Annotated in this window: 50 protein-coding genes and 2 pseudogenes (1 of these 52 running past the window's edge); 34 read left to right on the top strand and 18 right to left on the bottom strand. The window is 71.2% G+C overall.

Features of this window, described 5'->3' with window-relative positions; translation table 11 throughout:
• From JFN87_RS07170 to mshC, 4 genes are all read left to right on the top strand, one after another.
• Positions 1–540, top strand: the 3' portion of a protein-coding gene (locus JFN87_RS07170) for a histidine phosphatase family protein (RefSeq protein WP_209339051.1). 147 nt of this gene lie to the left of the window's left edge; the window shows 540 of its 687 coding nt (coding positions 148–687); its start codon lies beyond the left edge, outside the window; the stop codon is at positions 538–540.
• 112 nt (positions 541–652) lie between these two features.
• Complete coding sequence (locus JFN87_RS07165) at positions 653–1243, top strand: DUF3090 domain-containing protein (protein WP_209339050.1); 591 nt, start codon at positions 653–655, stop codon at positions 1241–1243.
• Complete coding sequence (locus JFN87_RS07160; protein ID WP_209339049.1) at positions 1207–2178, top strand: SCO1664 family protein; 972 nt, start codon at positions 1207–1209, stop codon at positions 2176–2178. The genes JFN87_RS07165 and JFN87_RS07160 overlap by 37 nt, the downstream gene beginning before the upstream one ends.
• 58 nt (positions 2179–2236) lie before the next feature.
• Positions 2237–3466: a cysteine--1-D-myo-inosityl 2-amino-2-deoxy-alpha-D-glucopyranoside ligase gene (mshC, locus tag JFN87_RS07155; protein WP_209339048.1), complete on the top strand. Its 1230-nt coding sequence runs from the start codon at positions 2237–2239 to the stop codon at positions 3464–3466.
• A 57-nt stretch (positions 3467–3523) separates the two neighbouring features.
• Here mshC and JFN87_RS07150 read toward each other — a convergent pair whose 3' ends face one another.
• Positions 3524–4531 carry a PAC2 family protein gene (locus JFN87_RS07150; RefSeq protein ID WP_209339047.1) on the bottom strand — a complete coding sequence of 336 codons (1008 nt, stop codon included), beginning with the start codon at positions 4529–4531 and terminating at the stop codon, positions 3524–3526.
• Between the two features lie 257 nt (positions 4532–4788).
• Here JFN87_RS07150 and JFN87_RS07145 point away from each other — a divergent pair, with 257 nt between their 5' ends.
• Positions 4789–6096 (top strand): enolase C-terminal domain-like protein, encoded by a 1308-nt coding sequence (locus JFN87_RS07145; protein ID WP_209339046.1) that lies wholly within the window; start codon positions 4789–4791, stop codon positions 6094–6096.
• Between the two features lie 146 nt (positions 6097–6242).
• Here the strand turns inward: JFN87_RS07145 and JFN87_RS07140 are convergent, their stop codons facing one another.
• The 5 genes from JFN87_RS07140 to JFN87_RS07120 form a co-directional block, all read right to left on the bottom strand.
• Positions 6243–6914, bottom strand: coding sequence for a FadR/GntR family transcriptional regulator (locus JFN87_RS07140; RefSeq protein WP_209339045.1), 672 nt, complete (start codon positions 6912–6914; stop codon positions 6243–6245).
• Between the two features lie 76 nt (positions 6915–6990).
• Positions 6991–8604, bottom strand: coding sequence for a glycerol-3-phosphate dehydrogenase/oxidase (locus JFN87_RS07135; RefSeq protein ID WP_209339044.1), 1614 nt, complete (start codon positions 8602–8604; stop codon positions 6991–6993).
• Between the two features lie 90 nt (positions 8605–8694).
• Complete coding sequence (glpK, locus tag JFN87_RS07130) at positions 8695–10239, bottom strand: glycerol kinase GlpK (RefSeq protein ID WP_209339043.1); 1545 nt, start codon at positions 10237–10239, stop codon at positions 8695–8697.
• Positions 10240–10302: 63 nt separating this feature from the next.
• Complete coding sequence (locus tag JFN87_RS07125; RefSeq protein WP_209339042.1) at positions 10303–11094, bottom strand: MIP/aquaporin family protein; 792 nt, start codon at positions 11092–11094, stop codon at positions 10303–10305.
• Positions 11095–11316: 222 nt separating this feature from the next.
• Entirely contained in the window at positions 11317–12114 is a 798-nt protein-coding gene (locus tag JFN87_RS07120; RefSeq protein WP_209339041.1) for an IclR family transcriptional regulator, read from the bottom strand.
• Between the two features lie 197 nt (positions 12115–12311).
• Here JFN87_RS07120 and metH point away from each other — a divergent pair, with 197 nt between their 5' ends.
• The 3 genes from metH (at position 12312) to JFN87_RS07105 (ending at position 18669) form a co-directional block, all read left to right on the top strand.
• Complete coding sequence (gene metH, locus JFN87_RS07115; protein ID WP_209339040.1) at positions 12312–15827, top strand: methionine synthase; 3516 nt, start codon at positions 12312–12314, stop codon at positions 15825–15827.
• A gap of 151 nt (positions 15828–15978) precedes the next feature.
• The gene (locus tag JFN87_RS07110; RefSeq protein ID WP_209339039.1) at positions 15979–16680 is read left to right on the top strand and encodes an HAD family hydrolase; all 702 of its coding nucleotides are present in this window, start codon (positions 15979–15981) and stop codon (positions 16678–16680) included.
• Between the two features lie 387 nt (positions 16681–17067).
• Positions 17068–18669 (top strand): ABC transporter substrate-binding protein, encoded by a 1602-nt coding sequence (locus tag JFN87_RS07105; protein ID WP_209339038.1) that lies wholly within the window; start codon positions 17068–17070, stop codon positions 18667–18669.
• A gap of 86 nt (positions 18670–18755) precedes the next feature.
• Here JFN87_RS07105 and JFN87_RS07100 read toward each other — a convergent pair whose 3' ends face one another.
• The gene (locus JFN87_RS07100) at positions 18756–19436 is read right to left on the bottom strand and encodes a response regulator (protein ID WP_307865342.1); all 681 of its coding nucleotides are present in this window, start codon (positions 19434–19436) and stop codon (positions 18756–18758) included.
• A 25-nt stretch (positions 19437–19461) separates the two neighbouring features.
• Positions 19462–20349 (bottom strand): RecB family exonuclease, encoded by an 888-nt coding sequence (locus JFN87_RS07095; protein WP_209339037.1) that lies wholly within the window; start codon positions 20347–20349, stop codon positions 19462–19464.
• A gap of 64 nt (positions 20350–20413) precedes the next feature.
• Between JFN87_RS07095 and JFN87_RS07090 the strand changes: the two genes are divergently transcribed.
• From JFN87_RS07090 to JFN87_RS07080, 3 genes are all read left to right on the top strand, one after another.
• The gene (locus JFN87_RS07090; protein ID WP_209339036.1) at positions 20414–21658 is read left to right on the top strand and encodes a site-2 protease family protein; all 1245 of its coding nucleotides are present in this window, start codon (positions 20414–20416) and stop codon (positions 21656–21658) included.
• A gap of 56 nt (positions 21659–21714) precedes the next feature.
• Positions 21715–22608 carry a tRNA (adenine-N1)-methyltransferase gene (locus JFN87_RS07085; RefSeq protein WP_209339035.1) on the top strand — a complete coding sequence of 298 codons (894 nt, stop codon included), beginning with the start codon at positions 21715–21717 and terminating at the stop codon, positions 22606–22608.
• A gap of 184 nt (positions 22609–22792) precedes the next feature.
• Entirely contained in the window at positions 22793–23383 is a 591-nt protein-coding gene (locus JFN87_RS07080) for a hypothetical protein (RefSeq protein ID WP_209339034.1), read from the top strand.
• A gap of 17 nt (positions 23384–23400) precedes the next feature.
• On the opposite strand, the gene JFN87_RS07075 is transcribed toward JFN87_RS07080, so the two are convergent.
• Positions 23401–23718, bottom strand: coding sequence for a ferredoxin (locus tag JFN87_RS07075; RefSeq protein WP_209339033.1), 318 nt, complete (start codon positions 23716–23718; stop codon positions 23401–23403).
• 265 nt (positions 23719–23983) lie between these two features.
• Here JFN87_RS07075 and arc point away from each other — a divergent pair, with 265 nt between their 5' ends.
• The 6 genes from arc to prcA all read left to right on the top strand — a co-directional run bounded on the left by arc (position 23984) and on the right by prcA (position 29693).
• On the top strand, positions 23984–25750 hold the full coding sequence (gene arc, locus JFN87_RS07070) for a proteasome ATPase (protein ID WP_209339032.1): 1767 nt from the start codon (positions 23984–23986) through the stop codon (positions 25748–25750).
• 179 nt (positions 25751–25929) lie between these two features.
• On the top strand, positions 25930–27441 hold the full coding sequence (dop, locus tag JFN87_RS07065; protein WP_209339031.1) for a depupylase/deamidase Dop: 1512 nt from the start codon (positions 25930–25932) through the stop codon (positions 27439–27441).
• Positions 27442–27593: 152 nt separating this feature from the next.
• Positions 27594–27812 carry a ubiquitin-like protein Pup gene (locus tag JFN87_RS07060; protein WP_209339030.1) on the top strand — a complete coding sequence of 73 codons (219 nt, stop codon included), beginning with the start codon at positions 27594–27596 and terminating at the stop codon, positions 27810–27812.
• Positions 27813–27884: 72 nt separating this feature from the next.
• Entirely contained in the window at positions 27885–28061 is a 177-nt protein-coding gene (locus tag JFN87_RS07055) for an endonuclease domain-containing protein (RefSeq protein WP_372449193.1), read from the top strand.
• A complete protein-coding gene (gene prcB, locus JFN87_RS07050) occupies positions 28013–28858 on the top strand; it encodes a proteasome subunit beta (RefSeq protein WP_209339029.1) in 846 nt (281 codons plus the stop codon). The genes JFN87_RS07055 and prcB overlap by 49 nt, the downstream gene beginning before the upstream one ends.
• Before the next feature lie 52 nt (positions 28859–28910).
• On the top strand, positions 28911–29693 hold the full coding sequence (prcA, locus tag JFN87_RS07045) for a proteasome subunit alpha (RefSeq protein ID WP_209339028.1): 783 nt from the start codon (positions 28911–28913) through the stop codon (positions 29691–29693).
• Between the two features lie 67 nt (positions 29694–29760).
• Here prcA and JFN87_RS07040 read toward each other — a convergent pair whose 3' ends face one another.
• Positions 29761–30771 carry a LacI family DNA-binding transcriptional regulator gene (locus JFN87_RS07040; protein ID WP_245178881.1) on the bottom strand — a complete coding sequence of 337 codons (1011 nt, stop codon included), beginning with the start codon at positions 30769–30771 and terminating at the stop codon, positions 29761–29763.
• A 134-nt stretch (positions 30772–30905) separates the two neighbouring features.
• Here JFN87_RS07040 and JFN87_RS07035 point away from each other — a divergent pair, with 134 nt between their 5' ends.
• The 11 genes from JFN87_RS07035 (at position 30906) to JFN87_RS06985 (ending at position 42377) form a co-directional block, all read left to right on the top strand.
• The gene (locus tag JFN87_RS07035; protein WP_209339026.1) at positions 30906–32168 is read left to right on the top strand and encodes an MFS transporter; all 1263 of its coding nucleotides are present in this window, start codon (positions 30906–30908) and stop codon (positions 32166–32168) included.
• Positions 32169–32177: 9 nt separating this feature from the next.
• Positions 32178–33539, top strand: a complete 1362-nt coding sequence (gene pafA, locus JFN87_RS07030) for a Pup--protein ligase (RefSeq protein ID WP_209339025.1) — start codon at positions 32178–32180, stop codon at positions 33537–33539.
• A 148-nt stretch (positions 33540–33687) separates the two neighbouring features.
• Positions 33688–34701: an FKBP-type peptidyl-prolyl cis-trans isomerase gene (locus tag JFN87_RS07025; protein WP_209339024.1), complete on the top strand. Its 1014-nt coding sequence runs from the start codon at positions 33688–33690 to the stop codon at positions 34699–34701.
• 89 nt (positions 34702–34790) lie between these two features.
• On the top strand, positions 34791–35162 hold the full coding sequence (locus JFN87_RS07020) for an FKBP-type peptidyl-prolyl cis-trans isomerase (RefSeq protein ID WP_209339023.1): 372 nt from the start codon (positions 34791–34793) through the stop codon (positions 35160–35162).
• 111 nt (positions 35163–35273) lie between these two features.
• On the top strand, positions 35274–36230 hold the full coding sequence (locus JFN87_RS07015; RefSeq protein ID WP_209339022.1) for a helix-turn-helix transcriptional regulator: 957 nt from the start codon (positions 35274–35276) through the stop codon (positions 36228–36230).
• A 14-nt stretch (positions 36231–36244) separates the two neighbouring features.
• Positions 36245–37315 carry a helix-turn-helix transcriptional regulator gene (locus JFN87_RS07010; protein ID WP_245178880.1) on the top strand — a complete coding sequence of 357 codons (1071 nt, stop codon included), beginning with the start codon at positions 36245–36247 and terminating at the stop codon, positions 37313–37315.
• 13 nt (positions 37316–37328) lie between these two features.
• Entirely contained in the window at positions 37329–37649 is a 321-nt protein-coding gene (locus JFN87_RS07005) for a hypothetical protein (RefSeq protein WP_245178879.1), read from the top strand.
• Positions 37650–37671: 22 nt separating this feature from the next.
• The gene (locus JFN87_RS07000) at positions 37672–37869 is read left to right on the top strand and encodes a hypothetical protein (RefSeq protein WP_209339021.1); all 198 of its coding nucleotides are present in this window, start codon (positions 37672–37674) and stop codon (positions 37867–37869) included.
• 223 nt (positions 37870–38092) lie between these two features.
• Positions 38093–38371 carry a Sec-independent protein translocase subunit TatA gene (gene tatA, locus JFN87_RS06995; protein ID WP_209339020.1) on the top strand — a complete coding sequence of 93 codons (279 nt, stop codon included), beginning with the start codon at positions 38093–38095 and terminating at the stop codon, positions 38369–38371.
• A gap of 68 nt (positions 38372–38439) precedes the next feature.
• Complete coding sequence (gene tatC, locus JFN87_RS06990) at positions 38440–39390, top strand: twin-arginine translocase subunit TatC (protein ID WP_209339019.1); 951 nt, start codon at positions 38440–38442, stop codon at positions 39388–39390.
• Positions 39391–39536: 146 nt separating this feature from the next.
• A complete protein-coding gene (locus JFN87_RS06985; protein WP_209339058.1) occupies positions 39537–42377 on the top strand; it encodes a DEAD/DEAH box helicase in 2841 nt (946 codons plus the stop codon).
• A 368-nt stretch (positions 42378–42745) separates the two neighbouring features.
• Here JFN87_RS06985 and JFN87_RS06980 read toward each other — a convergent pair whose 3' ends face one another.
• The 3 genes from JFN87_RS06980 to JFN87_RS06970 all read right to left on the bottom strand — a co-directional run bounded on the left by JFN87_RS06980 (position 42746) and on the right by JFN87_RS06970 (position 45989).
• Positions 42746–44113, bottom strand: a complete 1368-nt coding sequence (locus tag JFN87_RS06980) for a cryptochrome/photolyase family protein (RefSeq protein WP_209339018.1) — start codon at positions 44111–44113, stop codon at positions 42746–42748.
• Positions 44114–44186: 73 nt separating this feature from the next.
• Positions 44187–45035: a siderophore-interacting protein gene (locus JFN87_RS06975; RefSeq protein ID WP_209339017.1), complete on the bottom strand. Its 849-nt coding sequence runs from the start codon at positions 45033–45035 to the stop codon at positions 44187–44189.
• 48 nt (positions 45036–45083) lie between these two features.
• The gene (locus JFN87_RS06970; RefSeq protein ID WP_209339057.1) at positions 45084–45989 is read right to left on the bottom strand and encodes a 5'-3' exonuclease; all 906 of its coding nucleotides are present in this window, start codon (positions 45987–45989) and stop codon (positions 45084–45086) included.
• A 264-nt stretch (positions 45990–46253) separates the two neighbouring features.
• Between JFN87_RS06970 and JFN87_RS06965 the strand changes: the two genes are divergently transcribed.
• The 4 genes from JFN87_RS06965 to JFN87_RS06950 all read left to right on the top strand — a co-directional run bounded on the left by JFN87_RS06965 (position 46254) and on the right by JFN87_RS06950 (position 51515).
• Positions 46254–47405, top strand: a complete 1152-nt coding sequence (locus tag JFN87_RS06965) for a quaternary amine ABC transporter ATP-binding protein (RefSeq protein WP_209339016.1) — start codon at positions 46254–46256, stop codon at positions 47403–47405.
• Positions 47398–50055, top strand: a complete 2658-nt coding sequence (locus tag JFN87_RS06960; RefSeq protein WP_209339015.1) for an ABC transporter permease/substrate binding protein — start codon at positions 47398–47400, stop codon at positions 50053–50055. The genes JFN87_RS06965 and JFN87_RS06960 overlap by 8 nt, the downstream gene beginning before the upstream one ends.
• A gap of 166 nt (positions 50056–50221) precedes the next feature.
• Entirely contained in the window at positions 50222–50782 is a 561-nt protein-coding gene (locus JFN87_RS06955; RefSeq protein WP_209339014.1) for a helix-turn-helix domain-containing protein, read from the top strand.
• Positions 50783–50786: 4 nt separating this feature from the next.
• Positions 50787–51515: a helical backbone metal receptor gene (locus JFN87_RS06950; protein WP_209339013.1), complete on the top strand. Its 729-nt coding sequence runs from the start codon at positions 50787–50789 to the stop codon at positions 51513–51515.
• Between the two features lie 314 nt (positions 51516–51829).
• On the opposite strand, the gene JFN87_RS06945 is transcribed toward JFN87_RS06950, so the two are convergent.
• From JFN87_RS06945 to tnpA, 3 genes and pseudogenes are all read right to left on the bottom strand, one after another.
• Positions 51830–52504 (bottom strand): gamma-glutamyl-gamma-aminobutyrate hydrolase family protein, encoded by a 675-nt coding sequence (locus JFN87_RS06945; protein WP_209339056.1) that lies wholly within the window; start codon positions 52502–52504, stop codon positions 51830–51832.
• A 78-nt stretch (positions 52505–52582) separates the two neighbouring features.
• Positions 52583–52726: pseudogene (locus JFN87_RS06940) on the bottom strand (FCD domain-containing protein); the annotation flags it as partial.
• A 221-nt stretch (positions 52727–52947) separates the two neighbouring features.
• Positions 52948–53376, bottom strand: a complete 429-nt coding sequence (gene tnpA / locus JFN87_RS06935) for an IS200/IS605 family transposase (RefSeq protein ID WP_209339012.1) — start codon at positions 53374–53376, stop codon at positions 52948–52950.
• Positions 53377–53399: 23 nt separating this feature from the next.
• Between tnpA and JFN87_RS06930 the strand changes: the two genes are divergently transcribed.
• Both JFN87_RS06930 and JFN87_RS06925 read left to right on the top strand, forming a co-directional pair.
• The gene (locus JFN87_RS06930; RefSeq protein ID WP_209339011.1) at positions 53400–54680 is read left to right on the top strand and encodes an RNA-guided endonuclease InsQ/TnpB family protein; all 1281 of its coding nucleotides are present in this window, start codon (positions 53400–53402) and stop codon (positions 54678–54680) included.
• Between the two features lie 29 nt (positions 54681–54709).
• A pseudogene (locus tag JFN87_RS06925) lies at positions 54710–55135 on the top strand (SDR family oxidoreductase); the annotation flags it as partial.
• Between the two features lie 43 nt (positions 55136–55178).
• Here JFN87_RS06925 and JFN87_RS06920 read toward each other — a convergent pair.
• Both JFN87_RS06920 and JFN87_RS06915 read right to left on the bottom strand, forming a co-directional pair.
• Positions 55179–55967 carry an SAM-dependent methyltransferase gene (locus JFN87_RS06920; RefSeq protein ID WP_209339010.1) on the bottom strand — a complete coding sequence of 263 codons (789 nt, stop codon included), beginning with the start codon at positions 55965–55967 and terminating at the stop codon, positions 55179–55181.
• 95 nt (positions 55968–56062) lie between these two features.
• The gene (locus tag JFN87_RS06915; protein ID WP_209339009.1) at positions 56063–57277 is read right to left on the bottom strand and encodes an amino acid deaminase/aldolase; all 1215 of its coding nucleotides are present in this window, start codon (positions 57275–57277) and stop codon (positions 56063–56065) included.
• Between the last annotated feature and the right edge of the window lie 394 nt (positions 57278–57671).

The raw sequence follows: 57671 nt of genomic DNA, 5'->3' as shown, positions 1-57671 counted from the left end.
GCCGCCGTCGTCTCCAGCCCGCTCCAGCGGTGCACCCAGACCCTGCGGCCCCTGCTGGACGCGCGCCCCGGCACGGAGCTGGTGACGGACGAGCGGATCAGCGAGTGCGACTACGGCGACTGGACCGGCCGCAAGCTGTCCGAGCTCGGCGAGGAACCGCTCATGGAGGTCGTGCAGCAGCACCCCTCCGCCGCGGTGTTCCCCGGCGGCGAGTCCATGCGCGCCATGCAGGCACGCGCCGTCGCCTGCGTACGGGAGTGGAACGAGCGGGTCGAGCGCGAGCACGGCGAGAAGGCCGTCTTCCTGATGTGCTCGCACGGCGACATCATCAAATCGATCGTCGCGGACGCGCTCGGCATGCACCTCGACCTCTTCCAGCGGCTGCACGCCGACCCCTGCTCGGTGACGGCCCTGTCCTACACCCGGCTGCGGCCCTTCCTCCTCAAGCTCGGCGACACGGCCGATCTCGGCGCCCTGGTGCCGCGCGAGGCCGAAGGCGACGGCCCGGGAACGGTGGGGGGCGGCGCGGGCGCGCCGTGATCTCCCGGCGCAGTAGGGTGGACGCGCCGTGCGCGCGTCACCGGCCGTGGACCCGGCTGCCCCGATCGCCGCACCACAGACTTTTCCGCGACTTCCCAAGGGAGATCAGGACGTGTCCCGTCAGGTGTTCCTCTACGACCCGCCGGACCGCTTCGTGGCCGGTACGGTCGGGCTGCCTGGACGCCGTACGTTCTTCCTGCAGGCGTCGGCCTCCGGACGCGTGACCAGCGTCGCCCTGGAGAAGACTCAGGTCGCCGCGCTCGCCGAGCGAATCGACGAACTGCTCGACGAGGTCGTGCGGCGCAGCGGCGGCAACGCGCCCGTCCCCGCCGTCGCGCCGTCCGACGTCGGGGACTCCGCCCCGCTCGACGTGCCGATCGAGGAGGAGTTCCGCGTCGGCACGATGGCACTCGCCTGGGACGGCGACGAGCAGCGCATGATCGTCGAGGCGCAGGCGCTCGTCGAACTCGACGCCGAGAGCGACGAGGACCTCGCCGAGGCCGAGGAGGCGCTGCTCCAGGACGAGGAGAACGGCCCGCCGATGCTGCGGGTCCGCCTGTCCGGCGCGCAGGCCAGGGCGTTCGCCAAGCGCGCGCTGCACGTCGTCAACGCGGGACGCCCGCCGTGCCCGCTGTGCAGCCTGCCGCTCGACCCGGAAGGACACGTGTGCCCGCGTCAGAACGGATACCGGCGGAGCGCGTGACGGGTGCGGACGTGCGAAGGGGGGAGCGGGCCGGGGTGACCGACCTGCTGGGCAAGGGCGAGCTGACGGTGCACGGCCGGATCCGCGAGGCGTCCAACGCGGTGCTGTACTGCACCGTCGCGTACGAGGGCGCCGAGGCGGCCTGCGTCTACAAGCCGGTCGCGGGGGAGCGGCCCCTGTGGGACTTCCCCGACGGCACGCTCGCGCAGCGCGAGGTCGCCGCGTACGAGGTGTCGGAGGCGATGGGCTGGGGCCTGGTGCCCCCGACGGTCCTGCGCGAGGGCCCGTACGGCGAGGGCATGTGCCAGCTCTGGATCGAGGAGCGGCCGGCCGACGAGGAGCCGGCCGACGAGGAGGCGGCAGCCGAGGAGCCCGGCAGCGACGAGCCCGTCAACGAGGAGAGCGGCGCGGAGTCCGGCGCCGGAGACCCGCCGGCGGCCGTCACGCTGCTGACGCCCCTGCTGGCCCTCATGGACGGCGAGGAGCCCGTCGACGGCTGGAAGGCCATCGGGCTCGCCGAGGTCGGCGAGGGCAGGACCGCGCTGCTCGTGCACGCGGACGACGAGCGGCTCCGCCGCCTCGCCGTGCTGGACGCCGTGATCAACAACGGCGACCGCAAGGGCGGGCACCTGCTGACCGGGCCGGACGGGCGGCTGCACGCCATCGACCACGGCGTCACGTTCAACGTGGACGACAAGCTGCGCACGCTGCTGTGGGGATGGGCGGGCGAACCGCTGCCCGAGGAGGCGCTCGCGGCCCTCGGGCGCCTCGCGGACGCCCTCGCGGAGGGCGCGCCCCTCGCGACGCGCCTCGCGACGCTGATCACGCCCGCCGAGTGCGGCGCACTGCGCGAGCGCGTCCGTGACCTGCGCCACACGGGCCGCCACCCCGAGCCGTCAGGGCAGTGGCCCGCCATCCCCTGGCCACCCGTCTGACGGGACGGGCCCGCTGTCCGGGTCGTATCCGGATACCGCGTCCGGTTAGGCTCATGGCATGCATGCCTGGCCAGCCTCCGAAGTCCCCGCCCTGCCCGGCAAGGGCCGCGACATCCGGATCCACGACACCTCGACGGACTCCGAAGTCACGCTCAGCCCCGGCCCCGTCGCCCGGATATACGTCTGCGGCATCACGCCGTACGACGCGACCCACATGGGCCACGCGGCGACCTACAACGCCTTCGACCTCGTGCAGCGCGTGTGGCTCGACAGCGGCCGGCAGGTCGTCTACGTGCAGAACGTGACGGACGTGGACGACCCGCTGCTGGAGCGCGCGGAGCGCGACGGCGAGGACTGGACGGCACTGGCCGAGCGCGAGACCACGCTGTTCCGCGAGGACATGACGGCGCTGCGCATCCTGCCGCCCGAGCACTACGTCGGCGCCGTGGAGGCCATCCCCCGCATCGTGCCGCTGGTGGAGCGCCTCCGCGAGGCGGGCGCCGCCTACGAGTTGGAGGGCGACACGTACTTCTCCGTGGCGAGCGACCCCGACTTCGGCCAGGTCTCGCGCCTCGACGCCGCCGCCATGCGGCTGCTGTTCGGCGAGCGCGGCGGCGACCCCGACCGCCCCGGCAAGAAGAACCCGCTCGACCCGATGCTGTGGATGGCGGCGCGCCCCGGCGAGCCCAGCTGGGACGGCGCCGGCCTCGGCCCCGGCCGCCCCGGCTGGCACATCGAGTGCGTGGCCATCGCGCTCGACCACCTGGGCATGGACTTCGACGTGCAGGGCGGCGGCAGCGATCTCGCCTTCCCGCACCACGAGATGGGCGCCTCGCATGCGCAGGTGCTGACGGGCGAGCGCCCCTTCGCGAAGTCGTACGTGCACGCGGGCATGGTGGGCCTCGACGGTGAGAAGATGTCGAAGTCCAAGGGCAACCTGGTCTTCGTCTCCACGCTGCGCAAGGAGGGTGTGGACCCGGCGGCCATCAGGCTGGCCCTGCACGCCCACCACTACCGCTCCGACTGGATGTGGACGGAGCAGGTGCTCGCCGAGGCCGTGGCCAGGCTCGAGCGCTGGCGCGCCGCCGTCTCCCGCCCCGCGGGCCCGGCCGCGGACGGCCTGGTCGACGAGGTGCGCGCGGCGCTCGCCGACGACCTCGACGCGCCGGCGGCGCTCGCCGCCGTGGACCGCTGGGTGGAGCGCCAGGAGACCGGGGGCGGCACGGACGAGGGCGCCACCGGGCTCGTCACCCGAACCGTGGACGCGCTGCTCGGCGTGGCGCTCTGACACCACCGACCGCCACGCGTCCGGTGCGGAAGTGTCTCCCGCACCGGACGCCCGGTGTCAGTCCTCCGATGACTCGCCGGACTCGCCGGGGTCGCTGGACTCGCCGGGATCGCTGTCGTCCCCGCCGGGCTCCTGGTCCCGGTCGTGGCCGCTCCTCGGCGGCTTGGGCCACGTACGGCCCGTGCCGCCGTCGGTCGCCCGGTTCTGACCGCCCCTGCCCGGCTCGCCGTCCCGCCGCCTGAGGTACCGCTCGAACTCCCTGGCGATCGCCTCGCCCGAAGCCTCCGGCAACTCGGCGGTGTCCCGGGCCTCTTCGAGCGACTGCACGTACTCCGCCACCTCGCTGTCCTCGGAGGCGAGTTGGTCCACGCCCAGCTGCCAGGCGCGCGCGTCCTCCGTCAACTCGCCCAGCGGGACGCGGACGCCGAGCAGGTCCTCGAGACGGTTCAGCAGCGCCAGCGTGGCCTTCGGGTTGGGCGGCTGTGACACGTAGTGCGGCACCGCGGCCCACAGGCTCACCGCCGGCACCCCCACGTGCGTGCACGCCTCCTGGAGGATGCCGACGATGCCCGTGGGCCCCTCGTACTTGGTCTCCTCCAGATCCATGGTGCGCGCGAGCGCCGGATCGGAGGTGACACCGCTGACCGGCACCGGCCTCGTGTGCGGGGTGTCACCCAGCAGAGCCCCCAGGATGACGACCAGCTCCACACCCAGCTCGTGGGCGAAGCCCAGGATCTCGTTGCAGAAGGAACGCCAGCGCATCGACGGCTCGATCCCGCGCACCAGCACCAGGTCGCGCGGGGTCTCCCCCTTCACGCGCACCACGGAAAGGCGCGTCGACGGCCACTGGACCTTGCGCGTGCCGCCTTCCGTGAACACGGTGGGCCGGTTGACCTGGAAGTCGTAGTAGTCCTCGGCGTCGAGCGCCGCGAACACCTCGCCCTTCCACTCCCGGTCCAGGTGGGCCACCGCCGTGGACGCCGCGTCCCCGGCATCGTTCCAGCCCTCGAACGCGGCCACCATGACCGGGTCGATCAGCTCGGGAACCCCCTCGAGCTCGATCACCCAGGCCTCCTTCCGAAGTTCTTCGCCGTACGAACCAACCTTACGGGTTCACAGCTGCCCGTCCGCCGTATCCGGTACGCCGGGCGTGCACCGGCGCACATCCGGTACGGCCGCCGGGTGGGTCCCGTTTGCCGACGATTCATCCGATCCCTGGACGTCCAATCGCGTCCAAGCTCTGGACGCTCCCTCGTTGGCGACGCTATACATCGGATGACCGAGAGGTCCGATGTCCCTCCGCTGCTCGAAGGAGCGCGTGCATGAGCCAGAGCGTCACCGGGTTCGAGGTCCACGACATCCGTTTTCCCACCTCCGAGCGGCTCGACGGCTCCGACGCCATGAATCCGGACCCCGACTACTCGGCGGCGTACGTCGTCCTGCGTACCGAGGGCGGCGCGGAAGGGCACGGCTTCTGCTTCACGATCGGCCGCGGCAACGACGTGACGGCCACCGCGATCGAGGCGCTGCGCGGCTACGTCCTCGGCAGACAGGCCCCCAGGACCGCTGCCCAACTCGCCGCGCTCCACCACGACCTGACGCACGACTCCCAACTGCGCTGGCTGGGACCCGAGAAGGGCGTGATGCACATGGCCGCGGGTGCCGTCGTCAACGCGGCCTGGGACCTCGCGGCACGCCAGGCGGGCCAGCCCGTATGGGAGTTCCTGTCCGCCATGACGCCCGAGGAGATCGTCTCGCTGGTCGACTTCCGCTACCTGACCGACGCGCTCACACCGGACGAGGCCCTGGAGATCCTGCGCGCGGCCCGGCCCGGCCGCGCCGAACGCACCGCCGCGCTGCGGGCGGAGGGCTACCCGGCGTACACCACGTCACCGGGGTGGATCGGCTACCCGGACGACAAGCTGGTCGCGCTCGCCCGGCAGGCAGTCGCCGACGGGTTCCGGCAGATCAAGCTCAAGGTCGGCTGCGACATCGACGACGACGTGCGGCGGATGAAGCTCGCCCGCGCCGCCGTCGGCCCTTCCGTGCGGATCGCCGTCGACGCCAACCAGCGCTGGGACGTCCCCGACGCGCTGCGCTGGATGGCGGCGCTCGCGCCCTACGAGCCGCACTGGATCGAGGAACCCACCAGCCCCGACGACGTGCTCGGCCACGCCGCCATCAGATCGGGCCAGCCGGTACGGGTCGCCACCGGCGAGCACGTCGCCAACCGGGTCGTGTTCAAGCAGCTGCTGCAGGCCGGCGCCGTCGACTTCGTCCAGATCGACGCGGCGCGCGTGGCCGGCGTCAACGAGAACGTGGCCATCCTGCTGCTGGCCGCCAAGTACGGGGTGCCGGTGTGCCCGCACGCGGGCGGCGTCGGCCTGTGCGAACTCGTCCAGCACCTCTCGATGTTCGACTACGTCGCCGTCTCCGGCACGAGGGAGGGACGGGTCATCGAGTACGTCGACCACCTGCACGAGCACTTCGAGGATCCCGTGCGGATCGTCTCGGGCCGCTACCTGGCGCCCACGGCACCCGGCTTCTCCGCCAGGATGCTGCCCCGGTCGATCGCCGCGCACAGCTACCCGGACGGGCCGGTCTGGCAGGCCCGCCGCACCGCCACCTGAGCCGACACACTCCACCAAGGACGGGACGACCATGCTCCGAGACACCGTGGGGGGAGCCTCGACGCGACGATCTCGCAGCCCGCCGACCCGCAGAAGGCAGGACCCACCGACCACGACGAGCCGCGCCGTCACGGCGTCGAGTGCCGTCACAGCGTCGAGCGCAGCCACATCTCCACGCTCGCGATGTGCACCGTCGCCCATGACCTGGCCGCCTCCGCGTCCCGGTCGCGCAGCGCGGCGAGGATCGCCCGGTGCTCGTGCAGGGTGCGGCTGACGGCGTCCTGCTGGGTCAGGCCGCGCCATATCCGCGCCCTGGTCGTCGGGCCCGAGAGGCCGTCGAGGAGCGAGTGGAGCACGGAGTTGCCGGACGCCTGCACGATGCCGCGGTGGAAGTCCAGGTCGGAGGCGACCAGTTCCTCGACGGACGGCTCGGCGCCCAGCGCGTCGAGCCCGCGGTCGAGCACCGCGAGCTCCTCCTCGGTGATCCGCGCGCTCGCCATCGCCGTCGCGGCCGGCTCCAGGATGCGGCGCACCGCCAGGAATTCGAGGACGGTGTCGTCGCGGTGGAAGTCCACCACGAAGCTCAGCGCCTCGAGCAGCAGTTGGGGGTCGAGGCTCGTGACGTACGTGCCGTCGCCCTGCCGCACGTCGAGGATGCGCATCAGGGCGAGCGCGCGCACCGCCTCCCGCAGGGAGTTCCTCGACAGGCCGAGTCCGGCCGCCAGTTCGCTCTCCTTGGGCAGGCGGTCACCCGGGCGCAGCGCACCGGAGACGATCATTCCCTTGATCTTCTCTATCGCCTCGTCGGTGACAGCCACGCGCGACCTCCAGACATCCGATGTATCCGCCCCATTATGCGCCGGGCCTTCCCGTCAGGGGCGGATACGCGGTGCCTCAGCCCCGGCGGGTGAGCGTCTCCTCCACCTTCGCCCTGACCTCGTCCGTGTCGAGGCCCCTGATGGTCAGCGTGGTGCGGCGGCGCAGCACGTCATCGGCTGTCTGCGCCCACTCGTGGTCGCGCGCGTAGACCACCTGGGCCCAGATCTCGGGTGCGTCCGGGTGGACGCGCTCGCCGAGCTCCGGGCTCTCGTACGCCAGGCGCGCGATGTCGAACGCGAGCGTGCCGTAGTGGGTCGCCAGGTGCCTGGCCGTGTCGGGCGCGAGCCTGCCCTGGGCCACGCCCTCGTCGATGAGCAGCCGGTGCGCCACGGCCTGCGGGTTGGCGATGCCGGGCAGCGGCATCTTCTTGGGCAGCTGTGAGACGGGCTGGATGTCCGACCCGAGCGGGTGGCCAGGCAGCGTCTCCAGCTTCTTCAGCACGGTGCGGCCGATGTGCCGGAACGTCGTCCACTTGCCGCCCGCGACCGACAGCATGCCGCCGGTGCCCTCGGTCACGACCGTCTCCCGCTTGGCGGTGGACGTGCCGCCCGGGCCGCCGGGCAGCACCCGCAGGCCCGCGTACGAGTACGCGATCAGGTCCCGGGAGAGCTGCTGGTCCCGCACGGACAGCGATGCCTCGTCGAGGATCTGCCGGATGTCCTTCTCGGTGACGGACACGTCGGCCGGGTCGCCCTCGTACTCCTCGTCCGTGGTGCCGAGCAGGAGCATGTCCTCCCACGGCAGGGCGAACGTGATGCGGTACTTGTCGATCGGCGTGGCGAGCGCCGCGTTCCACGGCGCGGACCGCCGCATCACGAGGTGCGCGCCCTTGGACAGCCGGATGGACGGCGCCGAGCCCGCGTCCTCCATCTTCCTGAGGTGGTCGACCCAGGGGCCCGTCGCGTTGAGGACCAGCCGCGCGTTCACGCCGAACTCGCTACCGTCCGTACGGTCCTTGAGGTCGGCGCCGGTCACGCGGCCGCCGGTGAACCTGAGCCCGGTGACCTCCGCGTGGTTGAGCACGGCCGCGCCGGAGTCGACGGCGGCGCGCACGGTCATGAGCGCCATCCGCGCGTCGTTCATCTGGTCGTCCCCGTAGACGGCGACGGCCTTCAGGTCCTCCGTGCGCAGCTCGGGCACCGCACGCCTGGCCTTCTCCGGGCTGATGACGTGGCCGACGCCGTCGCCGAACGCGGAGAGCGCCGAGTAGGCGAAGACGCCGGCGCCCAGCTTGGCCGCGCCGTGCGGGCCGCCGCGGTACACGGGCAGGTAGAACGTGAGCGGGTTGGCCAGGTGCGGCGCCACCTGCTGCGCCACGGCGCGGCGCTCGAAGTGGTTCTCCGCGACCAGCTTCACCGCGCCGGTCTGCAGGTAGCGCAGCCCGCCGTGCAGCAGCTTGGAGGACGCCGAGGACGTGGCCCCGGCGAAGTCGCCGCTGTCCACCAGCGCCACCCTGAGCCCCGACTGCGAGGCGTGCCAGGCCGTGGAGATGCCCAGGATGCCGCCGCCGATCACCAGCAGGTCGTAGGACGCGCGGTCCATCTGGTCGCGGATCTCGGCCCGGGCCGGCAGGGACCCGATGGCCAGGTGCGTCCCGAGTGCCGGGGCGCTGCTCAGGGTGGTGTTCATGGCGTACTCCTCATCAGCCGCCTACCGGCTGTGGCTTCGTTGCTCCGTCGGCCGCCGGGGTGCCGGCGGCCGGGTGTCGCGGCCGCCGTGTCAGCTGCCGTCGTCCTCGAGCCAGCCCTTGGTCCGCTCGACGGCCTTGAGCCAGTTCTTGTACTCGCGGTCGCGGATGCCGGACTCCATCTGCGGCGTCCACTCCGCGGCCCTGCGCCAGTTGGCGCGCAACGCGTCGGTGTCCGGCCAGAAGCCGACCGCGAGACCGGCGGCGTAGGCCGCGCCGAGCGCGGTGGTCTCGGCCACCAGCGGCCGCACGACGGGCGAGTCCAGCACGTCGGCGAGGGTCTGCATGAGCAGGTTGTTGGCCGTCATGCCGCCGTCGACCTTCAGGGTCGTCAGCTCGACACCCGAGTCCTTGGTCATGGCGTCGCTGATCTCGCGCGTCTGCCAGGCGGTGGCCTCCAGGACGGCCCTGGCGATGTGCGCCTTCGTGACGTAGCCGGTGAGCCCGGCGATCACACCGCGCGCGTCCGGCGCCCAGTGCGGCGCGAACAGTCCGGAGAACGCGGGCACGAAATAGGCGCCGCCGTTGTCCTCGACCGACGAGGCCAGCGTCTCGATCTCCGGGGCCGTCTTGATCAGGCCCATCTGGTCGCGCATCCACTGCACCAGCGCGCCGGTGACGGCGATGGAGCCCTCCAGCGCGTACACCACCGGCTCGTCACCGATGCGGTAGCCGACCGTGGTGAGCAGGCCGTTGTAGGAGTTGACCGGCTTGCCCGCGGTGTTCATCAGCATGAAGGTGCCGGTGCCGTAGGTCGACTTGGCGTCGCCCTCGGTGAAGCAGCACTGCCCGAACAGCGCCGCCTGCTGGTCGCCGAGCGCCGACGCGACGGGCACGCCGTCCAGGGCGCCGCCCTTCGCGTTCCCGTACACCTCGGCCGACGACCTGATCTCCGGGAGCATCACGGACGGCACGCCCATGGACTCGCAGATCCGCTCGTCCCACTCCATGGTGTGCAGGTTCATGAGCATCGTGCGGGAGGCGTTGGTGACGTCGGTGACGTGCGCGCCGCCGTTGGTGCCGCCGGTCAGGTTCCAGATGGTCCAGGTGTCCATCGTGCCGAACAGGATGTCGCCGCGCTCGGCGCGCTCGCGCAGCCCCTCCACGTTGTCCAGCAGCCAGCGCGCCTTGGGCCCGGCGAAGTAGGTGGACAGCGGCAGGCCGGTCTCCCGGCGCCAGCGGTCGGCGCCCACGTTGCGGCCCAGCTCGCGGGTGAGCGCGTCGGTGCGGGTGTCCTGCCAGACGATGGCGTTGTGCACCGGCTCGCCGGTGTTCTTGTCCCACAGCAGCGTTGTCTCGCGCTGGTTGGTGATGCCGATCGCCTTGACGTCGTCCCGCGTGATGCCGGCCTTCTCGATGGCGCCCGCCACGACCTCCTGGACGTTGGTCCAGATCTCGGCCGCGTTGTGCTCCACCCAGCCCGGCTTGGGGAAGATCTGCTCGTGCTCCTTCTGGTCGACGGCCACGATGCGGCCGTCCCGGTCGAAGACGATGCAGCGACTCGACGTCGTGCCCTGGTCGATGGCCGCGATGAACGGGCCCGTGCCGTGGGAGGAAGTCCCTGTGTTGTCACTCACGGTGTCAGCTCCTGCTTCGTCGGAGAAGGTGAAGTGGGGTCGGAGGGTGGGGGACGATGCGGCTCACGCGAAGGCGAGCTGGTAGAAACCGCCGGCGAGCGCCGCGCCCGCCAGGGGGCCGAGTACGGGTACCCACGCGTAGCTCCAGTCCGAGCCGCCCTTGTTCCGCAGCGGCAGGAGGGCGTGGACGATGCGGGGGCCCAGGTCACGGGCCGGGTTGATGGCGTAACCGGTCGGCCCGCCGAGCGAGAGTCCGATGGCCACCACGACGAAGGAGGTGATCAGGATGCCGATCGGGCCGAGACCGTCGCCGTTCTGGTTGAGTCCCTGCGTGAGGATGGCGATGACCAGCACGAACGTGGCGATGATCTCGGTCAGCAGGTTCTGCCAGTAGTTGCGGACCTCGGGGCCCGTGGAGAAGACGCCGAGCACCGGTCCCGCGTTCGGCGCGCTCTTCTGGTCGACGAGCCCCTCCTCGGCCGGCTGCTGCGCGAGCACCTGGGGATCGGTGAGGAACGCGGAGAACTGCCCCAGGTAGGCCACCCAGACCAGGAAGGCGCCGATCATCGCCCCCAGGATCTCGGAACCTATGTAGAGCGGCACGTCGCTCCACTTGATCCCGCCCTGGATGGCGAGGCCCAGCGTCACCGCCGGATTCAGCGACGCCGCGGACTTCGGCGCGGAGAGGTAGGCGCCGACCATGACGGCGAAGCCCCAGCCGAGGCTGATGGCCACCCAGCCCGCGCCGAACGCCTTCGACCGCTTGAGCACGACACCGGCGACCACACCGCCGCCGAGCAGGATCAGCATGGCGGTACCGCTGGTCTCGCCCACGAATATGTCGAGATTGGACACCCGAGACTCCTTTGTCCTGAAAGGCGGATCTCCGGATCTCCGGCGGTCCGCGCCCTCATGCAGGGCACTTGCTGCCGGTCGCCTTGCCGTACCGTCCCGGGCTCCGGTAGAGACGGCGTTCGACAATGTCGACCGATATACGGCAGTCTCGTCCGGTCAGCAATAGTCGTCAAGGGTTCCGTGGCCGGAACCTCACACCCTTCCGATGATCCGCCATGCGGATCAAAACCGCCCGTTGCCGATGTCGCGCGACACCGCGCGGGCGCAGTCGCGCACCGCCGCCACGAGGTCCGTGCGGATCCGGCCGGGGCCGCCGTCCCCGCGGTCGCCGGCGCCCTCCGGATCGCAGATCCGCTCCGTCGCGCCGGTCGCCGCGATGGCGCCGACGGCCATGCCGTGCCGGTCGCGGATGGGCGCGGCCACGGCCGCCACGCCCTGCCAGGTCTCCTCGACGTCCGAGGCCCAGCCCTTCTCCCGTACGGCCGACAGCTCCGCCTCGAAGCGTTCCGGCAGCGTGACGGTGTGCGGCGTCAGCGGGCGCCGCTCCGCCTCCAGCGCGTCGCTGTGGGCCACCGGGTCGAAGGCGCAGAGCACCTTCCCGAGCGCCGTGGAGTACAGCGGCTGCATGGCCCCCACCTCCAGGACCTGGCGGCTGTCGTCCGGCCGGAAGACGTGGTGCACGACCAGTACGCCACCCTGGTGCAGTACACCCAGATGGACGCTCTCACCGCTGGATCGCGCCAGATCGTCCGTCCACACCAGGGCACGCGCGCGCAGCTCGTGCACGTCCAGATAGCTGTTGCCGAGGCGCAGCAGCTCGGCGCCCAGCTGATAGCGGCCCGACAGCGCGTCCTGCTCGACGAACCCCTCCGCCTGCAACGTGCGCAGGATGCCGTGCGCCGTGCCCTTCGCCAGCCCCAGCGAGGACGCGATGTCGGACAGGCCGAGCCTGCGCTCCCCGCCCGCGAGCAGCCGCAGCATCGCCGCGGCCCGCTCGAGCGACTGGATGTTCTTCGCCATCTGCGGACCCCGTTCCTTATTCGACAATGCTGAACACTATCGGTCCATGCCGACTTCGTCTCCTGGGCCTTACCCGCCGCCGCGCCCACGCCGTGGACGCCCCGCCCGCCATCGCGTGTCCCCGGCTACGCTGGCCGGGTGCCCCGCGTACCGCTCGGGGCAAAGCCGACAGCCGTCGCATCTACGGGAGTGAATCCATGGCCTCGTCGCCGACCCCTTCCACCGACAGCAGGACGCGCGTCGCGGCGCTCCGCGAAGCCTTCGCCACCCGGGTGGTGGTGGGGGACGGAGCCATGGGGACCATGCTCCAGGCACAGGACCCCACCCTCGCGGACTTCCAGGACCTCGAAGGGTGCAACGAGATCCTCAACGTCACGCGCCCCGACATCGTCAGGTCCGTGCACGAGGAGTACTTCGCCGTCGGGGTCGACTGCGTCGAGACCAACACGTTCGGCGCCAACTTCGCCGCCCTGGGCGAGTACGACATCGCCGACCGCGTGTACGAGCTGTCGGAGGCAGGCGTGCGCATCGCCCGCGAGGTCGCCGACGAGTTCACCGCCTCCACCGGCCGGCAGCGCTGGGTGCTCGGCTCCATGGGCCCGGGCACCAAGCTGCCCACCCTCGGCCACGTCGCCTACACGACGATCCGCGACGCCTACCAGCAGAACGCGGAAGGCATGATCGCCGGCGGCGCCGACGCGCTGCTCGTGGAGACCACGCAGGACCTCCTCCAGACCAAGGCGGCCGTGCTCGGCGCCCGGCGCGCCATCGAGGCCACCGGCGCCGACCTGCCCGTCATCTGCTCCGTCACCGTCGAGACGACCGGCACCATGCTGCTCGGCTCCGAGATCGGCGCGGCCCTCACCGCGCTCGAACCGCTCGGCATCGACATGATCGGCCTCAACTGCGCCACGGGCCCCGCCGAGATGAGCGAGCACCTGCGCTACCTCGCACGCCACTCCCGCATCCCGCTGTCCTGCATGCCGAACGCGGGCCTGCCGGTGCTCGGCAAGGACGGCGCGCACTACCCGCTCCAGCCGGGCGAACTGGCCGACGCTCAGGAGACCTTCGTCGCCGAGTACGGCCTCTCCCTCGTCGGCGGCTGCTGCGGCACCACCCCCGAGCACCTGCGCCAGGTCGTCGAGCGGGTGCGCGGCAGCGAGCGCACCGAGCGTGAGCCGCGCCCCGAGCCGGGCGCCGCGTCCCTGTACCAGGCCGTGCCCTTCAGGCAGGACACCTCGTACCTCGCCATCGGCGAGCGCACCAACGCCAACGGCTCGAAGAAGTTCCGCGAGGCCATGCTCGACGCGCGCTGGGACGACTGCGTCGAGGTGGCGCGCGACCAGATCCGCGAGGGCGCGCACATGCTCGACCTCTGCGTCGACTACGTGGGCCGCGACGGCGCCGCCGACATGGCCGAGCTCGCCGGCCGCTTCGCCACGGCCTCGACCCTGCCGATCGTGCTGGACTCCACCGAGATCGACGTGCTCCGCGCGGGCCTGGAGAAGCTCGGCGGGCGCGCCGTCATCAACTCCGTCAACTACGAGGACGGCGCGGGACCCGAGTCACGCTTCGCGCGCGTCACCACGCTCGCCAAGGAGCACGGCGCCGCGCTCATCGCGCTCACCATCGACGAGGAGGGCCAGGCCCGTACCGCCGAGCACAAGGTGGCCATCGCCGAGCGGCTCATCGACGACCTGACCGGCAACTGGGGCATCAACGAGTCGGACATCCTCATCGACTGCCTCACCTTCACCATCTGCACCGGCCAGGAGGAGTCGCGCCGCGACGGCCTCGCCACCATCGAGGCGATCCGTGAGCTCAAGCGGCGCCACCCCGACGTGCAGACCACGCTCGGCCTCTCCAACATCTCCTTCGGCTTGAACCCGGCCGCCCGCATCGTGCTGAACTCGGTCTTCCTCGACGAGTGCGTCAAGGCCGGTCTCGACTCCGCGATCGTGCACGCCGCGAAGATCCTGCCCATCGCGCGGCTCGACGACGAGCAGGTGAAGACCGCGCTCGACCTGATCCACGACCGGCGCGCCGAGGGCTACGACCCGCTGCAGAAGCTGATGGCCCTGTTCGAGGGCGCCACCGCCAAGTCCCTGCGCGCGGGCAAGACGGAGGAGCTGCTGGCCCTGCCGCTCTCCGAGCGCCTCGAACACCGCATCATCGACGGCGAGAAGAACGGCCTCGAAGCCGACCTCGACGAGGCGCTCCAGGAGCGCTCCGCCCTCGACATCGTCAACGAGACGCTGCTGAACGGCATGAAGGTCGTCGGCGAGCTGTTCGGCTCCGGCCAGATGCAGCTGCCTTTCGTCCTCCAGTCGGCCGAGGTCATGAAGACCGCCGTCGCCCACCTCGAACCGCACATGGAGAAGTCCGAGGACGGCGGAGGCAAGGGCACGATCGTGCTGGCGACCGTGCGCGGCGACGTCCACGACATCGGCAAGAACCTCGTGGACATCATCCTGTCCAACAACGGGTACGACGTCGTCAACCTCGGCATCAAGCAGCCGGTCTCCGCGATCCTGGAGGCGGCGGCCGAGCACAAGGCCGACGTCATCGGCATGTCGGGGCTCCTCGTCAAGTCCACGGTGATCATGAAGGAGAACCTGGAGGAGCTCAACCAGCGTCAGCTGGCCGCCGACTTCCCGGTCATCCTCGGCGGCGCCGCCCTCACGCGCGCCTACGTCGAGCAGGACCTGCACGAGATCTACGAGGGCGAGGTCCGCTACGCGCGCGACGCCTTCGAGGGCCTGCGGCTGATGGACGCCCTCATCGCCGTCAAGCGGGGCGTGCCCGGCGCCGTGCTGCCCGAACTCAAGCAGCGCAGGGTCAAGTCCGCTGCGACCACGGCCGTGCTCGACCAGCCGGAGGAGAAGGTCTCACGCTCCGACGTCGCGGTCGACAACCCGGTGCCCACCCCGCCGTTCTGGGGCACGCGCGTCGTCAAGGGGATCCAGCTCAAGGAGTACGCGTCCTGGCTCGACGAGGGCGCGCTGTTCAAGGGCCAGTGGGGGCTCAAGGAGTCGCGCACCGGCGGCGGCCCCTCCTACGAGGAGCTCGTCGAGACCGAGGGCCGCCCGCACCTGCGCGGCTGGCTCGACCGCATGCACACGGAGAACCTGCTGGAAGCCGCCGTCGTCCACGGCTACTTCCCCTGCGTCTCCAAGGGAGACGACCTCATCCTGCTGAACGACGACGGGTCCGAGCGCACCCGCTTCACGTTCCCGCGCCAGCGGCGCGGCCGCCACCTGTGCCTCGCGGACTTCTTCCGCCCGGAGGAGTCGGGCGAGACGGACGTGGTGGGCCTCCAGGTCGTCACGATCGGGTCGAAGATCGGCGAGCGCACCGCCGAACTGTTCGAGGCCAACTCCTACCGCGACTACCTGGAGCTGCACGGCCTGTCCGTCCAGCTCGCGGAGGCGCTCGCCGAGTACTGGCACGCGCGCGTGCGCTCCGAACTCGGCTTCGCCGGCGAGGATCCCCCGGACGTGGAGGACATGTTCGCCCTCAAGTACCGCGGCGCCCGCTTCTCGCTGGGCTACGGGGCGTGCCCCGACCTGGAGGACCGCGCGAAGATCGCCGAGCTGCTCCAGCCTGAGCGGATCGGCGTGCACCTCTCCGAGGAGTTCCAGCTGCACCCGGAGCAGTCCACCGACGCGATCGTCATCCACCACCCGGAGGCCAAGTACTTCAACGCACGGTAACGCGCCGATCACCCCGGCGGCGCACGCGCCGAGCACCGTGCGCCGCCGGGACGTACACTGATCAGTCCAGCGCAGGCCGGCCGCCGCGCTCCCGGGGAACCCCCGGCGGTGCACGCGGCCGGCCTTCTCGTCCCTCTTGGAGGTGTGCCGGATGACCAGTACGGTCCCCGTGTCCTTGCCCCGAACGGCCGAAGGCTCCGCCCTGCAGGCCGTGCTGCTCGACATGGACGGCACGCTGGTGGACAGCGAGGGGATCTGGTGGGACACCGAGGTCGAGGTCTTCAAGAACCTCGGGCACACCCTCGACGAGGGCTGGCGCGACATCGTCGTCGGCGGCCCGATGGCCCGCAGCGCCGGCTACCTGATCGAGGCCACCGGGGCCGACGTGACCCTCGACGAGATCGTGCTGCTGTTCAACGAGACGTTCGAGAACCGCATCGCCCAGGGCGTGCCGCTGATGCCGGGCGCGGCCCGGCTGCTCGCCGAGCTCAGGGCGCACCGGGTACCCACCGCGCTGGTCTCCGCCTCCCACCGGCGCATCATCGACCAGGTCCTGCTCTCCCTGGGGGCGGAGAACTTCGCGCTCACGGTCGCCGGCGACGAGGTGGCGCGCACCAAGCCGCACCCCGACCCCTACCTGGTCGCCGCGCGCGGCCTCGGCGCGGAGCCCGGCCGGTGCGCCGTCGTCGAGGACACCGCGACGGGCGTGGCGGCCGCCGAGGCGGCGGGCTGCCCCGTCGTCGCCGTACCGTCCGTGGCCCCGATCGCCCCGGCGGAGGGCCGGCACATCGTGGCCTCGCTGGAGGACGTCGACCTCGCCTTCCTGCGCTCCCTGCCGGCGCCCGGCCGCTGACGGGCCCCGCGACCCGCGAGAACCCGTGCGGTGAACGGCCTCCGGCCACGACGGGCACACTCCGCGACCGCATTCGGACCAAGGGTGACGTTGGGTGACGTTCGTCACGTCACGGCGCCCGGAAGAGGCGCTCGCCGGCCCTTCCGCGGTGCCCGCGCGTGCCCTTGTGTCCCGGTTGGTGAAGCACTGTACGAAATTGCCGACGCTCCTATGTCCACAGGCCGTTAAGGGCGATAACTGAGTGACAACCCGCCCGTGGAGGTCAGTTCCTGGGCCCGTCGCACGGCTACTAATGTCTGGCGAGTACGTGCTGAGGCAACCCGCGCCGCACGCGTCATCATCCGGGCCGACGCGTCCAGGCGTTCCCCCACGAGGAGTTAGTCCACGATGAACCGCAAGACTCTGGTGCTGTCGGCAGCCCTTGGCCTGTTGGCGCCCGTCATGGCCGGCTGCGGCGGCTCGGGCAGCGGCTCCGACGGTGGTCAGGCGATAGTCGTGGGCACCACCGACCAGTTCACCGCGACGAAGACCGGCCCGGCGCCCTTCGACCCGGCCTACGCGTACGACACGGGCAGCTGGAACATCCTCAGGCAGACCCTCCAGACGCTCACCCACATCCCGCGCGGCGGCGGCGAGCCGGTGCCCGAGGCGGCCAGCCAGTGCGCGTTCCACGGGCAGAACGTGTACAGCTGCAAGCTGCGCTCAGGGCTGAAGTTCTCCAACGGCGACCCGGTCACCGCGGACGACGTCAAGTACTCGATCCAGCGGGTCGTCGCCATCCACGACGCCAACAGCGCGTTCGCCCTGTTCACCAACGTGGACCGGATCGACACCCACGGCGCCACGATCGAGTTCCACCTCAAGACGCCCGACGCCACGTTCCCCTACAAGCTCGCCACCCCGGCCGGCGGCATCGTCGACCCGAAGCTGTACTCGGCGAAGAAGCTGCGCGACGGCTTCAAGATCGACGGGTCGGGGCCCTACACCTTCAAGGCGGACGTCAAGAACGGCACCCTCGTCAAGGCGACCTTCACCAAGAACCCCACGTACAAGGGCGACTTGAAGGTCCTCAACGACAAGGTCGAGATGCGGGCCTTCCCCGACGCCGACGCCATGGGCACGGCGCTCGACAAGGGCAAGATCGACGTGATGCTCCGTTCGATGTCGCCCGAGCAGATCAAGTCGATGACCGACAACCCGCGCAAGGACATCAACCTCACCGAGATGCCCGGCCTCGCGATCCGCTACCTCGGCTTCGACACGACGGCGCCCGTCGTCAAGAACAAGGCCGTGCGCCAGGCGATGGCGTACGTGGTCGACCGTCAGGCGCTCGTGGCCAAGGCCTACGGGACCACCGCGGAGCCGCTCTACTCGCTGATCCCGTCCGGCATCACGGGCCACACCAACTCGTTCTTCAACCAGTACGGCGCGCAGCCCTCGGTCAAGCAGGCGGCCGAGACGCTGCAGAAGGCCGGCATCCACACGCCGGTCAAGCTCACGCTGCACTACACGACGGACCACTACGGCTCCGCCACCGCCAAGGAGTTCCAGGTCCTCAAGAGCCAGCTCAACGGCAGCAAGCTCTTCGACGTGACCGTCCAGGGCACGCCGTGGAAGGACTTCAGGGACGCGGAGATCAGCGGCAAGTACGCGGCCTACGGCATGGGCTGGTTCCCCGACTTCCCGGACCCGGACAGCTTCGTGGCACCGTTCCTCGACAAGGGCAACTTCCTGGGGCTGCCCTACAACAACCCGAAGATCAGGGGCCAGCTGATCCCGCAGTCACGGCGCGAGGCCGACCGCGGCGCCGCCTCGTCCACGTTCGGCGAGATCCAGGACATCGTCGCCAAGGACGTGCCGATCCTGCCGCTGTGGCAGGGCAAGGAGTACGTGGCGGCCCGCGACGACATCACCGGCGTCGAGTGGGCGGTCGACTCCTCGGAGGCCTACCACCTGTGGGAGCTCAGCAAGGGCACGGCCGGCCAGTGACGGACCGCAGGCCCTGAACGCACCGGAGCCCCGGACCGCGCACCGCCGGTCCGGGGCTCCCGCGTGCCCGCCGGCGCGCGGCGCGCCTACTGGGCGCCCGGGCGCACAAGACCGCTCTCGTACGCGTACACCGCTGCCTGGACCCGGTCGCGCAGGCTCAGCTTCGTCAGCACGTGCCCCACATGTGTCTTGACGGTCGTCTCGCTGACGAACAGGTCCGCCGCGATCTCCGCGTTCGACAGGCCGCGCGCCACCAGCTTCAGCACCTCGACCTCGCGCTCGGTCAGCGTGTTCAGCGTGTCGGGCACCGCCTCCTCGCCCGACGGCAGGTGGTCGGCGTACTTGTCCAGCAGGCGGCGCGTGATGCTGGGCGCCAGCATCGCCTCTCCCGCTGCCACCACCCGGATCGCCTGCACCAGTTCGTTCGCGGGCGCGTCCTTCAGCAGGAACCCGCTGGCCCCCGCGCGCAGCGCCTCCACCACGTACTCGTCGAGGTCGAACGTCGTCAGCACCAGCACCTTGGCGGGGCCGTCACGCCCAGGGCCGGTGATCTGGCGGGTGGCCTCCACGCCGTCCATCCGCGGCATGCGGATGTCCATCAGCACCACATCGGGCTGCAGCGCGCGTACCTGGTCGATCGCCTGGAGGCCGTCCCCGGCCTCCCCGACCACCGCGACGTCCTGCTCGGCCTCCAGGATCATCCGGAAACCGGTGCGCAACAGCGGCTGGTCGTCGACCAGCAGGACTCGGACGGTGCCGACAGCCACGGGAACCCCTCTCAATGGACCACGTTCATTCTGCCCTGTCCTGCCCGGCATCCCGCGGCGCCGCCGGCGGATACACCGGGGGAGTGCCCCCGAATTCGGGACAGAACGCCTGGTGGTCGCACCAGCCGCACAGCTTCGTCGGCCGCGGCGGGAACGTGCCCGTCTCCGTCGCCCGCCGGATCGCGTCCCACAGCGCGAGCAGCTTCCGCTCGACCCGCTGGACGTCCGCCAGGACCGGGTCGTACGTGATGACGTCACCGCTGCCGAGATAGACCAGCTGGAGGCGGCGCGGCACCACGCCCTTGAGCCGCCACACCACGAGCGCGTAGAACGCCATCTGGAAGTGCGCGCTCTGCGCGTACTCGGGGCGGGGCGCCTTGCCCGTCTTGTAGTCGACGATGCGCACCTCGCCCGACGGCGCCACGTCCACCCGGTCGATCACCCCGCGCAGCCGCAGACCCGAGTCCAGCTCCGTCTCCACGAACAGCTCACGCTCCGCCGGCTCCAGGCGCGTCGGGTCCTCGAGACCGAACCACCGCTCGACCAGCGACTCGGCCTCGCCCAGCCAGCGCGCCAGCCGCTCGCCGCCCTCGTCGTCCGCGAACAGCCCGGCCAGCTCCGGGCGCGACCCGAGCAGCCTGTCCCACTGGTGCGGCACCATCGCCTTCGCCCGCGTCGCCGTGCGCTCCGTCGCGGGATCGTCGAAGAGGCGCTCGAGCACGGCATGGACCAGCGTGCCGCGGGTGGCCGCCTCGCTCGGCTTCTCCGGCAGTTTGTCGATCACCCGGAAGCGGTAGAGCAGGGGGCACTGCATGAAGTCGTTCGCCCGCGAGGGCGACAGGGACGTCGGGGGCACGCTCGTACTCATGGCGCTGACCCTACGACCCGCCACCGACAGCGATCCGCATACCATCGACTACAGGGCCACTCGCACTGCATGATCAAGCGGGCGGGACGGCCCACGACGGAAGGAACCCGTGAAAGACGACGAGCCGGGCGAGCGCGGCAGGACCGGGGAGCAGGGCGCCGGCGGCCGCCCCGACCCCGGCGTGAAGCCCACGCGGCCCCGAGGCCCAGGCGGCGGCATCCTGATGGGCCGCCCCTTCGGCGTGCCCGTCTACGTCGGCCCCAGCTGGTTCCTGGTCGCCGCGCTCATCACCTGGATCTTCGGCGGCCAGCTCGACCGCGTGCTGCCGGGCATCGGGGGCGCACGCTACCTCGTCGCCCTGTTCTTCGCGGTCGCCTTCTACGCCTCCGTGCTGGTGCACGAGCTGGCCCACACCGTCGCCGCCCTCCGCTTCAACCTCCCGGTGCGCCGCATCCAGCTCCAGTTCTTCGGCGGCGTCTCCGAGATCGAGAAGGAGTCGGAGACACCGGGGCGCGAGTTCGTCCTCGCCTTCGTCGGACCGCTGCTTTCCCTGGTGCTGTCCGCGATCTTCTACGGGGCGATGTACACGGTCGACGCGGGCTCCGTGCCCGGCGTGCTGCTCGCGGGCCTGATGGTCTCGAACCTGCTCGTCGCGGTCTTCAACTTCCTGCCAGGGCTGCCGCTCGACGGGGGCCGCATGCTGCGCGCCGTCGTGTGGAAGATCACCGGCAAGCCCATGAGCGGCACGATCGCAGCCGTCTGGGTCGGCAGGCTGCTGGCCGTGGTCGTCCTCGTCGTGCTGATTGGCCTGCCCCTGCTCGGCCGCGGGGGGCTGAACGGCGGCGGGCTCAGCGGCGTCGAGACCGTCACCGACGCCCTCATCGCGGCGATCCTGGCCGCCATCATCTGGACCGGTGCCGGCAACAGCCTGCGCATGGCGCGGCTGCGCGAGCACCTGCCACGCCTCAAGGCCCGCACGCTGACCCGGCGCGCCGTGCCCGTCGAGTCCCACACCCCGCTTTCCGAGGCGCTGCGCAGGGCCAACGAGGCGGGCGCGCGCGCCCTCGTCGTCGTGGACGGCCAAGGCGCGCCCACCGGCATCGTCCGCGAGGCGTCGATCGTCGGCGTGCCCCAGCACAGGCGCCCCTGGGTCGCCGTCAGCACCCTCACCCAGGACCTCGCCGACGGCATGACCGTGCCCGCCGAGCTCGCGGGCGAGGTGCTGCTCGACCGCCTCAAGGCCACTCCGGCCACCGAGTACCTCGTCGTCGAGGAGACCGGCTCGATCTACGGCGTGCTGTCCACGGCAGACGTCGAGCGCGCCTTCGTCGCCGCCATGGGCCGCCCCCAGTGAGCCACGGCCCCCGGCCGGCGGGCAGGGCGGCCTCCGGGACCGGATAGGCTGGGCACATGTCCGAACCGACCGGTGCCGCCCGCCGACGCGGGCCCTTCAAGGTCGGGGACCAGGTCCAGCTCACCGACCCCAAGGGACGCCACTACACGTTCACGCTCGAAGCCGGGAAGAACTTCCACACCCACAAGGGTTCCTTCCCGCACGACGAGCTGATCGGTGCTCCCGAGGGCAGTGTTGTCCGTACCACGGGGAACGTCGCCTACCTCGCGCTGCGCCCCCTGCTCCCCGACTACGTCCTGTCCATGCCCCGCGGCGCCGCCGTGGTCTACCCGAAGGACGCGGGCCAGATCCTCGCCTTCGGCGACATCTTCCCCGGCGCGCGCGTCGTCGAGGCGGGCGTGGGGTCGGGCTCCCTCAGCAGCTTCCTGCTGCGGGTCATCGGCGACGAGGGCATGCTGCACTCCTACGAGCGCAGGCAGGACTTCGCGGACATCGCGCGCGGCAACGTCGAGCGCTACTTCGGCGGCCCGCACCCCGCGTGGCAGCTGACGGTCGGCGACCTCCAGGACAACCTGTCCGACACCGACGTCGACCGCGTCATCCTCGACATGCTCGCCCCCTGGGAGTGCCTCGACGCCGTCTCCAAGGCGCTGGTGCCCGGCGGCATCCTCATCGCGTACGTCGCGACCACCACGCAGCTCGCGCGCACCGTGGAGACCATCCGCGAGTCCGGCACGTTCAACGAGCCGGCCGCCTGGGAGTCCATGATCCGCAACTGGCACGTCGAGGGCCTGGCCGTGCGGCCCGACCACCGCATGATCGGCCACACCGGCTTCCTCGTCACCGCACGCCGCCTCGCCGACGGCGTGGAGCCGCCGCTGCGCCGCCGCCGCCCCGCGAAGGGCGCGTACGGCGAGGACTACGAAGGGCCGGGCAGCGGCTCACGCTGACCCTGTGCCCGGCAGCGGCTCCCGCTGCCCCTGAAGGCGGCCGGCCGCCGCGTACCGCGGCCGGCCGCCCGGTCATCCCCGGGTCCTGACCCCGCTGTTCCGCCGCCGTGTGACGTGTGGCACGATGCTGTCTCCCGCCCGCAGTCGGCTTCTCCAGCACCCCCCGCAACAGGAGACACTAGGCGTGCACCCCGCCGAGCTCCCGGATCTCGCGCACACCAGGCCCACCCCCCTGCACTGGCTCGCCACGGCGACCGCGATGGCCGCTGTGGTCGCTCTCGCGGGTCTCGTCCAGCCGGGTGACGCATCCGGCTCACAGGCCCAGGGGCCGCCGATCAGCCGGGCGGCGCCGTCACGGGCGCGCCACCTGCCGCCTCCCGACCCCTCGGCCGTCCGCTTCCCGCTGGGCTGCGGCCCCGTGGGCACGGTGGTCACGGCAAGGGCGAGCGGTGACCTCGACGGCGACGGCGTGCGCGAGACCGTGGCCGCGGTCCGGTGCGACTCGGCGTCCGGGACCCCGCCGAGCGCGATCTACGTCCTCAACCGCACCCGGGCCGGCGCCCCGCGCGTCGTGGCGACGCTGCTGAGCGCGGACGCCGGCGAGACCGTGGGCAAGCAGTTCACGATCAAGAACCGTGCCGTGCTGGCGACCCTGCTGGGCTACTCGGACCAGAACGTGCCGAGGTGCTGCCCCGACGTCCAGGACAGGGTTTCGTGGGTCTGGCGCAACAAGGCGTTCGTCCGCAGCGAACAGAGCAGCGGCAAGAGCATCTGACCCCTGACGCGCCGGCCTCAGGACGCGTCGGGCCCGCAGACCTCCACGCCGTCCGCAACGCGGCGTACGTGGATGCACTCGCCCGGGCACTCCTTCGCGGAGTCCACCACCTCGCGCAGCAGCGGCAGCGGCACGCGCGTGGCCGCGCCAGGGTCCTGCAGCAGCTCGTCGTCCGCGCTCTTCACGTAGGCCAGTCCGTCGATGTCGAGCTCGAAGACCTCGCGCGCGTACTGCGCGCAGATGCCGTCGCCCGTGCACAGATCCTGATCGATCCAGACCTCCAGCGGCCCCTGGGTCGCCAGGTCGTCGGTCGGGGCATCCTGCTGCACGCTCATCTCTCCTGCCGTTTCCCGCGTCTCACCGCGCCACCGTGCGACCCTGGTGGAACAAGTCGCGCCAGTCATGGCGGGTGTTGAACACTTCGACGATACAACCGGCCGCTTTCCGACGTCGCTGGGTGGGTATTTGCCTGGCGTGAGGGAGAGCGCAAGGGTGAAGATCGGACAGAGCCCTTCAGTCTTTGTGATCTAGGGGTTTCAATCATCACCCACCCAGGTAGGGTCAGGAAGCGTCCAGCTCCCCTTGGAGGAGGTGAGGACCGTGGCAGCCCACGACGACGACATCAACCGCGGCATCCGGCCCGGGCGGGGGTCCGAGGACCCAGCAGGCCAGGTTGCCTATCTTGAGCAGGAAATCGCCGTCCTGCGCCGCAAGCTCGCCGACTCTCCGCGGCACACGAGGATTCTCGAGGAGAGAATCGTCGAGCTGCAGACGAACCTGGCGGGCGTGTCCGCGCAGAACGAGCGGCTCGCAGGCACGCTGCGTGAGGCCCGCGACCAGATCGTGGCCCTCAAGGAGGAGGTCGACCGGCTGGCGCAGCCGCCCGCCGGTTTCGGCGTCTTCCTGCAGGCGAACGAGGACGACACGGCCGACATCTTCACCGGGGGCCGCAAACTCCGTGTCAACGTCAGCCCAGGCGTGGAGCTCGACGAGCTCAGGCGCGGCCAGGAGGTCATGCTCAACGAGGCGCTCAACGTGGTCGAGGCCATGGAGTTCGAGCGCCAGGGCGACATCGTCACCCTCAAGGAGATCCTCGAGGACGGCGAGCGCGCCCTCGTCATCGGCCACACCGACGAGGAGCGTGTCGTCAAGCTCGCCGAGCCCCTGATGGACCTCACCATCAGGCCGGGCGACGCCCTGCTGCTCGAACCGCGCTCCGGGTACGTCTACGAGGTCGTGCCGAAGAGCGAGGTCGAGGAGCTCGTCCTCGAAGAGGTCCCCGACGTCGACTACAAGAAGATCGGCGGCCTCGGCGGGCAGATCGAGCTGATCCGCGACGCCGTCGAGCTCCCGTACCTCTACCCCGACCTGTTCAAGGAGCACGAGCTCAGGCCGCCGAAGGGCATCCTGCTCTACGGGCCCCCCGGATGCGGAAAGACGCTCATCGCGAAGGCCGTCGCGAATTCGCTCGCCAAGAAGGTCGGCGAAGTGACCGGCCGGCCGGCGGGGAAGAGCTATTTCCTGAACATCAAGGGCCCGGAACTCCTCAACAAGTACGTCGGTGAGACCGAGCGCCACATCCGGCTCGTCTTCCAGCGCGCCAGGGAGAAGGCGAGCGAGGGCACGCCCGTCATCGTCTTCTTCGACGAGATGGAATCCCTCTTCCGCACCCGTGGTTCCGGTGTCAGCTCGGACGTGGAGAACACCATCGTCCCCCAGCTGCTCGCCGAGATCGACGGCGTGGAGGGTCTTGAGAACGTCATCGTCATCGGCGCGTCCAACCGCGAGGACATGATCGACCCGGCCATCCTCCGCCCGGGCCGGCTCGACGTGAAGATCAAGATCGAGCGCCCCGACGCGGAGGCCGCCAAGGACATCTTCGCCAAGTACCTCACGGCCTCCCTGCCGCTGCACGCGGACGATCTCGCGGAACACCGCGACTCGCCCGACGCGGCGGTGCACGCGATGATCCAGACCGTCGTGGAGCAGATGTACGCCGAGTCCGAGGAGAACCGCTTCCTCGAAGTGACGTACGCCAACGGGGACAAGGAAGTCCTGTACTTCAAGGACTTCAACTCCGGCGCCATGATCGAGAACATCGTGGGCCGTGCCAAGAAGATGGCCATCAAGGAATTCCTCGACCACGACCAGAAGGGCATCCGCGTCTCCCACCTCCTCCAGGCCTGCGTGGACGAGTTCAAGGAGAACGAGGACCTGCCGAACACCACGAACCCCGACGACTGGGCCCGCATCTCCGGCAAGAAGGGCGAGCGGATCGTCTACATCCGCACCCTCGTCACCGGAAAGCAGGGCGCAGACACGGGGCGCTCCATCGACACGGTGGCGAACACCGGTCAGTACCTGTAGGACGAAGACCCGGCTGCGGATGTCCTCCCGGGCATCCGCAGCCGGTTGCTTTACCCCGGAAATACCATCTCACCAGGCCGACGTTTCAAATGATCTCCCCGCGAGGCCCGCGGCGCTCTAGGCTCGGTACCTGAGCGCCACGCCCCCAGGGGGCGCCGCCGCCGGGCAAGGAGGGCCGCATGACCGTACGGCGAGTAATGGGCATCGAGACGGAGTACGGGATCTCCGTGCCCGGCCACCCGAACGCCAATGCCATGCTCACCTCGTCCCAGATCGTCAACGCGTACGCGGCGGCGATGCACCGCGCGCGGCGCGCGCGGTGGGACTTCGAGGAGGAGAACCCGCTGCGGGACGCCCGCGGCTTCGACCTCGCCAGGGACACGGCCGACTCGAGCCAGCTCACGGACGAGGACATCGGCCTGGCCAACGTCATCCTGACCAACGGCGCGCGCCTCTACGTCGACCACGCCCATCCGGAGTACAGCTCGCCGGAGATCACCAACCCGCGCGACGCCGTCCTGTGGGACAAGGCGGGGGAGCGCATCATGGCGGAGGCCGCCGAGCGTGCGGCCCAGCTGCCGGGCGCGCAGCCGATCCACCTGTACAAGAACAACACCGACAACAAGGGCGCCTCCTACGGCACCCACGAGAACTACCTCATGCGGCGCGAGACCCCGTTCTCGGACATCGTGCGCCACCTGACGCCGTTCTTCGTCTCCCGCCAGGTCGTCACGGGCGCCGGCCGCGTCGGCATCGGGCAGGACGGCCGCGACCACGGCTTCCAGCTCAGCCAGCGCGCCGACTACTTCGAGGTCGAGGTGGGCCTGGAGACGACGCTCAAGCGGCCCATCATCAACACGCGCGACGAGCCGCACTCGGACGCGGAGCGCTACCGCAGGCTGCACGTGATCATCGGGGACGCGAACCTCTCCGAGATCTCGACGTACCTCAAGCTCGGCACGACGTCCCTGGTCCTCGCCATGATCGAGGACGGCTTCATCAACGTCGACCTCGCGGTCGACCAGCCCGTGCGCACGCTGCACGCGGTCTCGCACGACCCCTCGCTGCGCCACCTCGTCACGCTCCGCAGCGGCCGCACGCTGACGGCCGTGCAGCTCCAGATGGAGTACTACGAGCTCGCGAGGAAGTACGTCGAGGAGAAGTACGGCGCCGACGCGGACGAGCAGACGCGCGACGTGCTCGGCCGCTGGGAGGACACGCTCAACCGCCTGGAGCGCGATCCGATGAGCCTGTCGGGCGAGCTGGACTGGGTGGCCAAGCGCGAGCTGCTCGAGGGCTACCGTCGCAGGGACTCCCTCGACTGGGACGCGGCGCGGCTGCACCTCGTCGACCTGCAGTACGCCGATGTGCGCCCGGAGAAGGGCCTGTACAACCGTCTGGCGGCCCGCGGGAAGATGAAGCGGCTGCTGGACGAGCAGGACGTCGAGCGGGCCAGGACGAACCCGCCCGAGGACACCAGGGCCTACTTCAGGGGCCGGTGCCTCGACCAGTACGCGGAGGACGTCGCGGCGGCCTCCTGGGACTCGGTCATCTTCGACCTGCCGGGCAGGGACTCGCTCCAGCGCGTTCCCACCCTGGAACCGTTGCGCGGTACACGCACCCATGTGAAGGAGCTCCTGGACCGCTGCCGCACGGCGGAAGACCTGGTCCGGGTGCTGTCCGGGCACTGAAAAAGGCTGAAAGGGCCCGCCGCAGGGAATCATGGAGGTAGGCCCCTGGCGTTGTACGACAACGGGGCCTTCTCCGGATCCTGCGGATAGGGTCTGATCTTGAGAGCAACGAAGGTCACATCGAGCGGGGCGAACCGAGCGGGGTGAGGGAAATGGCGACCAGGGACACCGACGGCGGCCAGCAGAAGGCGACGCGTTCCACGGAGGAGACCGAGGAGCAGGCGCAGGAGGCGCAGGGCTCCGAGGACCTCAAGGAGCGTCAGGAGAAGCTCTCCGACGACGTGGACTCCGTCCTGGACGAGATCGACGACGTCCTCGAGGAGAACGCCGAGGACTTCGTGCGGAGCTTCGTGCAAAAGGGCGGACAGTAGTCACACGGGTGAACGGGCCGGAGGAGGGGTGCTCCCGCTGCCGGGGGCACCCCTCGTCCTCCCGAATCGCTGGTGGATCACCGCCCGTGGGCGGGTAGGGTCCGTGGCGTACTGTGCTTCAACTGCAATGCGGCAGGCGGCACGTGGGGAGCCGATCACGACGCCTTGCGCCGTGCCGCCGCACATCTGGAGGGAAACGCGTGGAAGCCAATACTCGTGACACCGGGCGTCTACCAGCTGCCTTCCTGACGCCGGGGTCGTCTTCCTTCATGGACTTCCTCGGCGACCACTCGCCGGACCTGCTGCCCGGCAAGCGCTCGCTGCCGCCGCTGCAGGGCGCCGTCGAGGCGCCGCACGGCACGACGATCGTCGCGGTGACGTTCCCCGGCGGCGTGGTGCTCGCCGGTGACCGGCGGGCGACGATGGGCAACATGATCGCCCAGCGGGACATCGAGAAGGTCTTCCCCGCTGACGAGTACTCGGCGGTGGGCATCGCCGGCACGGCCGGGCTCGCCGTGGAGATGGTCAAGCTCTTCCAGCTGGAGCTCGAGCACTTCGAGAAGGTCGAGGGCGCGCAGCTCTCCCTGGAGGGCAAGGCCAACCGCCTCTCCACGATGATCAGGTCCAACCTCGCCATGGCGATGCAGGGCCTCGCCGTCGTGCCGGTGTTCGCGGGCTACGACGTGGACCGCGGCAAGGGCCGCATCTTCTCCTACGACGTCACGGGCGGCCGGTCGGAGGAGACCGGCTACGCCTCCACCGGCTCGGGTTCGGTCTTCGCGCGCGGGGCCATGAAGAAGCTCTACCGCGACGACCTGACGCAGGAGCAGGCGACCACGCTCGTCGTGCAGGCGCTCTACGACGCGGCGGACGAGGACTCGGCGACGGGCGGGCCCGACGTGGCGCGCAAGATCTACCCGATCGTCACAGTGATCACGGAGGACGGCTTCAGGCGCCTGTCCGACGACGAGATGGCGGCCATCGCACGCGCTGTCCTCGAGCACCGGCTCGAACAGCCCGACGGACCGCGCGCCGCGCTGCTGTGAAGGCACCGCTGTGAGAGTGAATCAGCCACTGACAGAAAGGGACGGATAGCCGGTGTCGACGCCGTTCTATGTCTCACCCCAGCAGGCCATGGCCGACCGGGCGGAGTACGCCCGCAAGGGCATCGCCCGGGGCCGCAGCCTGGTCGTGCTCCAGTACGCCGACGGCATCGTCTTCGTCGGCGAGAACCCGTCCCGTGCCCTGCACAAGTTCAGCGAGATCTACGACCGGATCGGCTTCGCGGCCGCCGGCAAGTACAACGAGTACGAGAACCTGCGCATCGGCGGTGTGCGCTACGCCGACCTGCGCGGATACACGTACGACCGCGACGACGTGACGGCCCGTGGGCTCGCCAACGTCTACGCCCAGACACTCGGCACGATCTTCTCCAGCGCGGGTGAGAAGCCCTACGAGGTCGAGCTCGTGGTCGCCGAGGTCGGCGCGACGCCCGACGGCGACCAGATCTACCGGCTGCCGCACGACGGCTCGATCGTCGACGAGCACGGCTCCGTCGCGGTGGGCGGCAGCTCCGAGCAGATCAGCTCCTACCTGGATCAGCGCCACCGCGAGGGCATGACGCTCGCGGAGGCGCTCAAGCTGGCCGTGCAGGCGCTGTCCCGCGACACCAACGGCGGCGAGCGGGAGATCCCCGCCGAGCGGCTCGAAGTGGCCGTCCTCGACCGCACGCGCCCGCAGCAGCGCAAGTTCAGCCGGATCGTGGGCGCGCGGCTCGCGCGCCTGCTGTCGGAGGAGGGCGCGCCCACGGCCCCGTCGGACACCCCGGACGACGAGGGACCGAAGGGCGCCGGCTCCGCCACCACGGAGGACGACGCGTAGCGCACGCGACCCCAGCGGTGCCCCGGCCGCCCCGCGCGGCCGGGGCACCGGCTTGTCCGCGGGCGCTTTACCGCGCAGGCGCCGCCGTCGACCCGCGCACCACGAGGCGTACGGGCAGGTCGCCGGCCTCCGGCTCGCGGCCGTCGAGCACGGCGAGTAGCGCCTCCATGCCGCGCTCGCCGACCCGCTCGGCCGGCAGGCCGACCGTGGTGAGCTCGGGCTCGACGGCGGTGGCGAGCGTCAGGTCGTCGAACCCGGTGACGGACACGTCGCCGGGGACGCGCAGGCCCAGGCGGCGCAGCGCCTTGCAGGCCCCCGCGGCCAGGATGTCGTCGTCGCACACGATCGCGGTCGGACGTGGCCCCGTGCCCGCCACAGCGGCGGTGACGGCCTCGCGGGCCGCCGTCACGTCGAGGGCGGAGCGTGCCGAGCGCAGCCGTGCGCCCGCCGCGCGCGCGGCCCGCCGCAGCGCGTCGGCGCGCACGTCGAACGTCCAGGACGGCACGGCGGAGCCGAGGTGCAGCACCTCGCGGTGGCCGAGGCCGAGCACATGGGCGGCGACCTGCCGCATGCCGTCCGCGATGTCGAGGTTGACGCAGGCGGCGGGGCCCGGCGCCGCCGGGTCGCTGTCCAGCATGACCAGCGGCAGCCGGCTGCCGCGGATGGCGGCCGGGGCGTCGGCGGCCATGGAGGAGGCGATGACGCCGTCGAGCGCGGTGCGGCCCGGGTCGAAGGGGCTCACGGCCGGGCCGACCCCGGCGGGGGACGGGTAGAGGACCACGCCGAAGCCGTGCGCCACGGCCACGGCCGCCGCGCCCGTGTAGACACGCGCGAAGAAGTCGTTGGTCAGCGCCGGCACGACCAGGAGCGCCGTGCCCGTCGTGCCGAGGCGCAGGCTGCGCGCGGCCAGGTTGGGCCGGTAGCCGAGGGCGCCGGCCGCGTCGCGTACCTGGCGCGCGGTGCGCTCCGAGACGCGGCCGCGCCACTTCCCGCCGAGCACGAGGGAGACCGTGGCCTGCGAGACGCCCGCGGTGCGCGCCACGTCCTTGCTGGTGGGCCTGGCGGCGTGCTGGGTCATGGCGCCTCCTCTCCTGCGCCGGCCGGTGGACCGGGCGCCGGCGCTCATGGTACGTATGGACGGCGTCGTTATACGTAACACGTCAGCCTGCGGCACCCGACCGCGCGACGCACGACCAGGGGAGGGCCGAGGCCGTGGGAGCCACCGGATACGTGGAGCTGCTGCGCGCTCCGCACGCGGCGAGGCTGCTCGCCGGCACGCTGGTGGGCAGGCTGCCGGGCGCCACGGCCCCGATCGCCGTGGTGCTGTTCGCGCGGGCGGACGGCGGCAGCTACAGCGTCGCCGGCGCGCTCGCCGCCGCGTACGGGCTCGCCAACGCCGTCGGCCAGCCGCTCCTCGGCCGCGCCGTCGACCTGTACGGGCAGCCGCGCGTCCAGCTGCCGGCCGCCCTCGTGTCGGCGCTCGGCATGGTGCTGCTCGTCGCGGTGGGCACCGGATCGCCGGCGGCGGCCTTCGCGGCCGTCGCGGTCGCCGGTCTGTGCACCCCGCCGCTGGAGGGCGGGCTGCGCGCCCTGTGGCCCGGCGTGCTCGGCCGCGAGGACCGGGTGCACCGCGCGTACGCGCTGGACGCCGTCGCCCAGGAGGTCATGTTCACGGTCGGCCCCCTGCTGGTCACCGCCCTTGTCGCGCTGCGCTCCCCGGCCGCGGCGCTGCTGGTGCTGAACGCCGTGGGCGTTCTCGGCGCCCTGTCCGTGGTGGTCTCCCGTCCCTCCCGCGCCTGGCGGTCCGCCGAACGGCGGGCGCACTGGCTCGGCGCGCTGCGCTCGCCCGGGCTGCTTGCGCTGCTTGGCGCCTTCCTGTTCGTCGGGGCCGCGCTCGGCTCGATCACCGTCGCGGGGGTGGCGTACGCGGACGGCCAGGGCCGCGAGTCCGTCTACGGCTGGCTGATGGCGGCCCTCGGCCTCGGCGCCCTGCTGGGCGGGGCGGTCTACGGCGCCCGGCGCTGGACGGGCCCGCCGGAGCGCAGGCTGCGGGTGATCGTGGCGCTGCTCGCGGTGTGCTACCTGCCGCTGGTGCTGACGCCAGGCGCGGTCACGATGACGCTGCTCTCGATGGTGGCCGGCGTCTTCCTGGCGCCCGCGCTCGCGTGCGCGTTCATCGTGGTGGACCGGCAGGCCCCGGCAGGCACCGTCACCGAGGCCTTCTCCTGGCTCGTGACGACGTTCGGGGTGGGCTCGGCGCTCGGCACGGGCGTCGCGGGCCCGGTGGCCCAGCACGCCGGCACGTCCGCCGGCTTCGCGGTCGCGGGGGCCGCCGGGCTCTGCGCCCTGCTCGTGCTGGCCGCCACCCCGCGGGTACTCGCAGGCAGGCACGTGGACGGCAATGCGGCGGCCCGATCGGAAAATGATCCAAGTGACGCGCCCGAACACGGTTTCAGCACAGGCCATCAGGCGTAATGTTCAGACATGGACCGCCGCATTTTCGGGCTGGAGAACGAGTACGGCGTCACGTGCACGTTCAGGGGACAGCGCCGACTGTCACCTGACGAAGTGGCGCGCTACCTCTTCCGCCGTGTCGTGTCATGGGGCCGTAGCAGCAATGTGTTCCTGCGCAACGGTGCCCGCCTCTACCTCGACGTCGGTTCGCATCCGGAATACGCCACCCCGGAATGCGACAACGTGACCGAGTTGGTCACGCACGACAAAGCCGGTGAGCGGATTCTGGAAGGCCTGCTCGTCGACGCGGAACGGCGCCTGCACGAGGAGGGAATCGCGGGCGACGTCTATCTCTTCAAGAACAACACCGATTCGGCGGGAAACTCCTACGGCTGCCACGAGAACTATCTCGTGGCGCGCCACGGCGAGTTCTCCCGGCTCGCCGACATCCTCATCCCGTTCCTCGTCACGCGCCAGCTGCTGTGCGGGGCCGGCAAGGTGCTGCAGACCCCGCGCGGAGCCGTCTACTGCGTGAGCCAGCGCGCCGAGCACATCTGGGAGGGCGTCAGCTCGGCGACGACGCGCTCACGGCCGATCATCAACACGCGCGACGAGCCGCACGCGGACGCCGAGCGCTACCGCAGGCTGCACGTGATCGTCGGCGACTCGAACATGTCGGAGACGACCACCCTCCTCAAGGTCGGCGCCACCGACCTGGTCCTGCGCATGATCGAGGCGGGGACGGTGATGCGCGACCTCACGCTGGAGAACCCCATCAGGGCGATCCGCGAGGTCAGCCACGACATCACAGGACGGCGCAAGGTACGCCTGGCCAGCGGGCGCGAGGCGTCCGCGCTCGAGGTGCAGCGCGAGTACTACGAGAAGGCCGTCGACTTCGTCGAGCGCCGCGACATCCGCACCGGCACGGTGGACCAGGTGCTGGAACTGTGGGGCCGCACGCTCGACGCGATCGAGACCGAGGACCTCGACAAGATCGCCACCGAGATCGACTGGGTCATGAAGTACAAGCTCATCGAGCGCTACCGCGCCAAGCACGACATGACCATGTCGCACCCGAGGGTCGCGCAGATAGACCTCGCCTACCACGACATCCACCGCCGCCGCGGGCTCTACTACCTGCTGGAGAAGAAGGGCCAGGCCGCGCGCGTCGCCAACGACCTGCGAATCTTCGAGGGCAAGTCGGTGCCGCCGCAGACCACGAGGGCGCGGCTGCGCGGCGACTTCATCCGCAGGGCGCAGGAGCAGCGGCGGGACTTCACCGTCGACTGGGTGCACCTGAAGCTGAACGACCAGGCGCAGCGCACCGTGCTGTGCAAGGACCCGTTCCGCTCCGTGGACGACCGGGTGGAGAAGCTGATCGCGGGGATGTGACGGCGCTCGCTGTCGTCGCCCCGCCCGCGTGGGCCCCGTACGAGTGCGTACGGGGCCCACGCGTCTGATGCGGGAATGACAGATGAGGGAAGAGTCGTAGAGTGGGCCGCCACCGGAAGACAACCACCTACCCCCACGAGGACACACTGTGCGACGCAGTCTTGCAGCCCTGCTCATCGTGCCGGCCTTGGTGCTGACCGCTGCCTGCAGCGGCGACAACTCCAAGAAGAAGGACGATGCGGCGTCGTCGGCTGCGCCCAGCCCGAGCGCGTCCGCACCCGCACCGCCCAAGCCGGTCTCCTCCGACAGCCCGATGCCCACCGTGACGGGATCGGCCGGCAAGAAGGCCGATATCAGCGTCCCGAAGTCGTCCAAGCCGACCGGCAAGTTCGTCGTCCACACCCTCTCCCAGGGCTCCGGCCCGGCGATCAAGAAGAACCAGCTGGTGATGGCCGACTTCACCGTGAAGGTGTGGGGCGGCAAGGAACTCGGCAGCTCCTACGACAAGGGCGCGGCGCCGCAGCTCGTGCCCGCGGGCTCGAAGAGCATCATCCCCGCGTTCTCGCAGAGCGTCGTGGGCCAGAAGGTCGGCAGCCGCGTCCTGGTGGTGGCACCGCCGTCCGCGGCCTTCGGCAGCCAGGGCAACCAGCAGCTCGGCGTGAAGGGCACCGACACCCTCGTCTTCGTGCTCGACGTCAAGAAGACCCTGCCGAGCAAGGTGTCCGGGTCGCAGGCGTCCATCCCGAAGTCGCTGCCGCAGGTCAACGCCGACAAGGCGGCGCCGGCGACCATCTCCGTGCCGAAGGCCGACCCGCCGAAGGACCTCGTCGACAAGGTGCTGATCCCGGGCAAGGGCGCCACGGTCAAGAAGGGCCAGACCGTCTACATCCAGTACAGCGGCACGGCGTGGAAGCCCAACGAGGGCAAGTCCGACGCCAAGCTGTTCGACAGCTCGTGGAACACCGGCGTCCCGCTGGCCACCAGCATCGGCACCGGCGCGGTCGTCAAGGGCTGGGACCAGGGCATCGTGGGCCAGAAGGTCGGCAGCCGCCTGCTGCTGGTGATCCCGCCGAGCCTCGGCTACGGCAGCCAGTCGCCGAGTCCGGACCTGCCGAAGAACTCGACCCTCGTCTTCGTGGTGGACATCCTCGGGGCGAAGTAGGACGGCGACGCACCGGCCTGTAAGACTTGGCCGGTTCAGCAGACCCATCGAGTACCGAGTACCGAGTACACCGTGCGAGGAGCAGTTCAGTGAAGAACGAGAAGCCCGAGGTCGACTTCCCCGGCGGCGAACCGCCCGCCGACCTGGAGATCAAGGACCTCTGGGAGGGGGACGGCGCCACGGCCAAGGCCGGTGACATGGTCTCCGTCCACTACGTGGGTGTGGCGTTCTCCAGCGGCGAGGAGTTCGACTCCTCCTGGAACCGCGGCCAGCCGCTCCAGTTCAAGCTCGGCATCGGCCAGGTCATCGCCGGCTGGGACAAGGGCGTGCAGGGCATGAAGGTCGGCGGACGCCGCCAGCTCATCATCCCGGCCCACCTCGCCTACGGCGACCAGGGCGCCGGGCGCAGCATCGGCCCCGGCGAGACGCTGATCTTCGTGTGCGATCTGGTCGCCGTCTGATCATTTGCGTTCACCCGAGGGCCCGTGCCGGTCGGCGCGGGCCCTCGGCTTTTCCCCGCGGACCCGGGGGCGGTACCGTCGACCGGCACAGGACCACACGAAAGGGCGTCGATGGCCATTGCCAAGGCGGAGCGGCTGATGAACCTGGCGCTGTGTCTGCTCGGGGCCCGGCGCCCCCTCAGCAAACGCGAGTTGCGCGGCTCCATCGAGGCATACCTGGAAGCGGGAACCGACGACGGCTTCAACCGCATGTTCGAGCGGGACAAGGACGACCTGCGCGAACTCGGCCTCGTCATCGACACGGTCGAGGCGGTCGACGGCGACACCGGCTACGTCGCCCGCAGGGACAGCAACCGGCTGCCCGCCATCACCCTGGACGCCGAGGAGGCGGCCGCGCTCGGCGTCGCCGCCCGCGTCTGGCAGCAGGCGCGCCTCGCGGGCGCGGCGAGCGGCGCCCTGCAGAAGCTGCGCGCGGCCGGCATGCCGGAGGCCGAGGACGCGTACGAGGCGCAGCACAGCGCGCTCGAACCCCGCATCCCCGCCCACGAGGCCGCGTTCGAGCCGCTGATGCTCGCCTGCCGCGACCGGCGCCCCGTCGTCTTCGACTACCGCAAGTCCAGCGCGGCCCACACCGAGCAGCGCCAGGTCGAGCCGTGGACGCTGGAGTGCTGGCGCGGCCACTGGTACCTGGCCGGGTTCGACCGCGACCGCGGCGCCGAGCGGGTGTTCCGGCTCTCCCGGATCAGCGGCAGGGTCCGCTCCAGGGCCGGCTCGTTCACCGCGCCCGTGCCCGACGCCTCGACGGTCCGCGAGACGGTGGAGGCCTGGGCGGGGGAGACCGCGACCAGGTCGGCGCTGATCCGGCTGCGCGCCGGCTGCGGCTACCCGCTGCGTGCCAAGGCGCTCACCTCGCGCGCCCTCGGCGACGGCTGGGACGAGCTGGAGATCCCGTACGGGCACGGACTCGACGCGTGGCTCGTCGAGTTCGGCCCCGACGTGGTCGTGCAGGAGCCCGCGGACCTGCGGGCCGACGTCGTGGACCGGCTGCGCGCCGTGGCCAAGGGCTGAAGGGGCGGGTTCACATGGCCACCACCAATGCGAACGCCATCGACAGGACCAGGAGGATGCTGTCGCTCGTCACCTACCTGCGCGAGCGGCCGGGCGCCCGGGTCTCCGACGTCGCCAGGGCCTTCGGCATCAGTGAGGACGAGCTCATCTCCGACCTGGACGTCCTGCCCATGTGCGGCACCAGCTTCCGCGGCGGCGACCTCCTCGACATCGACACCGACGGCGACCGCATCTGGTGGCACAACGCGGACGACGTGGCCGAGCCGCTGCGCCTCGCCGCCGACGAGGCCACCGCGCTGCTCGTTGCCGCACGGGCCGTCGCGACCCTGCCGGGGCTGCGGGAGGGCGACAAGCAGGCGCTGCTGCGTGCCACCGCCAAGCTGGAGGCCGCGGCGGGCGAGGCCGCGGGCGCGAGCTCACGGCTCTCCGTGACGTTCGAGTCCGAGGGCGGCGTCTTCGCCGACGTCGACCGCGCCATCTCGGAACGCCGCAGGCTGTGGCTGCGCTACTACTCGCCTGCGCGCGACGAGCTGACGGAGCGCGAGGTCGACCCGATCCGGCTGTTCGCCGTCGGCCACACCTACATGGAGGCGTGGTGCCGCCTCTCCGAGGCGCGCCGCACCTTCCGGCTCGACCGGGTCGCCGAGATCAAGCTGCTCGACGCCGTGTCGGCGCCGCCCGAGATCGAACCGCGAGACCTGTCGGAGGGACTCGTCCAGCCGTCCGCCGACGACCCCGAGGTGGTGGTCGAGGTGGGTCCTGGCGGCCGCTGGGTCGCCGAGTACTACCCCCACGACAGCGCGGAGGAACTCCCCGACGGAGGCCTGCGCATCACGCTGCGCACCCCCGCGCCCGCTTCGCTGCGCCGCCTCGCGCTGCGGCTCGGCGGCGAAGGGCGCATCGTCTCCCCGCCCGACCTCGCGGACAGCGCACGGCGGGCGGCCCGCGACGCGCTCGCCGCCTACGACGCACCCGCCGCCTACGACGCACCCGCCGCCTTCGACGCGCCCCACTCCCACGGCGCACCCGACGCCACCGTCGCCCACGAGACGTCCGCGGGACCCGACGCCGCCGGCCGAGCCTGAGGAGACCTGGAACATGCCCCCCACGCCCGAAGCCTCCGACCTGCCGGCACCCTCTCAGGACGCTTCGGAGCCGGAGTACGGGCTCACGGCCGTCGCCCCCATACGCTTCAAGGTCGCCTGCCCCGAGTGCCGCGCCGGCTTCGAACTTCCCGGTGACGCGTTCCTGCTGGCGATCGGCGCCAGCAGGCGCACCACGACCTACTCGTTCAGCTGCCCGCGGTGCGACGCGTCCATACGCAAGCCGGCGGGCCGGCGGATCGTGGAGCTGCTGACGCAGGGCGGCGTCAGGACGCTGCGCCTGCACACCGCCGACGGCCCTGGCGGGCAGGGCTGAGCGGATCCACTAGGCTCTGCCCATGCTCTGGCCCATGCTCGCCGTCGCCCTCGGGTTCTGCGGGATCGCCGTACTCGGCGTCCTCGCCGTCCGCGTCTTCCTCGAAGTGCGGCGCCTCGGCGACCAGGTGGCCCGAACGAGTGAGCGCGTCACCCGGGCCGCCGAGGACCTGGAGCGCGCCGCCGGCCGGCTCGCCGCGTCGGGGGAGGCACTGCGGTAGACGGGGTATGTCGGCTACGCCCCCTCCTGCAACGCACGTTCGGCAGGTACGCTGGCCGTCGTGGCCCAGCGAGCGAGGCATGGGCCGCGCGTGGAAATCCGCACAGGGATTGCCTGGGATTCACCCCTGGGCGTTACGATCCTTGCGTAGGACACTGGTCGGGCACCCGTCTGTCCGGTGTGACGCAGGCCCCCATGCCGCCTCGGTGAGAAGGTAACCAGTTATGTTCGGAAGGCTCGGCGCCCCCGAGATCATTCTCATCCTCGTCGTGATCGTCCTGCTGTTCGGTGCGAAGAAGCTCCCGGACATGGCGCGCTCCCTCGGCAAGTCGGCCCGCATCCTCAAGAGCGAGGCCAAGGCGATGAAGTCCGACCAGGGCAAGACCGCCCCGGCCGACCCGCCCAACGACGTCCAGGACGTCCAGCGGACCATCAAGGCCGCCCCCGGCGACACCACCACCGCCCGCCCGGTCACCGAGCCGTCGGAGAGCACGCAGCGCTGACCGCGTACACCAGGGCCGGAGCGGCCGCGCCTCACGCGTGAGTCCGCCGCACGAGATGGGGAAGTGGGTTGGCCAAGTCCGCCCGTACGCAAGCGCGGGATGACGAGGGGCGCATGCCCCTCGTGGAGCACCTGCGTGAGCTGCGCAACAGGTTGGCGAAGGGCCTCCTGGCCATCATCGTCGTCGCGTGCGTCGCCGCGTATTTCTACAACGACATCATCAACTTCTTCACGGACCCCATCCTCGGGTCCGTCGGCTGCAAGGGCGACTTCACCTCGCTGGCCCGCACCAAGGGTGAGGCGTGCGCCAACGTCACGATGGACGGCCTGATCGCGCCGTTCTCCCTGGCGCTGAAGGTGTCCCTGATGGCGGGTGTCGTGTGTGCGTCACCGGTCTGGCTGTACCAGCTCTGGGCGTTCGTCGCGCCGGGCCTGCACCGGCACGAGAAGAAGTACGCCCTCGCCTTCGTCGGCACGGGCGTGCCGCTCTTCTTCCTCGGCGCCCTCTTCGCCTACGAGGTGCTGCCGACCACCGCGAAGGTGCTCCTCGGCTTCACGCCGGACCACGTCGCCAACCTGCTGCCGCTGGACGAGCTGCTGGATCTCGTGACGCGCATGGTCGTCGTCTTCGGCCTCTCCTTCGAGATGCCGCTGCTGCTCGTCATGCTCAACTTCGTCGGCATCCTCTCCGGCAAGCGCATGATCGGCTGGTGGCGGATCATGATCATGGGCATCACGGTGTTCGCCGCCGTGGCCACGCCCAGCACCGACCCGCTGTCCATGCTGGTCCTCGCCGGCCCGATCTGGGTCCTGTACTTCGCCGCCTGCTTCGTCGCCCTGACGAACGACCGGCGCAAGCGCCGCATCGAGGAGGCGGGACCGGCCGACGACGAGGCCTCCGCCCTCGACCTGGACCCCGAGGACGTGGACACCGCCCCGCCGATCACCACGCCCGCGCTGCCCGAACAGGCCGACGCGGCCGGCACCCACCGGGTCAACGGCTACGACGACGTCACCTGACGCACCACGCGGCGCCACGCGTTTCCCGAGGCCGGGGCCCTTGCGGCTCCGGCCTCGCGCGCGTCACGGCGCGCCCGGGACGCCGCCGCGAGCGGTACGAAAGTCCGAGGTGAGTGTCGGAGGCGGCGGGTAGGCTCGTGAGCGAGATGACAGAGGACCTTTCTCCCGCCGAGCGCTACGCCGCCGCCCGCATCCGCGCCGCCGTGCAGGCCACCGCGCTCGCCCCGTTCCGTGAGATGTACGAGTTCGGCCTCGACCCCTTCCAGATCGAGGCGTGCCAGGCACTGGAGGCAGGGAAGGGCGTGCTGGTCGCCGCGCCCACCGGATCAGGCAAGACGATCGTCGGCGAGTTCGCCGTGCACCTGGCCCTCAAGGAGGGCCGCAAGTGCTTCTACACCACGCCGATCAAGGCGCTGTCCAACCAGAAGTACGCCGACCTCGCGAGCCGCTACGGCCCCGAGAAGGTGGGCCTGCTCACCGGTGACAACAGCGTGAACGCCGACGCGCCGGTGGTCGTCATGACCACCGAGGTCCTGCGCAACATGCTCTACGCGGGCTCCCAGGCGCTCGGCGGCCTCGGCTACGTCGTGATGGACGAGGTGCACTACCTCTCCGACCGGTTCAGGGGCGCCGTGTGGGAAGAGGTGATCATCCACCTCCCCGAGTCGGTCACGCTGGTGTCTCTGTCGGCGACCGTGTCCAACGCCGAGGAGTTCGGCGACTGGCTGGACACCGTACGCGGCGACACGGCCGTCATCGTCTCCGAGCACCGCCCCGTCCCGCTGTGGCAGCACGTGCTCGCCGGGCGCCGCATGTACGACCTCTTCGAGGAGGAGACCGACCACGGCGGCCGCGGGCAGGGCAAGCGCGAGGTCAACCCCGACCTGGTCCGCATGGCCAGGATGGAGAACCAGCGCACGTACAACCCGCGCGAGCGGCGCCGCGGGAAGATGGTCCGCGAGGCCGACCGCGAGCGGGAGCGCAGGCGGCGCACCCGCGTCTGGACGCCGTCGCGGCCCGACGTCATCGAGCGCCTCGACGCGGAGGGCCTGCTCCCCGCGATCACGTTCATCTTCAGCAGGGCCGGCTGCGAGGCGGCCGTGCAGCAGTGCCTGTACGCGGGCCTGCGGCTCAACGACGAGGAGGCGCGCACGACGGTCCGGGAGATCGTCGAGGAGCGCACGTCCTCGATCCCGTCCGAGGACCTGCACGTCCTCGGCTACTACGAGTGGCTCGAAGGCCTGGAGCGCGGCATCGCCGCCCACCACGCGGGCATGCTGCCGACGTTCAAGGAGGTCGTCGAGGAGCTCTTCGTGCGCGGGCTCGTCAAGGCCGTGTTCGCGACGGAGACGCTGGCGCTCGGCATCAACATGCCGGCCCGTACGGTGATCCTTGAGAAGCTCGTCAAGTGGAACGGCGAGCAGCACGCGGACATCACGCCGGGCGAGTACACGCAGCTCACGGGGCGCGCGGGGCGCCGTGGCATCGATGTCGAGGGCCACGCGGTGGTGCTGTGGCAGCGCGGCATGGACCCGGGGGCGCTCGCGGGCCTCGCCGGCACCCGCACCTATCCGCTGCGCTCCAGCTTCCGCCCCTCCTACAACATGGCGGTCAATCTGGTCCACCAGTTCGGCCGGCACCGCTCGCGCGAGCTGCTGGAGACGTCGTTCGCGCAGTTCCAGGCCGACCGGTCGGTCGTCGGCATCTCCCGGCAGGTCCAGCGCAACGAGGAGGGACTCGCCGGTTACCGCGAGGGCATGACGTGCCACCTCGGGGACTTCGAGGAGTACGCGCGCATGCGCCGCGAGCTGAAGGACCGCGAGAACGAGCTGGCCAAGCAGGGCGCGGCGCAGCGCAGGGCGGCCGCGGCCACCTCGCTGGAGAAGCTCAGGCCCGGTGACGTGATCCACGTGCCGACGGGAAAGTTCGCCGGTCTCGCGCTGGTCCTCGACCCCGGCGTGCCCGCGGGCCGGGCGAACGGGCACCGCGGCCATGCGGGCGTCGAGTACCACGAGGGCCCCAGGCCCCTGGTGCTGACGGTGGAGCGGCAGGTCAAGCGGCTGGCGTCGATCGACTTCCCGGTGCCGGTCGAGCCGCTCGAGCGGATGCGCATCCCCAAGTCGTTCAACGCGCGCTCCCCGCAGTCGCGCCGCGACCTGGCGTCCGCGCTGCGCACCAAGGCGGGGCACATCGTGCCGGAACGCCACCGCAAGCAGCGTGCCGCGGCGGCGGACGACCGGGAGATCATCCGGCTGCGCACCGCGCTGCGCGCCCACCCGTGCCACGGGTGCGACGAGCGCGAGGACCATGCGCGGTGGGCGGAGCGCTACCACCGCCTGACGCGCGACACGCGCCAGCTCGAGCGGCGCATCGAGGGCCGCACGAACACCATCGCGCGTACGTTCGACCGCATCGTGGCGCTCCTCACGGAACTCGACTACCTGCGGGGCGACGAGGTCACCGAGCACGGGCGGCGGCTCGCCCGGCTGTACGGCGAGCTCGACCTGCTGGCGAGCGAGTGCCTGCGCGACGGCGTGTGGGAGGGCCTCGGCCCCGCGGAGCTCGCGGCGTGCGTCTCGGCGCTGGTCTTCGAGTCGCGCCAGAGCGACGAAGCGGTCGTGCCGAAGACGCCGTCGGGCCCGGCCAAGGCGGCGCTCGGCGAGATGGTGCGCATCTGGGGCCGCCTCGACGCGCTGGAGGAGGACTTCAAGATCAACCAGGCGGAGGGCGTCGGCCAGCGCGAGCCCGACCTCGGCTTCGCCTGGCCGGCGTACGCGTGGGCGTCGGGGCGCGGGCTCGACGAGGTGCTGCGCGAGGCGGAGATGCCCGCCGGCGACTTCGTGCGCTGGTGCAAGCAGGTCATCGACGTGCTGGGCCAGATCGCCGCAGCGGCGCCCTCGTCCGACGGCAGCACGGTCGCGAGGAACGCGCGCCGCGCGATCGACGGGATACGCCGCGGGGTGGTGGCGTACACCTCGGTAACCTGACCCTCCGCGGCGCGCGCCGCGTGCCGCGTGCAGGGTCGGCCCCGGTCCTGGCCGTTGGCGTCCCGAGCCGAGTCCCGGTGTTCGGCTGCCGGGGGAGCACGCGGGCTGAGTCGCGCCTGGCCGCAGTCACGGCTGCCGCCGTCGTGTCGGCCTCGGTCCTGGCCGCTGGCGTGCAGGGTCGCTCGTGCCGGGGTCTGGGCGGTCAAGCCCCGGTGAGGTACGGCTGGATCCGGTTGCCCGTCTCGAATCCCGAGGCCGCACGGCGGCGGTCAGGCCCGGTGCCCGGCCGCCCGCCGGGGCAGCGCCCGGGGCGAGGCACGTCCCGCCCGGGTGGGCTCTCGCCCGAGCGACGCCGGGTCGCAAGGGCGTCAGGGCTTGCGGGCTCGCAGGAAGCGGTCTCGGGCCTCCGACAGGTCCACGATCGGGTCCGGGTAGTCCAGCGCGGCGCGCTCCTTCTCGGGCAGGCGCCACGGCTGGTGGACCGCCGCGCCTTCCACGTCCGCGAGCTCCGGCACCCAGCGGCGCACGTACGCGCCCCGCGGGTCGAACCGCTTCGCCTGCGTGAGCGGGTTCAGCACCCGGTTGGGGCGGGTGTCCGTGCCCGTGCCCGCGACCCACTGCCAGTTCATCTGGTTGTTGGCGATGTCGCCGTCCACGAGCAGGTCGAGGAAGTGGCGGGCGCCCGTGCGCCAGTCCGCGTACAGCGTCTTGGTGAGGAAGCTCGCCACCAGCAGCCGGCCGCGGTTGTGCATCCACCCCTCGTGGCGCAGCTGCCGCATTGCGGCGTCCACGATCGGGTAGCCCGTGCGGCCCTGCCGCCACGCCTCGACCGCCGCCTCGGTGCCGGCGTCGTCGCGCCACCGGTCCCCGCGCTCGCGGTAGTCGGACCAGGACACCGCGGGCCGTGCCGCGAGCACCTGGTGGTGGAAGTCGCGCCAGGCCAGCTGCCGTACGAACGCGTCCGCCCCCGGGCCGCCCTTGCGCCGCGCCCGGTGCACCGACTCCGCGGGCGAGAGGCAGCCGAAGTGCAGGTAGGGGGAGAGACGTGACGTGGCGTCGCCCGGCAGGTCGTCGTGGCGGTCCTCGTAGTCCTCGACGCCGTCGCGCAGCCACGCCGTGAGCTTCGCGCGCGCCGCGCTCTCGCCGCCCTCGGGAACGCCGGGGGAGACGCCGGACACCGCGTCGCGGCGCGGCGGCGCGTCACCGTCGAGCGACGGCACGTCGATCGAACGGGGCGCGCCGAGAGCGTCCCGCACCCCCGCTTCCTGCCAGCGCCTGAAGTAGGGGGTGAACACCGCGAAGTGGTCGCCGGACGAGGGGGTCACCTGGCCGGGCGGGAGGGCCGTGACGACGGCGTCGTGCGCGTGCAGTGCGCAGTCCGTGCCGGACAGCGCCTCGCGCAGCCGCCTCTCGCGGTCCAGCGCGTACCGGCTGACTCCGGCCGCGACGTGGACCTCGCGCGCGCCGGTCTCCCCGGCCACCCGGCGCACCTCCGTCGCGGTGTCACCCGTCCGGACGACGAGCCGTCCGCCGCGCTCCCGCAGGCCCGCGTCGAGCGCGGCGAGGCAGTCGGCGAGGAAGGCGCGCCGGTTGGGCGCGTCGAACCCGGCCCGCGCGATGCCGCGGTCGAGGACGAACAGCGGGACCACCTGGTCCGCGGCGCGCAGCGCGGCGCGCAGCACCGGCTGGTCGTGCACGCGCAGGTCGGAGGTGAACAGGGCCACGGAAACGGTCATGGACGGCATCCTGCCGCCACTCGCACGGCCGGGCCCGCCGAGCCGGTCCCCTCGGCGTGGCTCACGGCGTGGCTCAGGCGCCGGCGGCGCCCTCCTGCTCCCGCTCCACCGCCGCGTTCCACTCACGCTTGACGGCGCGCCACGCCTCGTCCGTGTGGCCCTGGCGCCAGTAACCCGACACGGACAGCCGCTCCCGGGGCACCTGCCGCTCGTGGCGCAGGTGCCGGCGCAGGTCCTTGACGAACGCCGCCTCGCCGTGCACGAACGCGTGCACCGCGCCGGCGGGGAAGTCAAGACCGCGCACGGCGGCCACCACCGCCTCGCCCACGGGGCGCCCGCCCCGGTGCAGCCACGTCACGTCGACCCCGTCGGGGCAGGCGACCTTCTGCTCCTCGGCCGCCTCCTCGATCTCCACGAACGCGTGCACCGGGACGCCGGACGGGACGCGCTCCAGCGCGGCCGCGATCGCCGGCAGCGCGCTCTCGTCGCCCGCGAGGAGGTGCCAGTCGGCCTCGGGGTCGGGCGTGTAGCCGCCGCCCGGGCCGAGGAAGCGCACCGTGTCGCCGGGCACGGCACGCGCCGCCCACGGGCCGGCCAGGCCCTCGTCGCCGTGGACCACGAAGTCGAGCGTCATCTCCAGCGCGTCGGGGTCCCACGCGCGCACCGTGTACGTACGCGTCGCGGGCCACTGCTCGCGGGGGAACTCCTCGCGAATGCGCGCCATGTCGAACGGCTCCGGGTACGTGACGCCCTCCGCGGCGAACAGCACCTTCACGTAGTGGTCGCTGAACTCGCCGCAGGCGACGGAGGCGAGCCCCTCGCCGCCGACCACGATCCGCACCATGTGCGGGGTGAGCCGCTCGGTGCGCACGACACGCGCCTCATGGGCCTTCGGTGCCTTACGGCGCGGTTCCTCCGCCACGGCCATCTCCCCTGGTCGATCTCACTTAGGCTTACCTAACTTAACACCTCATCGGCTCAGGACGGCAAGGAGCCTGGCGAGCGAACCACCCAGGCCCCACCGCTCGGACAGCGCGTCCAGCGCCGCGGCGTCGCGCGGCCGCGCGGGCAGCGCCGTGCCGGTGTCAGGCAGTGGCACGTCCGACGCGACCCGCACGACCTCGGGCGCGACCGCCACGTACGCCCGCGCCTCGTGCAGCCGCTTGCGCTGCGAGGGGGTGAGCCGGGAGCGCGGGTCGTCGACCGCGGCCATGATCCCCGCCAGGTCGCCGAATGCGTCCAGCAGCTTCGCCGCCGTCTTCTCGCCGATGCCGGGCACGCCGGGCAGCCCGTCGCTCGGGTCGCCCCGCAGCAGGGCCAGGTCCACGTACCCGGCGCCCGACACCCCGTACTTCGCGCGCAGGAACGACTCGTCCGTCACCTGGAGCGTCCCGACGCCCTTGAGCGGGTACAGCACGCGCACACCGCGGGCGTCGTCGACGAGCTGGTACAGGTCGCGGTCGCCGGTGACGATGTCGACCGGGCCCGTGGCGCGCGCGGTGAACGTGCCGATCACGTCGTCCGCCTCGTACGCGGGCACGCCGACCCTGGCGATGCCCAGGGCGTCGAGCACCTCCTCGATCACCGGCACCTGCGGCGAGAGCGTGTCGGGCACCTCCTCCTCGTCGGCGCCCTCTGGGCGAGCCTCGGCCACCCGGTGCGCCTTGTACGAGGGGATCAGGTCGACGCGCCACTGCGGGCGCCAGTCCGCGTCCATGCAGGCCACCAGGGAGTCCGGGCGGTGGTCCTGCACGAGGCGGGCGATGAAGTCGAGCAGGCCGCGCACGGCGTTGACCGGCGTGCCGTCCGGCGCGCGCACCGAGTCGGGCACGCCGAAGTAAGCACGGAAATAGAGGGATGCGGTATCGAGGAGCATCAGGCGTCGCGTCACGTCACCGATGATGCCGTAGGCCACTGACACACGCCGTGTCCCACGTGCGACGGCGACACGCCAAAGCGATGTGACGTAGTTCACATAAAAGTTTGGTATGTACAAGCGAGGGCAGGCGCGGATGCGGAGCGGACCCGCCCCGCACTCTTCACCACGCCACAGCGGGTCAGAGGGCCGAACCCGTGCCGCTCCACGGCCCGCCCGGCGGGGGTGGCCGGCCGTTTTTTCCGTTCGACTCGTGAGGTTTATGTGTCCAGGCTTGAAGCCGAACACCTGTACAAAGTCTTCGGCAGACGACCAGATGAAGCCGTGACGAAGCTCCGAGACGGTTCAGGCCGCGAGGAGCTTCGCGCCGACGGTACGACCGCCGCGGTCATCGACGCATCCTTCACGGTCGAGCCGGGGCAGATCTTCGTGGTGATGGGCTTGTCGGGCTCCGGCAAGTCCACCTTGCTGCGGATGCTCAACGGGCTGCTCGAACCCACGTCGGGACGCGTCCTCTTCGACGGGCAGGACCTCACGGCCCTGTCCAAGGAGGGCCTGCGCGACGTGCGCTCGACGAAGATCAGCATGGTCTTCCAGCACTTCGCGCTCTTCCCCCACCGCAGCGTCCTGGAGAACGCGGCCTACGGCCTCGAAGTCCAGGGCAAGCCGCGCAAGGAGCGCGAGGCGCACGCCCGCGAGGCGCTGGAGATGACCGGTCTCGGCGGCTGGGAGAAGTCCTGGCCCGACGAGCTGTCCGGCGGCATGCAGCAGCGCGTCGGCCTCGCCCGCGCGCTCGCCACGGACGCCGACATGCTCCTCATGGACGAGTCGTTCAGCGCCCTCGACCCGCTGATCAGGCGCGACATGCAGGATCAGCTGCTGACCCTGCAGAAGCGGCTGAAGAAGACCATCGTCTTCATCACCCACGACCTCAACGAGGCCATGCGCCTCGGCGACCGCATCGCCGTGATGCGCGACGGCGAGATCGTCCAGCAGGGGACCGCCGAGGACATCCTCGTCACCCCGGCCAACGACTACGTCGCCTCCTTCACGCAGGACGTCGACCGGTCCAGGGTGCTCACCGCGGGCGCCATCATGGCCGAGCCCGAGACGGCCTTCGGGGGCAAGACGGACGACGGCCGCACGCTGCGCACCGCCGAGGACGTCCTCGCGGCCGCGCCCGCGACCGTCTCCGAGGACACGCCGATCATCGAGCTGTTCACGCCGTGCTCCACCAGCGGCGTCGCCGTCGCCGTCACCGGCGAGGACGGTGCGCTCGTGGGCGTCGTGCCGAGGGCGCGGCTGCTCGCCGTGCTCGGCGAGCCCATGACCCCGACCGACGCCGCGTCAGCGGCCTCGGGCAGCGGTGCCGCCGATGCGGCCGGCACCACGGGCAAGGCGGTGGCCAGTGCCTAGGCTTCCTCTGGGCGACTGGGTCAACAGCGCCGTCGACTGGCTCCAGCACAACCTGTCGTGGCTTTTCGACGCCGTCTCCTGGCTCGTCAACCACCTCTACGGCTGGATATTCGACGTCCTGTCGGCCCCCCAGCCCCTCCTGCTCGCGGGCATACTCGCGGTCATCGCCTGGTGGCTGCGCAACCTGACCGCCGGCGTGCTGGCGTTCGTCGGCTTCGCGTTGATCGACTCCATCGAGTTGTGGGACCACTCGATGCAGACGCTGTCGCTCGTGCTCGTCGCGACGGTCCTCACCCTGGTCATCGGCGTGCCGCTCGGCGTGTGGGCGGCCAAGTCGAAGACGGTCAGCTCGGTCTTCCGGCCGATCCTCGACTTCATGCAGACCATGCCCGCCATGGTCTACCTGATCCCGGGCGTCATCTTCTTCGGAGTCGGCGTCGTGCCCGGCATCATCGCGACGATCGTCTTCGCGCTGCCGCCCGGCGTCCGCATGACCGAGCTGGGCATCCGGCAGGTCGACGAGGAACTGGTCGAGGCGGCCGACGCGTTCGGCACGCCGCCCCGCCAGACCCTGCTGCGCGTGCAGCTGCCGCTCGCCATGCAGACGGTCATGGCCGGTGTCACCCAGAACGTGATGCTGGCGCTGTCCATGGTGGTCATCGCCGGCATGGTCGGCGGCGGCGGCCTCGGCGGCGACGTCTTCCAGGCCATCGGCAACGTCAACATCGGCCTCGGCTTCGAGGCCGGCATCTCCATCGTCATCCTCGCCATCTACCTGGACCGGATGACCGGCGCCCTCGGCCAGCAGGTCTCGCCGCTCGGCCGCCGCACCCTTGCCAAGGCGAGGGAGCTGGCCGGCAGCGCCAAGGGGATGAAGATCTTCCAGCACCGGCCGCAGCCCGTCGTCGCGCTCTCCGGCGTGGTCGTCCTCGCGCTCGTGGCCGGCGGCCTCGGCCTGTTCGGCGGATCGGGGCCCGACTCGACGGCCAACACGGCCACCTCGGCCGACTCGGCGAACGTGGGCCACGGCAAGACCATCAGCATGGGCTACATCCCGTGGGACGAGGGCATCGCCACGACCTTCCTGTGGCAGGAGATGCTCCAGGAGCGCGGCTACAAGGTCAACGTCAAGCAGTACGAGGCCGGCTCGCTCTACCAGGGCCAGGCCAACGGCCAGATCGACCTGCAGACCGACTCCTGGCTACCCACCACCCACGCCGCGTACTGGAAGAAGTACGGCAGCAAGCTGGAGGACATGGGCAAGTGGTACGACCAGACGTCGCTGGAGATCGCGGTCCCCAGCTACGTCAAGGGCGTCAAGACCATGGCCGACCTCAAGGGCAAGAGCGCCGAGTTCGGCGGCCGGATCATCGGCATCGAGCCCAGCGCCGGTGAGATGGGCCTGCTCAAGAGCAAGGTCCTCAAGGCGTACGGGCTCGACAAGGAGTACAAGCTCACCAACGGCTCCACGCCCAGCATGCTGTCGGAGCTCAAGCGCGACTACGCCAAGAAGAAGCCGATCGCGGTCGTGCTGTGGTCGCCGCACTGGGCCTACAGCACGTACAAGCTGACGAAGCTCGCCGACCCCAAGAACGCCTGGGGCAAGGGCGACAGCATCCACATGATCGCCCGCAAGGGCTTCAGCCAGGACGACCCGAAGGTCGCCAAGTGGCTGAAGGACTTCAAGATGAGCGAGAAGCAGCTCAGCGATCTCGAGGCGCAGATCCAGAAGTCCGGCACCGGCCACGAGCCCGAGGCCGTCAAGACCTGGCTCAAGGCCAACCCGGGCCTGGTCGACAAGTGGGTCCCCGTCCCGAAGCAGAACAAGGACGTCCAGGCGGCCGTCGCCAAGGAGGCGGCGCGCCCGCTCAACGTGGCGTGGTTCCCGTGGGAAGAGGACATCGCCGCCACCTACCTGTGGAAGGCCGTCCTCAAGCAGCGCGGCTACACGATGAACCTCAAGCAGTTCGACGTGGGCCCGATGTACACCGCGCTCTCCCAGGGCCAGTTGGACGTCCAGTTCGACGGCTGGCTGCCGCACGCACAGAAGCACTACTGGGACAAGTACCACGACAAGCTCACCAAGATCGGCTACTGGTACGGGCCCACCTCGCTGGACGTCGCGGTGCCCAGCTACGTCAAGGGCGTCAAGTCGTTCAGCGACCTCAAGGGCAAGGGCAAGGAGTTCGGCAACCGCATCATCGGGATCGAGCCGGGCACCGAGGAGATGAACATCCTCAAGAACAAGGTGCTGCCCGCGTACGGCCTCGACAAGGAGTACAAGGTCGTCAACGGCTCGACCCCCGGCATGCTGTCGGAGCTCAAGCGCGACTACGCGAAGAAGAAGCCGGTCGCGGTCGTGCTGTGGTCGCCGCACTGGGCCTACAGCGCGTACGACCTGACGCGGCTGGCCGACCCGAAGAAGGCGTTCGGCACCGGTGACAACCTGACCACGGTGGCCACCAAGAAGTTCCCCCACCAGTACCCGCAGCTGACCAAGTGGCTGAAGGACTGGAAGATGAGCCGTTCACAGCTGGGCGACCTGGAGAACCAGATCCAGAAGGCCGGCGGAACCGCGCACGCGGAGGACGCGGTCAACGCGTGGGTCTCCAAGCACCCGGGCATCGTGGACAAGATGGCCCCGATGTAACCGGATGCGACGGCCCGCCGTGAGGCCGGAAACACGGCGTAGAGGGGTGAGCACCGTATGTGACGGGGCTCACCCCTCTTGCGGTTCCGTATCAGCGGCCGGGCACGCGCCCTGCCGGGGCGTTCCCTCTGAGAGGATGGCACTCCGGCCGGGAGGGAGCCCGAACATGGACGACAAGGAAGCGCTCAGAGTCGGCGCCGCCGTCCGCAGGCGGCGCAGGTCCCTGGGGCTGACGCTGGCGGCGGTCGCCGCGCGCAGCGGCCTTTCCGTGCCCTTCCTCAGCCAGATCGAGAACGAGCGCGCCCGCCCCAGCACCCGCTCACTCGAACGTGTCGCCGACGCCCTGGAGACGACACAGGCCGCGCTGCGCGCCGCGGCGGACTCCGCGCGCACCGTCGACGTCGTGCGCGGCGACTGCGAGACCGGCGCCGCGGAAGCGGGCATCAGGCGGGTGGTGCGCGGCGGCCACCAGCTCGCGGCCAAGGAGTACACGGGGGAGCAGGACACCGGCCGCGAGTACCAGCACCGCAACGACGAGATCATGTACATCGCCGACGGGGCCGCCGAGGTCGAGGCCGAGGGGCGCGCGTACCGGCTGGAGCGTGGCGACACGCTGTACCTCTCCGGCGGTGTACGGCACCGCTGGCGCACGACGGAGCCGGGCACCCGCATCCTCGTGGTCGCCGTCGCCGAGCACATCGACGCCACCTTCGACCGGGACCGCTGAGCCGGTGGCAGCCGCCGGGCCGCGCGTCGTCTCGCTCGTACCGTCGCTGACCGAGGCGATCGCGGTGAGCGCGCCGGGACTGCTTGTCGGCGCCACCGACTGGTGCGTGCGCCCCGCGGGGCTCGGCGTGACCCGCATCGGCGGCACCAAGAACCCCGACGTCGAGGCGGTGCTCGCGCTGCGGCCCGACCTCGTCGTGGCGAACGAGGAGGAGAACCGAGCCCCCGACATCGCCGCGCTGCGCGCCGGCGGCGCCGAGGTGCTCGTGACCGAGGTGAGAACCCTGGACCAGGCGTTCACCGAGCTCACACGCGTCCTGGTGGACGGCTGCGGACTCGACGCCGCGCCGGGCTGGCTCGGCCGGGCGCGGGCGGCCTGGGACGCCGTGCCGCAGTCTCCGCACGGCGTCAGGCGCGCGGTCGTACCGGTGTGGCGCAGGCCCTGGATGGTGCTCGGCCACGACACCTTCGCGGGCGACGTGCTCGCGCGGCTCGGCGTCCGCAACGCCTACGAGCACCACGCGGAGCGCTACCCGCGCATCCCGCTGGACGCGCTGCGCGGCGCGGGCGCCGACCTGGTCGTGCTGCCCGACGAGCCGTACCGCTTCACGGCGGACGACGGCCCCGAGGCGTTCCCGGGGCTGCCGGCCGCGCTGGTCGACGGCCGGATGCTCACCTGGTACGGCCCGTCCCTGGCGGACGCGCCCATGGCGCTGCGGGCGGCGCTGGGCTGACTGCGGCAGAGCGCCGCGCCGCCCCGTGCTCGTGCTCGTGCCGCCACGGCTGGGGGCGCCTACGCGAGCTGACGCGGCATCCGACCGGCGCGGGGGCCGAGCGCTTCAAAGCCCGTGCGGCTCGACGGACGGCCCGGGTATACGGGCGATTTCGGGCTGTCCGCGGCGGCGAGCGCGCGGTCGTGGCGCCCGTACGGGGTGGCGCGTGGCCGCACCGGCGCGTGGCCGCCAGGAGCGGGCGCCTCACGGCACGTGCGGTTCGGCGGCCGGGCCGGGTGCGCGGGCAGACTCGGCGGGGCGCGCAGGTGCGGCGGTCAGGGCGTCGCTGCGCGGACGAAGTCCGCCATCACGCGTGTGTCGTCCGCCATCTCCGGGTGCCACTGGACGCCGGCCACCCAGCGTTTCCCTGCCAGTTCGACGGCCTCCACCGTGCCGTCCGCCGCGAACGCCGAAGCCGTCAGGCCCGCGCCCAGCCGGTCGACGGACTGGTGGTGCTGGCTCGGCACGCCGAACTCGCCGGGCACCAGGCTCGCGTAGCGCGTGCCGGGCAGCGGGGTGACCGTGTGCGCGCCGAACTCGCCTGCGACCTCGCCGACATGACCCTCCATGTGCTGCACGAGCGAGCCGCCGAGTGCCACGTTCAGCAGCTGCATGCCCCGGCAGATCCCGAGCAGCGGCTTGTCCGCGTCGAGCGCCGCGTCGATGAGCGCCAGCTCCCAGGCGTCACGCTCCCGCGCGGGCGGCCCCGTGCGCGGGTGCGGCCGCGCGCCGTACCGCGCCGGTTCGACGTCGGGGCCGCCCGCGATGACGACGCCGTCGAGCCGCGCCACGACCTCGGGCGCGGTGGCCGGGTCGCCGGGCGGCAGCATCGCGGCCAGGCCGCCCGCCCGCCGCACGAGCGACGGGTAGCCCACGGGCAGCAGCGCGGCCTCCATCCGCCACTGGCCCCACGCGGCCGAACCCTCCAGATACGTGCTGATGCCGATCAGCGGTTTCACGTCGTCTCCTCACCGGCCGCCGTACCGGCCGCCAAAGGTCTCCATCCATACCACCCGGGCCCCCGCCGCTCAGGACAGGAAGCCGCGCAGCAGCGCCGCCGTCCCCGAGCAGTGCTCGCGCATCGTCTCCCGCGCGCCGTCCGCGTCACCTTCCAGAACCGCCTCGACCAGCGCGGTGTGCTGCCGCTGCGAGTGCTCCAGGTCCGGCGCGAGATGGCGGGCGCCGGACTCACCGTCGAGTCGGCCAAGGGGGTGCAATCCTAGGCAACACGGGATCGACTTCAAGCGCGATGAAGCGCTGACTACCTGCGATCAGCACGCCGTCTACCTCTGGCCTTGCTTTGCCAGTGCTCTGCCCTTCAGGGCGGAGGTAAGGCTCGTCGTTGGTCCGGATGGAAGGTGCGCCCGAGTGTTCTGCACCTGCGGTGTTTCGGTCAGGCGGGGTGTTGCTGGTTTTCGATGTATTGCTTGACGAGGGTCCGGGGTGGGCCGTCGCATGATCCGGCGAAGTAGGAGCCGGACCAGAAGTGTCCGTCCCACAGGTGGTGGCGGACGTGACTGTCGTATTCCTGGCGGAGTCTGCGGGAGCTGACGCCTTTGAGGGAGTTGACCAGCTTGGAGAGCTGGACGGTGGGCGGGTAGCGCACGAGAAGGTGGACGAGGTCCTGTGCGCCGTTGAACTGCATCAGCTCAGCCTCGAAGTCGGCGCAGACCTCCCGCATGATCTCCTCGGTCCGGGCCAGCATGGCGACTGTGATCGCATTCCGCCGATACTTGGTGATGAAAACCAAGTGAATATGCAAGTTATGGACAACATGACGACCGGTTCTGACACCAGGATTAGGTGTCCAGCGTGGTGACATAAACCAATGCTAGATTCTGTTGTGTGAGTCACGGCACTTCGGTCAAGCGGCAGTTCGGGCACCGTGCCCGGCTCGCGCTGTCGCCTGCCGAGGTGGCCAAGGCAGATGCTCAGGCGCATGCGGCCCGCACGATGTGGAATCTGCTGCACGCGTGGTGGCGGATGATGCCGAAGGAGAAGCGGACTCTCGCGAACGCGGACGCCGCGATCCGGCAGGCACGCGAGGACATCGACTTCCTGGCCGTCCTGCCCGCCCAGGCCGCGCAAGCAGTGCTCAAGACGTACTTCCGGGCGTGGCAGAACTGCTGGGAAGGTCGCGCCGACACCCCGAAATTCAAGGGCCGGTTTCGCACAGTGATGTCGGTGGACATCCCGCAGGGCCGTGACTTGAACATCATCCGCGTGCACCGCAGGTGGGGCGTGGTCAACGTTCCCAAGGTGGGCCGGGTCCGCTTCCGGTGGACCAAGGACCTGCCGGTGGGTAAGCACGCCGGCACTACGAACCGGGTCACCGGGGCCCGGCTGATCAAGGACGCGCTCGGCTGGCACATCGCCTTCCGCGTGCAAACCGTGGAGGCCAGGCCCGATCCCCACCAGGGGCCGTACGTTGGCATCGACGTCGGTATCAGCGTGCCCCTGGCCCTGTCGGACGGCGAAACCTACGAGCACGGCGCATGGCTGACCGGCAAGGAGCAGGCGAAACTCCTGCGCTTGGAGCAGCGTGCCGCGCAGCGCAGGCAGCATCGTAAGCCCGGCGAGCGCACCAGTCGCCGGTTGCAGCACACGTATGACCAGATCGCGGGACTGCGCGCGAAAGCCAAGCGCCGGGCCCTGGACTGGCAGCACCAGACGACCACCGCCATCGCCCGCACCTACGGCACCGTCGTCGTCGAAGCACTCACCCTCACGAACATGGTCAAGTCGGCCAGGGGAACGGTCGAGGAGCCGGGGAAGAACGTTGCCCAGAAATCTGGGCTGAACCGCTCCATCAGTGGAGAGGCGTGGGGCCGGACGGTCACTCTGCTGACGTACAAGACCGCTCAGTTCGGTGGCACCTTGGTCAAGGTCCCTGCCCCAGGCACTTCACGACGCTGCTCGGCGTGCGGCGTCACCACGCCCGGTAGCCGGGAGTCCCAGGCCGTCTTCGTGTGCAAGAACCCGGACTGCGGCTGGTCGGGCAACGCCGACCACAACGCGGCCCGCAACGTCTTGCACCTGTACCGGATGGGCCTCGCGCTCATCCCGGCTGCCGGAAGGGCAGTCGTCAGGCGCGCCAAGCGCGTCAAGCCCGCTACCGCAAGGTAAGCAGGAATCTCCCGGCTCCAGCCAGGAGAGCACTTCAACTGTGCTGCAAGGCCGCCATCCCGTACATGCGCCGCCAGGGGCGCGGCTCCATCATCAACACGGCGTCCTTCGTCGCCAGGATGGGCGCGGCCACCTCGCAGATCTCCTACACCGCCTCCAAGGGCGGTGTGCTCGCCATGTCACGCGAACTCGGCGTGCAGTTCGCCCGCGAGGGCATCCGCGTCAACGCCCTGTGCCCAGGGCCCGTCAACACCCCGTTGCTGCGCGAGCTGTTCGCGAAGGACCCGGAGCGCGCCGCGCGCCGCCTCGTGCACGTGCCACTCGGCCGGTTCGCCGAGCCCGGCGAGATCGCCGCGGCGGTCGCGTTCCTCGCCAGTGACGACGCGTCGTTCGTCAACGCCTGCGACTTCCTCGTCGACGGCGGCATCTCCGGCGCCTACGTCACCCCGCTCTAGGGCCGATGGCCGGTGCGGCCCGCCCCGCGTGTGCCGGGGCGGGTCACCGTACGAAGCCCACCCCGGCGTAGGCGGAGTCCGCGCCCGGCAGGTCGGCGTCCTCGGGCCGCGGGGAGTCCTTGTGCCAGCAGGGCACGAGACCCGGCTCCACCAGGTCGAGCCCGTCGAAGAACCGCAGCACCTCCGCGTGCGTACGGGGCCGCAGGTCGATTCCCGCGTTCCGGTACTCCTCCGTGCGGTCCTGCTCCGGGGTGAGCCGGTCCATGCTCAGGTGGGACAGGATCAGGCAGCTTCCCGGTGCGAGAGGTTCGAGCAGCGTACGCACGATCGCGTACGGGTCGCGGTCGTCGGGCACGAAGTGCAGCAGCGCGATCAGCGACAGCGCGACGGGCCGCTCGAAGTCCAGGGTCTCGCGGGCCTGTTCGAGGACGGCCTCCGGATCGAGTACGTCCGACTGCACATAGGCCGTGCGCCCCTCGGGCCTGCTGACGAGCAGCGCCTCCGCGTGCCGCAGCACGATCGGGTCGTTGTCGACGTAGACGATCCGGCAGGTGGGGTTCACACCCTGGACGATCTGGTGGAGATTCGGCTCGGTGGGTATGCCCGTGCCCACGTCGAGGAACTGGTCGATGCCCGTGCGGGCCGTCCACTCGACCCCCCGGCGCATGAACGCGCGGTTGGCGGCGGCCCCGTTGCGCGCCTCGACGGGCAGCCGCTCGGCGACAGCCTGGTCCACCGGATAGTTGTCCTTGCCCCCGAGCAGGTAGTCGTAGATCCGCGCGGGGTGCGGCCTGCTGGTGTCGATGCGCGGAGCGTGCGTGCCTGACGTCATCGGAGGGCCTCCTCGGGGTCGTGCCTTCGTCATCGTGCCTTCGTCATCGTGCCTTCGTCATCGTGCCTTCGTCATCGTGCCGAACGGCCTTGCCACTACAGGAACGTGCGGCCCTCGCCCCGGTACGTGGGCACCCGCTCGTGCACCCGGTCGCCCTCGACCAGGTGCAGCGCGTCGAACCGCTCGCACATCTCCCCGGCCTTCGCGTGCCGGAACCACACCTTGTCGCCGATCAGCAGGTCGTCGGCGGCGGAACCCAGCAGCGGCGTCTGCACCTCACCGGGGCCCTCCTGCCCGTCGTAGCGCAGCCCTTCCGGCAGGTACGGCACCGGCAGCCGGTCGCGGCCCGCCGCGCCCGAGGCCGGGTAGCCGCCGCCCAGCACGGTCACGACCCCGACACCCGGCCTGCGCACCACGGGCTGCGCGAACAGCGCGGCCGGACGGCCCGAGAACGACGTGTAGTTGTCGAACAGCCGCGGCTGGTAGAGGCCGGAACCCGCGGCGATCTCCGTCACCGCGTCCTCCGCCGCCGTGTGCTGCACGCTGCCCGTGCCGCCGCCGTTGACGAACTCCAGGTCAGGCGCCACCGCGCGCACGGCGCGCACCACCGCCGCGCGCCGCTGCGCCAGCTCCCTGCGCGCCGCCGCCTGCATCAGCCGGATCGCGCCCGAGCGCAGCGGACGGCCGGCCACCGCGTCGCCCACGCCCGCCACATGGCCCTCGTACGCCATCAGGCCCACCAGCCGGAAACCCGGCCTGCGCGCCACGGACCGCGCCATCTCGGCCAGTTGCGCGGGCTCACGCAGCGGGGAGCGCAGCGCTCCGATCCGCACCCGGCCGCCCAGCAGCCGCAGCGACGTGTCCACTTCGAGGCAGACGCGCACTTCCTCGCGTCCTCCGCCGCGCGCGGCGTCGATCAGGGCGAGCTGCGCGGGGTCGTCTACCATCACCGTGACCGCCGCCGCGAGCTTCGGGTCCGCGGCGAGTTCCGCGAACGCCGAGCGGTCCACCGACGGGTACGCGAGCAGCACGTCGTCGAAGCCCGCACGCGCGAGCCACAGCGACTCCTGGAGGGTGAACGCCATCAGGCCGCTGAAGCCGTCACGCGCGAGCGCACGCTCCAGCAGGGCGCGGCAGCGCACCGACTTGCTGGCCACCCTGATGGGCTTGCCGCCCGCCCTGCGCACCAGGTCGGCGGCGTTGGCGTCGAACGCCTCCAGGTCCACGACGGCGAGCGGAGCGTCGAGGTGCGCGGTGGCCCGGTCGTACCGTGCCCTGTCCGAGGCGAGGGGGGTGGCGAGGGGAGTCATGGGGCCGAGCTTGCCAGACCCGATTACCCGGCGGTAGACGCGCGCGTGCCCCGATCGCGCGCGGTGGCGGGCGCGTTCGTGCCCGCGCGGTCCCTGCGCACGGGCACGAACCCGTAGAGTGACGCCCGGACTCCGGGCGGACGCGGCCGTGCCGGACGCCGCGCCGCCGGCGGACAACGACACACCACCCGGAGGGGGCGGATGAGCATCGAGGCGCAGGGCACCTCAGTCCCGCCGCCCGCGGGCCCGGGGGGCGCCGTACCGCCTCAGCCGCCCCTACCGCCTCAACCTGCCGCGCAGCCTCAACCTGCCGCGCCGCCTCGGCCGCTCACGCCGCCGAGCCCCGGGGCGACGCCGAGACCCGGCGTGCCCCCTCGGCCGGCCGCGCCCCCCG

The sequence above is a fragment of the Streptomyces montanisoli genome, from assembly GCF_017813245.1.
Taxonomy (GTDB): Bacteria; Actinomycetota; Actinomycetes; order Streptomycetales; family Streptomycetaceae; genus Streptomyces; species Streptomyces montanisoli.
Note: the sequence above shows the minus strand (reverse complement) of the source record. Positions and strands in the feature narration are given on the sequence as shown.

Excerpts from the sequence above, each read along its gene's own strand:
- mshC (WP_209339048.1), top strand. The coding sequence starts at position 2,237 with ATGCATGCCTGGCCAGCCTCCGAAGTCCCCGCCCTGCCCGGCAAGGGC.
- JFN87_RS07145 (WP_209339046.1), top strand. The coding sequence starts at position 4,789 with ATGAGCCAGAGCGTCACCGGGTTCGAGGTCCACGACATCCGTTTTCCC.
- JFN87_RS07135 (WP_209339044.1), bottom strand. The coding sequence starts at position 8,604 with ATGAACACCACCCTGAGCAGCGCCCCGGCACTCGGGACGCACCTGGCC.
- JFN87_RS07120 (WP_209339041.1), bottom strand. The coding sequence starts at position 12,114 with ATGGCGAAGAACATCCAGTCGCTCGAGCGGGCCGCGGCGATGCTGCGG.
- metH (WP_209339040.1), top strand. The coding sequence starts at position 12,312 with ATGGCCTCGTCGCCGACCCCTTCCACCGACAGCAGGACGCGCGTCGCG.
- JFN87_RS07110 (WP_209339039.1), top strand. The coding sequence starts at position 15,979 with ATGACCAGTACGGTCCCCGTGTCCTTGCCCCGAACGGCCGAAGGCTCC.
- JFN87_RS07105 (WP_209339038.1), top strand. The coding sequence starts at position 17,068 with ATGAACCGCAAGACTCTGGTGCTGTCGGCAGCCCTTGGCCTGTTGGCG.
- JFN87_RS07095 (WP_209339037.1), bottom strand. The coding sequence starts at position 20,349 with ATGGTATGCGGATCGCTGTCGGTGGCGGGTCGTAGGGTCAGCGCCATG.
- JFN87_RS07085 (WP_209339035.1), top strand. The coding sequence starts at position 21,715 with ATGTCCGAACCGACCGGTGCCGCCCGCCGACGCGGGCCCTTCAAGGTC.
- JFN87_RS07075 (WP_209339033.1), bottom strand. The coding sequence starts at position 23,718 with ATGAGCGTGCAGCAGGATGCCCCGACCGACGACCTGGCGACCCAGGGG.
- dop (WP_209339031.1), top strand. The coding sequence starts at position 25,930 with ATGACCGTACGGCGAGTAATGGGCATCGAGACGGAGTACGGGATCTCC.
- JFN87_RS07060 (WP_209339030.1), top strand. The coding sequence starts at position 27,594 with ATGGCGACCAGGGACACCGACGGCGGCCAGCAGAAGGCGACGCGTTCC.
- JFN87_RS07040 (WP_245178881.1), bottom strand. The coding sequence starts at position 30,771 with ATGACCCAGCACGCCGCCAGGCCCACCAGCAAGGACGTGGCGCGCACC.
- pafA (WP_209339025.1), top strand. The coding sequence starts at position 32,178 with ATGGACCGCCGCATTTTCGGGCTGGAGAACGAGTACGGCGTCACGTGC.
- JFN87_RS07015 (WP_209339022.1), top strand. The coding sequence starts at position 35,274 with ATGGCCATTGCCAAGGCGGAGCGGCTGATGAACCTGGCGCTGTGTCTG.
- JFN87_RS07010 (WP_245178880.1), top strand. The coding sequence starts at position 36,245 with ATGGCCACCACCAATGCGAACGCCATCGACAGGACCAGGAGGATGCTG.
- JFN87_RS07005 (WP_245178879.1), top strand. The coding sequence starts at position 37,329 with ATGCCCCCCACGCCCGAAGCCTCCGACCTGCCGGCACCCTCTCAGGAC.
- JFN87_RS07000 (WP_209339021.1), top strand. The coding sequence starts at position 37,672 with ATGCTCTGGCCCATGCTCGCCGTCGCCCTCGGGTTCTGCGGGATCGCC.
- tatA (WP_209339020.1), top strand. The coding sequence starts at position 38,093 with ATGTTCGGAAGGCTCGGCGCCCCCGAGATCATTCTCATCCTCGTCGTG.
- JFN87_RS06985 (WP_209339058.1), top strand. The coding sequence starts at position 39,537 with ATGACAGAGGACCTTTCTCCCGCCGAGCGCTACGCCGCCGCCCGCATC.
- JFN87_RS06980 (WP_209339018.1), bottom strand. The coding sequence starts at position 44,113 with ATGACCGTTTCCGTGGCCCTGTTCACCTCCGACCTGCGCGTGCACGAC.
- JFN87_RS06970 (WP_209339057.1), bottom strand. The coding sequence starts at position 45,989 with ATGCTCCTCGATACCGCATCCCTCTATTTCCGTGCTTACTTCGGCGTG.
- JFN87_RS06955 (WP_209339014.1), top strand. The coding sequence starts at position 50,222 with ATGGACGACAAGGAAGCGCTCAGAGTCGGCGCCGCCGTCCGCAGGCGG.
- tnpA (WP_209339012.1), bottom strand. The coding sequence starts at position 53,376 with ATGTCACCACGCTGGACACCTAATCCTGGTGTCAGAACCGGTCGTCAT.
- JFN87_RS06920 (WP_209339010.1), bottom strand. The coding sequence starts at position 55,967 with ATGACGTCAGGCACGCACGCTCCGCGCATCGACACCAGCAGGCCGCAC.
- JFN87_RS06915 (WP_209339009.1), bottom strand. The coding sequence starts at position 57,277 with ATGACTCCCCTCGCCACCCCCCTCGCCTCGGACAGGGCACGGTACGAC.